The 53,259-nt window shown below is 63.3% G+C and carries 49 protein-coding genes and 2 tRNA genes (1 of these 51 only partly in view); 28 read left to right on the top strand and 23 right to left on the bottom strand.

Translation table 11 applies throughout. From position 1 onward, the window contains the following. The first annotated feature begins 594 nt into the window (after window positions 1-594). The 5 genes from ACM9ME_RS03745 (at window position 595) to ACM9ME_RS03725 (ending at window position 5,894) form a co-directional block, all read left to right on the top strand. On the top strand, window positions 595-1,041 hold the full coding sequence (locus tag ACM9ME_RS03745) for a DUF3833 family protein (RefSeq protein WP_415642087.1): 447 nt from the start codon (window positions 595-597) through the stop codon (window positions 1,039-1,041). A gap of 277 nt (window positions 1,042-1,318) precedes the next feature. Further along, window positions 1,319-1,804 (top strand): DUF4142 domain-containing protein, encoded by a 486-nt coding sequence (locus tag ACM9ME_RS03740; RefSeq protein ID WP_415642086.1) that lies wholly within the window; start codon window positions 1,319-1,321, stop codon window positions 1,802-1,804. A 286-nt stretch (window positions 1,805-2,090) separates the two neighbouring features. Further along, the gene (locus tag ACM9ME_RS03735; RefSeq protein WP_415642085.1) at window positions 2,091-2,627 is read left to right on the top strand and encodes a cytochrome b; all 537 of its coding nucleotides are present in this window, start codon (window positions 2,091-2,093) and stop codon (window positions 2,625-2,627) included. Between the two features lie 112 nt (window positions 2,628-2,739). Continuing rightward, window positions 2,740-3,993, top strand: a complete 1,254-nt coding sequence (locus ACM9ME_RS03730) for a class I SAM-dependent methyltransferase (RefSeq protein ID WP_415642101.1) — start codon at window positions 2,740-2,742, stop codon at window positions 3,991-3,993. Next, window positions 3,990-5,894, top strand: a complete 1,905-nt coding sequence (locus ACM9ME_RS03725) for an AsmA family protein (RefSeq protein ID WP_415642084.1) — start codon at window positions 3,990-3,992, stop codon at window positions 5,892-5,894. Before ACM9ME_RS03730 ends, ACM9ME_RS03725 begins: the two co-directional genes overlap by 4 nt. 263 nt (window positions 5,895-6,157) lie before the next feature. Here ACM9ME_RS03725 and ACM9ME_RS03720 read toward each other — a convergent pair whose 3' ends face one another. After that, entirely contained in the window at window positions 6,158-6,865 is a 708-nt protein-coding gene (locus ACM9ME_RS03720; RefSeq protein ID WP_415642083.1) for a DUF899 family protein, read from the bottom strand. A 184-nt stretch (window positions 6,866-7,049) separates the two neighbouring features. On the opposite strand from ACM9ME_RS03720, the gene ACM9ME_RS03715 reads away from it, so the two are divergent. Beyond that, window positions 7,050-7,250, top strand: a complete 201-nt coding sequence (locus tag ACM9ME_RS03715; RefSeq protein ID WP_415642082.1) for a hypothetical protein — start codon at window positions 7,050-7,052, stop codon at window positions 7,248-7,250. Here ACM9ME_RS03715 and ACM9ME_RS03710 read toward each other — a convergent pair. Then, on the bottom strand, window positions 7,247-7,450 hold the full coding sequence (locus tag ACM9ME_RS03710; protein WP_415642081.1) for a helix-turn-helix domain-containing protein: 204 nt from the start codon (window positions 7,448-7,450) through the stop codon (window positions 7,247-7,249). The genes ACM9ME_RS03715 and ACM9ME_RS03710 overlap by 4 nt on opposite strands. 117 nt (window positions 7,451-7,567) lie before the next feature. Between ACM9ME_RS03710 and ACM9ME_RS03705 the strand changes: the two genes are divergently transcribed. Continuing rightward, window positions 7,568-8,281, top strand: a complete 714-nt coding sequence (locus ACM9ME_RS03705; protein ID WP_415642080.1) for a uracil-DNA glycosylase family protein — start codon at window positions 7,568-7,570, stop codon at window positions 8,279-8,281. Window positions 8,282-8,464: 183 nt separating this feature from the next. Here the strand turns inward: ACM9ME_RS03705 and ACM9ME_RS03700 are convergent, their stop codons facing one another. The 3 genes from ACM9ME_RS03700 to ACM9ME_RS03690 form a co-directional block, all read right to left on the bottom strand. After that, the gene (locus tag ACM9ME_RS03700) at window positions 8,465-9,091 is read right to left on the bottom strand and encodes a DUF5681 domain-containing protein (RefSeq protein WP_415642079.1); all 627 of its coding nucleotides are present in this window, start codon (window positions 9,089-9,091) and stop codon (window positions 8,465-8,467) included. Beyond that, the gene (locus ACM9ME_RS03695; RefSeq protein ID WP_415642078.1) at window positions 9,084-10,406 is read right to left on the bottom strand and encodes a site-specific DNA-methyltransferase; all 1,323 of its coding nucleotides are present in this window, start codon (window positions 10,404-10,406) and stop codon (window positions 9,084-9,086) included. The genes ACM9ME_RS03700 and ACM9ME_RS03695 overlap by 8 nt, the downstream gene beginning before the upstream one ends. Before the next feature lie 435 nt (window positions 10,407-10,841). Continuing rightward, window positions 10,842-10,932, bottom strand: a tRNA-Ser gene (locus tag ACM9ME_RS03690). A 76-nt stretch (window positions 10,933-11,008) separates the two neighbouring features. Here ACM9ME_RS03690 and ACM9ME_RS03685 point away from each other — a divergent pair. The 3 genes from ACM9ME_RS03685 (at window position 11,009) to ACM9ME_RS03675 (ending at window position 14,368) form a co-directional block, all read left to right on the top strand. Then, on the top strand, window positions 11,009-11,974 hold the full coding sequence (locus ACM9ME_RS03685; RefSeq protein WP_415642077.1) for a peptidylprolyl isomerase: 966 nt from the start codon (window positions 11,009-11,011) through the stop codon (window positions 11,972-11,974). A gap of 145 nt (window positions 11,975-12,119) precedes the next feature. Then, complete coding sequence (thrC, locus tag ACM9ME_RS03680; RefSeq protein WP_415642076.1) at window positions 12,120-13,505, top strand: threonine synthase; 1,386 nt, start codon at window positions 12,120-12,122, stop codon at window positions 13,503-13,505. Beyond that, window positions 13,502-14,368, top strand: coding sequence for a class I SAM-dependent methyltransferase (locus tag ACM9ME_RS03675; RefSeq protein WP_415642075.1), 867 nt, complete (start codon window positions 13,502-13,504; stop codon window positions 14,366-14,368). Before thrC ends, ACM9ME_RS03675 begins: the two co-directional genes overlap by 4 nt. Here ACM9ME_RS03675 and ACM9ME_RS03670 read toward each other — a convergent pair. Genes ACM9ME_RS03670 through ACM9ME_RS03660 form a run of 3 tightly spaced genes read right to left on the bottom strand, consistent with a single transcriptional unit; the run spans window position 14,355 to window position 15,912 of the window. Continuing rightward, entirely contained in the window at window positions 14,355-14,975 is a 621-nt protein-coding gene (locus tag ACM9ME_RS03670; protein ID WP_415642074.1) for a heme exporter protein CcmB, read from the bottom strand. The two genes, ACM9ME_RS03675 and ACM9ME_RS03670, sit on opposite strands and share 14 nt — an antisense overlap. Then, a complete protein-coding gene (ccmA, locus tag ACM9ME_RS03665) occupies window positions 14,972-15,532 on the bottom strand; it encodes a heme ABC exporter ATP-binding protein CcmA (protein ID WP_415642073.1) in 561 nt (186 codons plus the stop codon). Before ccmA ends, ACM9ME_RS03670 begins: the two co-directional genes overlap by 4 nt. Beyond that, window positions 15,529-15,912: a metallopeptidase family protein gene (locus ACM9ME_RS03660; protein WP_415642072.1), complete on the bottom strand. Its 384-nt coding sequence runs from the start codon at window positions 15,910-15,912 to the stop codon at window positions 15,529-15,531. Before ACM9ME_RS03660 ends, ccmA begins: the two co-directional genes overlap by 4 nt. 140 nt (window positions 15,913-16,052) lie before the next feature. Between ACM9ME_RS03660 and ACM9ME_RS03655 the strand changes: the two genes are divergently transcribed. After that, entirely contained in the window at window positions 16,053-16,340 is a 288-nt protein-coding gene (locus tag ACM9ME_RS03655; protein ID WP_415642071.1) for a 4a-hydroxytetrahydrobiopterin dehydratase, read from the top strand. On the opposite strand, the gene ACM9ME_RS03650 is transcribed toward ACM9ME_RS03655, so the two are convergent. Then, window positions 16,337-18,424, bottom strand: a complete 2,088-nt coding sequence (locus tag ACM9ME_RS03650; RefSeq protein ID WP_415642070.1) for a RelA/SpoT family protein — start codon at window positions 18,422-18,424, stop codon at window positions 16,337-16,339. The two genes, ACM9ME_RS03655 and ACM9ME_RS03650, sit on opposite strands and share 4 nt — an antisense overlap. 98 nt (window positions 18,425-18,522) lie before the next feature. Between ACM9ME_RS03650 and ACM9ME_RS03645 the strand changes: the two genes are divergently transcribed. The 9 genes from ACM9ME_RS03645 (at window position 18,523) to ACM9ME_RS03605 (ending at window position 27,984) form a co-directional block, all read left to right on the top strand. After that, window positions 18,523-19,296: an outer membrane protein assembly factor BamD gene (locus tag ACM9ME_RS03645; protein ID WP_415642069.1), complete on the top strand. Its 774-nt coding sequence runs from the start codon at window positions 18,523-18,525 to the stop codon at window positions 19,294-19,296. A 133-nt stretch (window positions 19,297-19,429) separates the two neighbouring features. Next, entirely contained in the window at window positions 19,430-21,070 is a 1,641-nt protein-coding gene (gene recN, locus ACM9ME_RS03640; RefSeq protein WP_415642068.1) for a DNA repair protein RecN, read from the top strand. A gap of 88 nt (window positions 21,071-21,158) precedes the next feature. After that, the gene (locus tag ACM9ME_RS03635; RefSeq protein WP_415642067.1) at window positions 21,159-21,947 is read left to right on the top strand and encodes a hypothetical protein; all 789 of its coding nucleotides are present in this window, start codon (window positions 21,159-21,161) and stop codon (window positions 21,945-21,947) included. An 84-nt stretch (window positions 21,948-22,031) separates the two neighbouring features. Then, window positions 22,032-24,152: an NAD-dependent DNA ligase LigA gene (gene ligA, locus ACM9ME_RS03630; protein WP_415642100.1), complete on the top strand. Its 2,121-nt coding sequence runs from the start codon at window positions 22,032-22,034 to the stop codon at window positions 24,150-24,152. Window positions 24,153-24,213: 61 nt separating this feature from the next. Then, on the top strand, window positions 24,214-26,247 hold the full coding sequence (locus tag ACM9ME_RS03625; RefSeq protein WP_415642066.1) for a M13 family metallopeptidase: 2,034 nt from the start codon (window positions 24,214-24,216) through the stop codon (window positions 26,245-26,247). 65 nt (window positions 26,248-26,312) lie between these two features. Continuing rightward, window positions 26,313-26,840, top strand: a complete 528-nt coding sequence (locus tag ACM9ME_RS03620) for a hypothetical protein (RefSeq protein ID WP_415642065.1) — start codon at window positions 26,313-26,315, stop codon at window positions 26,838-26,840. A gap of 13 nt (window positions 26,841-26,853) precedes the next feature. Beyond that, window positions 26,854-27,204 carry a hypothetical protein gene (locus ACM9ME_RS03615; protein WP_415642064.1) on the top strand — a complete coding sequence of 117 codons (351 nt, stop codon included), beginning with the start codon at window positions 26,854-26,856 and terminating at the stop codon, window positions 27,202-27,204. Window positions 27,205-27,214: 10 nt separating this feature from the next. Continuing rightward, window positions 27,215-27,658 carry a hypothetical protein gene (locus tag ACM9ME_RS03610; RefSeq protein ID WP_415642063.1) on the top strand — a complete coding sequence of 148 codons (444 nt, stop codon included), beginning with the start codon at window positions 27,215-27,217 and terminating at the stop codon, window positions 27,656-27,658. Further along, complete coding sequence (locus ACM9ME_RS03605; RefSeq protein ID WP_415642062.1) at window positions 27,655-27,984, top strand: hypothetical protein; 330 nt, start codon at window positions 27,655-27,657, stop codon at window positions 27,982-27,984. The genes ACM9ME_RS03610 and ACM9ME_RS03605 overlap by 4 nt, the downstream gene beginning before the upstream one ends. Here ACM9ME_RS03605 and ACM9ME_RS03600 read toward each other — a convergent pair. From ACM9ME_RS03600 to ACM9ME_RS03590, 3 genes are all read right to left on the bottom strand, one after another. Further along, window positions 27,981-28,142 (bottom strand): hypothetical protein, encoded by a 162-nt coding sequence (locus tag ACM9ME_RS03600; RefSeq protein WP_415642061.1) that lies wholly within the window; start codon window positions 28,140-28,142, stop codon window positions 27,981-27,983. The two genes, ACM9ME_RS03605 and ACM9ME_RS03600, sit on opposite strands and share 4 nt — an antisense overlap. An 84-nt stretch (window positions 28,143-28,226) precedes the next feature. Next, window positions 28,227-29,777: a spinster family MFS transporter gene (locus ACM9ME_RS03595; RefSeq protein ID WP_415642060.1), complete on the bottom strand. Its 1,551-nt coding sequence runs from the start codon at window positions 29,775-29,777 to the stop codon at window positions 28,227-28,229. Window positions 29,778-30,017: 240 nt separating this feature from the next. Beyond that, window positions 30,018-30,094: transfer RNA gene (locus ACM9ME_RS03590), tRNA-Pro, on the bottom strand. Between the two features lie 114 nt (window positions 30,095-30,208). Here ACM9ME_RS03590 and ACM9ME_RS03585 point away from each other — a divergent pair. Together ACM9ME_RS03585 and ACM9ME_RS03580 are read left to right on the top strand one after the other, a co-directional pair. Next, a complete protein-coding gene (locus ACM9ME_RS03585) occupies window positions 30,209-30,748 on the top strand; it encodes a glycoside hydrolase family 108 protein (protein ID WP_415642059.1) in 540 nt (179 codons plus the stop codon). 48 nt (window positions 30,749-30,796) lie between these two features. Continuing rightward, window positions 30,797-31,207, top strand: a complete 411-nt coding sequence (locus tag ACM9ME_RS03580; protein WP_415642058.1) for a holin family protein — start codon at window positions 30,797-30,799, stop codon at window positions 31,205-31,207. A gap of 3 nt (window positions 31,208-31,210) precedes the next feature. On the opposite strand, the gene ACM9ME_RS03575 is transcribed toward ACM9ME_RS03580, so the two are convergent. After that, window positions 31,211-32,365 carry an acyl-CoA dehydrogenase family protein gene (locus ACM9ME_RS03575; RefSeq protein WP_415642099.1) on the bottom strand — a complete coding sequence of 385 codons (1,155 nt, stop codon included), beginning with the start codon at window positions 32,363-32,365 and terminating at the stop codon, window positions 31,211-31,213. Window positions 32,366-32,463: 98 nt separating this feature from the next. Between ACM9ME_RS03575 and ACM9ME_RS03570 the strand changes: the two genes are divergently transcribed. Beyond that, window positions 32,464-33,465, top strand: a complete 1,002-nt coding sequence (locus ACM9ME_RS03570; protein WP_415642057.1) for a fumarylacetoacetate hydrolase family protein — start codon at window positions 32,464-32,466, stop codon at window positions 33,463-33,465. On the opposite strand, the gene ACM9ME_RS03565 is transcribed toward ACM9ME_RS03570, so the two are convergent. Genes ACM9ME_RS03565 through ACM9ME_RS03550 form a run of 4 tightly spaced genes read right to left on the bottom strand, consistent with a single transcriptional unit; the run spans window position 33,462 to window position 40,808 of the window. Continuing rightward, a complete protein-coding gene (locus ACM9ME_RS03565; RefSeq protein WP_415642056.1) occupies window positions 33,462-35,309 on the bottom strand; it encodes a DUF885 domain-containing protein in 1,848 nt (615 codons plus the stop codon). The two genes, ACM9ME_RS03570 and ACM9ME_RS03565, sit on opposite strands and share 4 nt — an antisense overlap. Next, window positions 35,306-37,396, bottom strand: coding sequence for a prolyl oligopeptidase family serine peptidase (locus ACM9ME_RS03560; protein ID WP_415642055.1), 2,091 nt, complete (start codon window positions 37,394-37,396; stop codon window positions 35,306-35,308). Before ACM9ME_RS03560 ends, ACM9ME_RS03565 begins: the two co-directional genes overlap by 4 nt. Before the next feature lie 13 nt (window positions 37,397-37,409). Then, on the bottom strand, window positions 37,410-38,681 hold the full coding sequence (locus ACM9ME_RS03555; RefSeq protein WP_415642054.1) for a glycoside hydrolase family 130 protein: 1,272 nt from the start codon (window positions 38,679-38,681) through the stop codon (window positions 37,410-37,412). Between the two features lie 21 nt (window positions 38,682-38,702). Further along, the gene (locus tag ACM9ME_RS03550) at window positions 38,703-40,808 is read right to left on the bottom strand and encodes a glycosyltransferase family 4 protein (RefSeq protein WP_415642053.1); all 2,106 of its coding nucleotides are present in this window, start codon (window positions 40,806-40,808) and stop codon (window positions 38,703-38,705) included. Between the two features lie 327 nt (window positions 40,809-41,135). On the opposite strand from ACM9ME_RS03550, the gene ACM9ME_RS03545 reads away from it, so the two are divergent. Genes ACM9ME_RS03545 through ACM9ME_RS03535 form a run of 3 tightly spaced genes read left to right on the top strand, consistent with a single transcriptional unit; the run spans window position 41,136 to window position 44,706 of the window. Beyond that, entirely contained in the window at window positions 41,136-42,419 is a 1,284-nt protein-coding gene (locus ACM9ME_RS03545; RefSeq protein ID WP_415642052.1) for a thiamine pyrophosphate-dependent enzyme, read from the top strand. Between the two features lie 8 nt (window positions 42,420-42,427). Then, complete coding sequence (locus tag ACM9ME_RS03540) at window positions 42,428-43,432, top strand: alpha-ketoacid dehydrogenase subunit beta (protein WP_415642098.1); 1,005 nt, start codon at window positions 42,428-42,430, stop codon at window positions 43,430-43,432. Then, entirely contained in the window at window positions 43,432-44,706 is a 1,275-nt protein-coding gene (locus tag ACM9ME_RS03535) for a dihydrolipoamide acetyltransferase family protein (protein ID WP_415642051.1), read from the top strand. The genes ACM9ME_RS03540 and ACM9ME_RS03535 overlap by 1 nt, the downstream gene beginning before the upstream one ends. Here ACM9ME_RS03535 and ACM9ME_RS03530 read toward each other — a convergent pair. After that, window positions 44,692-45,111 (bottom strand): TlpA family protein disulfide reductase, encoded by a 420-nt coding sequence (locus ACM9ME_RS03530; RefSeq protein WP_415642050.1) that lies wholly within the window; start codon window positions 45,109-45,111, stop codon window positions 44,692-44,694. The genes ACM9ME_RS03535 and ACM9ME_RS03530 overlap by 15 nt on opposite strands. A gap of 50 nt (window positions 45,112-45,161) precedes the next feature. On the opposite strand from ACM9ME_RS03530, the gene ACM9ME_RS03525 reads away from it, so the two are divergent. After that, entirely contained in the window at window positions 45,162-47,114 is a 1,953-nt protein-coding gene (locus ACM9ME_RS03525) for an energy transducer TonB (protein ID WP_415642049.1), read from the top strand. On the opposite strand, the gene ACM9ME_RS03520 is transcribed toward ACM9ME_RS03525, so the two are convergent. Beyond that, window positions 47,115-47,984: a 50S ribosomal protein L11 methyltransferase gene (locus ACM9ME_RS03520; RefSeq protein WP_415642048.1), complete on the bottom strand. Its 870-nt coding sequence runs from the start codon at window positions 47,982-47,984 to the stop codon at window positions 47,115-47,117. Further along, window positions 47,974-48,657 carry an SDR family NAD(P)-dependent oxidoreductase gene (locus ACM9ME_RS03515; protein WP_415642047.1) on the bottom strand — a complete coding sequence of 228 codons (684 nt, stop codon included), beginning with the start codon at window positions 48,655-48,657 and terminating at the stop codon, window positions 47,974-47,976. The genes ACM9ME_RS03520 and ACM9ME_RS03515 overlap by 11 nt, the downstream gene beginning before the upstream one ends. A gap of 64 nt (window positions 48,658-48,721) precedes the next feature. On the opposite strand from ACM9ME_RS03515, the gene ACM9ME_RS03510 reads away from it, so the two are divergent. Continuing rightward, entirely contained in the window at window positions 48,722-50,140 is a 1,419-nt protein-coding gene (locus ACM9ME_RS03510) for a M20/M25/M40 family metallo-hydrolase (protein ID WP_415642046.1), read from the top strand. Between the two features lie 253 nt (window positions 50,141-50,393). Here ACM9ME_RS03510 and ACM9ME_RS03505 read toward each other — a convergent pair whose 3' ends face one another. From ACM9ME_RS03505 to ACM9ME_RS03495, 3 genes are all read right to left on the bottom strand, one after another. Beyond that, window positions 50,394-51,425 carry a PEPxxWA-CTERM sorting domain-containing protein gene (locus tag ACM9ME_RS03505; protein ID WP_415642045.1) on the bottom strand — a complete coding sequence of 344 codons (1,032 nt, stop codon included), beginning with the start codon at window positions 51,423-51,425 and terminating at the stop codon, window positions 50,394-50,396. Between the two features lie 249 nt (window positions 51,426-51,674). Further along, window positions 51,675-52,733 (bottom strand): hypothetical protein, encoded by a 1,059-nt coding sequence (locus ACM9ME_RS03500; protein ID WP_415642044.1) that lies wholly within the window; start codon window positions 52,731-52,733, stop codon window positions 51,675-51,677. Continuing rightward, on the bottom strand, window positions 52,733-53,259 hold the end of the coding sequence (locus ACM9ME_RS03495; RefSeq protein ID WP_415642043.1) for a fimbria/pilus outer membrane usher protein. 1,975 nt of this gene lie beyond the right edge of the window; only the last 527 of its 2,502 coding nucleotides appear in the window; its start codon lies off the right edge, out of view — the gene reads right to left on this strand; it ends in the stop codon at window positions 52,733-52,735. Before ACM9ME_RS03495 ends, ACM9ME_RS03500 begins: the two co-directional genes overlap by 1 nt.

The following is a 53,259-nucleotide window of genomic DNA, read 5'->3' as shown; positions in this document are numbered from 1 at the left end:
TGTCGCAAATGAGCGATGATCCCATCGTCACGTTGTCATCCATGGCAGCATGATCAACCCGGCCAAGCCGGAGATCCAAGCGGCGAGACCGCGAACCTACACCACGCTGTGGGACACGATCATTCAGTCCGAGTGATCGCTTGAGTACATATTTATCCAGCGGCAAACTCGTGCTGCGTTTCGAAAAGCGCGATTGAGGTTCGCGCCGGATCGACTCTTCACAATATCTTGATGCACGAAGAGCACCTCATACAATGTAGTATGGCGCTTCCACCGATGTCTGCTGTTTTGGTTTCGGTCTGGAAAGCAGCCAGGCAGCATACGGCCCATATGTTGCCGTTGGAGTGGCTGGCCCCGAATGACCGGATCTGGGCCGATTGCAGACTAGCGGCATTTCTCGCGATATTGCGAACGGCGGACATCCGTTGCTCGATCGTACCAGCAACGCTGACCATCCGACGGCGGACAGTCTGCCATCGTCGCGGGAAGGTCTGCAATTCTCGCAAATTTACGTTGTTCGATCGCGGCCGCTTCGCGCGGAACGTCAAGATCGCAAGCAGCGGCACTAGAAGGCTTGTCAGTCGTTGATTAAGTATGTTTATTATCGCTGCCGCCGCACTTGCTGCCCTTAACCCGTTGGGCTTCTTCTCCGGAGCCACGCACGGCACCGGTACTGTCAAAATAATGTTCAGGGCTAGGCAGCCTTTCAGGGTAAGTAGCCATGGTCGACCGGATGGGAGGGGTGGGATACATCTCGACCAGACCGTCTTTCAAGCTAATGAGCCCGCCAAAGTGCGTCATTGGGACTTGCGGCCCACCTCGCCCACTACACTGGTCGGGTCTCTCTCTCCCGATGCAGTCGGTCCGGTTTCTGGAACGATGTCCAACGATGTTTTGCGTATCGCCTATATAATGAAGGGCGGCCTCAGCGTCGCGCAGACGCTGAAACTTTTACCAAACGGTGTCTTGGCGAATCACATGTCAATCAAGAAATTAGGCATGACCGTTGCGACAGTCGATGAGCGCATCACAAAGGAGTGAGCTGTCCTCGCTGCTTGCATGCCCAGTTGCGCTGCTAGGCCAAGCCGAATCCTTTTGGTCGAAGAGGCCGATACTAGGATGGAGCAGATGCGCGTAGTTGTCCGCGCGCTTCTCACCGTACATGAGCGTATTGTAGACCTGGCCGCATCATGGGCCCCGGCCAGTAGAAAGCTACCACCAGCGCCCCATAACGGCGGCCATTGAGCCCGACGTGAAATTTCCGCTCGACGGAACTGTAGCGTGGGCCCGTATGTTGGTTCTCAGAATGGAGACTCCGATGAACAAGCGCGTCTTGTCTGCGGCCGCAACGATCTCACTGCTCGCAATCCCCGCAACCTTATTTGCAGCCCCCGCCAGCAAATTCCTCGGCGATGCCATCAAGGGTGACAACTCTGAAATGACCCTCGGCGCCTTGGCCGCTAAGCGTGGCGCCTCGTCCGAAGTTCGTGCCTTCGGACGCATGCTGCAGGTGGATCACGCAAAAGCTAAGACAAGTGCCGTTGTTGCTGCACGGCGCGAGCGTGTTTCGGTCTCTTCGGGCATGATGCCCGAAGCTAGCGCCGAATTCTCAAAACTTCAGCATTTGTCGGGCCGGGCATTCGACCGGGAATTTGCTAGGTACATGGTTGAGGATCACCAGAAGGATATCGCCGAGTTCCGCAAGCAGGAACGAACTGGTGACCGGGTCACCGCATTGCTGGCGCGGCAAACGCTCCCTCATCTCCGCAAACATCTTGCAACGGCCCAGGGCATTCGAACCTAGTCCGACGAGCATTTGCTGAATTCGTGGCAGTCCAACCATCCGGCGACCCAACGTTGGCGAGTGGTCCATCGATGCCAACGCCGCAGCACAGAACTATACAGGGACGATCTGCCACAACTTCGCTTCGCCAAGTTCTGCTAAGTGTGGCGCGAGAACAGGTAGCAGATCGGTCTGCAGTCTATGCCGGCATCGGGCTCGCACAGAAGATTGAGAGGTGCGCTCGTTGCGCAAGCGGGTCCGCATTTTGTAATCCACCGCAGGAACGGCGAGTTCGAGGATTTTCCCAATGTCAGAAGATTTCAGTCCAGAACGGTATGACGGCGTCGCGAGATTTCTGCACTGGCTGACTGTTTTACTGCTTGTAACGCAGTTCGCCATCGCATGGACTATGCCCGAAATCGGTCGAGGCACGCGGCCCTTAGGATTGATAGCTTGGCACCTGTCGATCGGGACGGCGATCCTCACGGTCATTCTGGTTCGGGCGGTTTGGCGCTTTACACATCGTGAACCGCCGGCTCCAACCACCCTGTCGCCCACTATGCAGTTCATCGCGCGCGCCACGCATGTAACGCTCTATGCACTGTTGATTGCGCTGCCGCTGCTGGGCTGGGCGAATTCCTCAGCACGTGGCTGGGATGTCATACTCTTCGGTTTGATTAAACTCCCCGGGCTCGTTTCTTTGGGTTCACCCGTTGGCCGCGCTCTAGGTGACGTGCATCAAACTGTGGCGCTGGTCCTGCTAGCGGTCATAGCACTCCATGTACTGGGTGCCCTGTATCACTTTCTTGTCGCGAAAGACCGGACGCTGCAGCGCATCGTGTAGTCAACCTTCCATATGGTCTTGCCTCACCTTGTGGCCAATGGACTCGCCTGCGACGCTTAGACGAAGACCTGTTTTACTAAAGGCCCCAGTTGGGACTGTGAAGGAAATGGCCCTGCTTCTGTTCGATCGCCTTTTTCGCGTCCTGATCAAATCTGGTCCCCTGACGGTCATTGATGCGGCTGGCCGCGCTCGACTTTATGGCACTGCGTCAGCAGACGTGACGCCAGTAACCATTCGCTTCACCGACAGCTCGACCCCGCGCCGCATCGCGCGCAATCCGGCGAAAGGCGCAGGCGAAGCATATATGGATGGCCGATTGCTTGTCGAAACCGGTGACATCCGCGATCTGGTGGACCTCATCGGTTACAATACCCGGTGGAACGCTTCTAATCCTACCCGGATTAAATTGTGGCGTCCCCAAAGAATAGCCGCAACGCTCGATACCTGGAACTGGCAGCGTAGGTCCAAGCGCAACGTCGCCCATCACTACGACCTGTCCGGCGCTCTCTATGATCTGTTTCTCGATTCTGACCGGCAGTACAGCTGCGCCTATTTCGACAGTCCTGCCGAGACATTGGATCAGGCACAGGACGACAAGAAGGCACACATAGCGGCGAAGCTTATGTTGAAGCCTGGCCAGCGAATTCTTGACATCGGCTGTGGCTGGGGCGGGATGGCCCTGTATTTGAATCGCGTGGCCGACGTAGATGTTCTTGGCATCACCCTGTCCGAGGAGCAGCTGAAGATTGCGCGAGAACGCGCCGTGTCTACCGGAGTAGCCGATCGGGTTAAGTTCGAATTGATCGACTACCGCAACTTGACCGGCACCTTCGACAGGATCGTTTCGGTCGGCATGTTCGAGCATGTGGGACCACCACATTATCGTACATTCTTCGAAAAGTGCCGAAGCCTGCTAACGCCTGAAGGGGTCATGCTTCTTCACACCATCGGTCGTGCTGATGGTCCGGGCGCAACGGATCCCTGGCTTGCAAAGTACATCTTTCCCGGTGGCTACGTTCCCGCACTCAGCCAGATGATGCCGGCCATTGAAAAATCGTATCTCTGGCTGACCGACCTTGAGGCATTAAGGCTCCACTACGCCTATACACTTGAGCACTGGTACGAGCGCGTGGCTGCCGCAAGGCAGCAGATTGTTGAGCTCTATGACGAGCGCTTTTTCAGGATGTGGCAGTTCTATCTGGCCGGCGCGATCAGCGCGTTTCGCCATGATGGCCACCTGGTGTTTCAGCTGCAGCTTACGCGTCAGAGGGATGCCGTGCCAATTGTGCGGGACTACATCGCTATCGATGAGCAGCGGCTGCGTGACGCGGTCAGTTCTAAAAACAGCAGGCCGATATCACTTTGACCGAGGCTTTGACGGTCTCTCAGGGTCGGTTTCAAGGTCTGCCGCGTTGGGCGTTCATCGGATTCATCGTCGCCGCATTGGCGTTGGCCATTCTGCTCTTGGCTGCTTCGTTTCCCTTTTCTGTAACGCGATCGTTTGTCGAAAAACGAGCGTCATCTGCACTTGGGGTTTCGGTTCACATCGGTGGAATTCGGCGCCTTAGCGGGCTGTCCCTAACCCCAAAAGTTGAGATCACCGATGTCGTCGTTGGTCAACCAGCATGGGCCGGGCGCGGATATCTTTTGAAGCTTCGCTACGCTCGCGTTCAGGTGTCGCTTTCAAATTTGCTGCGCGGCCATTTCAGCCCGACATCTGCTCAATTGAGCGGCCTGAGCCTTTCTCTCGTGCGTGACGTGCACGGTAGAACGAATTGGCCCAGCCCCGACAATCGAGGAAATGTGGGCGCACCCACCCTCAGCGAACTCAGCATCGAGCATAGCGAGATTTCGGTGCGAGACGACAAGCGCCATTTGAACCTTGCGGGTACGCTCAACGCAGATCGCCATGTTGGCGTTTCCGCCGTCATGCGCGGTCGTTTTCATGACAGCCCTGCCTCGCTCAATGCGCAAGGCGGAGTTATTGCGGGCATCGATCCAGCAGCTCCCTACCCATTTCGACTTGTTCTGACGTCGGATCCATTGACCGTCACGGCACGCGGCTGGATGCGAGGGGTGCTTGACGTCGACCGCTTCACCGCAGTCACCCACGCTCGCGGTGCAAACTTGAAGTACCTCGATGATCTCGCCGAGGCTGGTTTGTTCGGTACTCAAGAATTCGACTTCTCAGCAAACCTGCGTCGCGATCGGCCCAGTTGGTTTATCAATGATCTCAGCGGACGGGTGGGTCGATCCTACCTCAAAGGATCAGCGAGCATAACGAGGCATGCCGGGCGGACCAAGGTCAACGGCCAGCTTCATGCTTCAAGGTTCGATTTTCAAGATTTTGCGTCGGAGGAAGGTTTAGCAAAATCTCGTGCGCTGCTTTTGTCGATCGGTCCGCGAATTGTTCCCGATACCCGCATCAATTTAAGTAGGATCGGGCCGACGGATGGCACCCTCATTTTTGTCGCCGACAAGCTTTTGGCGAACGGCCCATCACCTTTCGAGACACTGTCCGCGAAAATCGCCTTGGATCACCGCGTCGTCAAGGTCACCGATATTGTCGCCCGCATGGGCGCTGGAAGGATGACCGGAAACGTTGTCATAGACCACGCTAGCGGCGCGCCGAAGCTGCGGCTGGATCTGCGGGTAGCAGGCGAGACACTGGAAAGTCTGGTTGGACGTCCCAAGGATATTTCGGGGCCGGTGCGCGCACGGATAGTGCTTGCGGGCAGCGGCGATACGATCCGCGAAGCGCTGGGTGCGTCGGCGGGTCATGCCGCCATAGTCTCATCAAACGGTCAAATCCGAACGCTTATCGCTACAGCCTTGGGACAGGACCTCGGCAAGACAGTGGGTCAGTACATCAAGGGCGGCAAAGATCAGGCGGCGATGCCCTGCTTCGTAGCGAATTTTAGTGGCAGTGCCGGGGTCTTGCACGCCACGCCATTGGTATTTGTTACAGCCGTTTCCGGTGGACAGGGGTCGGGACAAATTAGCCTCGCGAATGAGACAATCAGACTAGCGGTGCGCGGCGCGGCGATTAATCCTAGCGCGCTACGCCTGACCGATCCGGTCCGCATCAGCGGCACGCTGAGCAAGCCAGTGATCTCTGTTGCTGGGTCTGCCGCGGCAAAAAAGCCAGCAAAGACCATATTGTCTGTTCTCGGCAAAGCCGTCGGAGCATTGTTCAGCCACAAGCCTCAAAACGAACTTCCGCACCAAAGCCAGTGCCCACAGGCCGTGATGCAAGCCCTTCGCTGACGCTCGATGTGCAGTCTCAGAAATCGGGCATGGGTGAACTGGAGCTGTCAGAGTAACCAGAACCCGGACGTGGGAGTGAAATGTCGGCCGGCCATGTTATCGCTTACTGCTTCAATGCGAGCTGACGAAAGACCACGAGTGCGGCTCGTGGCTGCTTTTAGGGTTTGCGGATCACGTCGCGAATGACCGACTATGGGCGCTTACAGCCCCATTTGTTTAGTCCTGAAAGTTAGTCGGAGTTCTTTGCACTCATTGGACGCTCGTCAGTATGCGAGCTTCGGGTACCACTTATCACCACGTCCTTGCGGGGTGAGATCAAGCACGGTCCATAATGGTGAAAGGTCGGGTCCGCCACGCGGGTCCTTACCCTCGTCGGCCATCTCGCCAGTCATCTCACCCTTCCAGAAGAGCCGGACTTCAGCGTTCTCGCCACTTCCATACTTCTTGAAGACGGCCATCACAGGCCATTCAGCGCCGGTCTTGGGATCGAGACCCCCGAAATCGAGCGCGTAGTCGTCTCCTAAAGTCTGATAGAAGCGGAGGGCATGCCAACCGCGCTCTTGAGCAAAAGCGAGTTGCCGCTCAACAGTCGAGCGGCCGAGGACCGCTAGAGCAACACGCTGCATCAAGTCGTTCGCATTGGCGTCCAATGGTCCAAGCAAGTTGGTACACATTGGGCAGGGGCGGTCGCGCTCCGGACCGTACATCCAAAAATAAGTGACCAGCGTATCGTGGTCTCCGAAAAGTGCGACCAGTCCGACCTCGTCACCGTTCGGATCCTTGAACCGATAGTTCTTCTCGACCAGCGGACCATCAGGAAGCGACTGTCGCTTCGCCGATACCCGGTCGATGTGCCGCTGCAGTTCAACTTCGTCGGCGAGCAATTCCTGGCGGGCTTTGCCATAGGCACGGCTCTCTCCCGGAAACGGTTTGCGTAGCGCAGCAAGGTTCGCAGTGGTGGCATCCGACATCGCTCAAGTCTCCTAACCACGACAACGCGTGACTTGGCGCAAAGGACACCACGCAAAGAAGTGTCAGCTTTTGGGCAGATCGTCGGAGCAGCTGAACGGCCGAAATTGGGCGCCAAGCAGACCGTAAAAGCTGTCCGTGGACTTCGTGCCGGACTACGGCCTTGGTGCGTCGTGGAGGTAGGCCATGGACGCAGACACGATACGGCTGGTGCGCGAGCTTTGCGCCCGCGCCGGCATGATCATGGAGGACGCAAGCGCGACGGCCGTGCTGACCGGCAAGCTGGATGACGGGGCGGTGCGATTGCTGGTCGCACAGGTGAGTGACGAGCTCAGCAAGGCATCAACTTTAGTTGCCGCCGCCAAGATGCTCGCTGGAACGCCCTAAAGCAGCAAGTCAGACACGCTGACGCCAAGCGCCTTGGCCAACGTCTCGACGACCCTGATCGTCGGATTGCGGGCGGCGCGCTCGAGATCGCTGACATAGGTCCGATGAATGCCGGCCTCGTCGCCAAAGGCTTCCTGGCTCAGCGCCTTGTTGGTCCGCAGACGGCGCAGATTGACGGCGAGGCGGTGCTGAACGTCCACCCGCCGACGTGACGCCGCCGCAGCCGATCAATCTACAGACGATGAGTGACATTATCGTTGACTGTGGGGCGACGGCGAGCATGGTTGCGTCACTCATCGACGACAGGGGGAGAGATTATGCTGAGCCATACCGCGATCAATGATGCCCTCGACGCACTGCCAACGTCGCTGCTGTCGCGCTCGGGGTCGATCTTCTACACCGGCCGCGCAGCGTTCAAGGCGCCAAGCCAACTCTATATTCTGGGCCTCAACCCCGGCGGCGATCCAGTTGCGCAGGCCGAAGATACGATCGGCACCGACCGACAGCGCTTTCTTGAGGGTCCTGCATCATGGTCGGCCTATGCCGACGAGAGCTGGGCGGGCGCGGCGCCGGGTACGCTGGGCATTCAGCCCCGCGTATTGCACCTGCTCGCGGCGCTTGGGCTCAATCCTCGCACGGTGCCGGCGAGCAATATCTTATTTGCTAGGTCCGCCACCGAGGCGGCGCTGGCCAAGGAAAAGATAGACCTTCTCCGCGCGTGTTGGCCGGTCCAGAAGGCGGTCATCGACACGCTGGGCGTGCAAATCGTGCTGTGCTTTGGCGGAACCGCGGGAAAGTGGGTGCGCGACGCCTTGGGCGCCCACGCGCTGATCGACACCTATGTCGAGAATAATGCACGACGGTGGACGAGCGAGGCGCACCGCGCCCTCGACGGGCGCGTGGTGGTCTCGCTCACACATCCCGGACGGGCTAACTGGTGCAACCCCGCATCCGACCCAACCGCGCTGGTGGCGCGCGTGTTGGCAGCGAGTGGAGTCGCACAGCGCCCGCGCGCCGCACGGTCAGGCTGAGCTTGATCGCGGTTTACCGGCGGCAGGATCCCCGCGGGGCCGCGGTTGACGTAGCGATCGCTTGCCGAACATGCGAGACACCAGGCTTGGAAATCGTTTCCGCAGCTGAAAGCGAAGCGGGCGGGGGGCAAAGCAGCCGACAGCCGCTCGTTGCGTGTTCGCAGATTGAGGGTCTACCGCACCTTATCCTGTACCGTTGTCGCCATCATCGGGCTCGTCATTGTCGCCCATCGATCCTCCCCGTGCGCGATACTCGGCGATAGCGGCCCGCACGCACGGCGCGACGACCGCGCGGCCATTTTCAAGCGTGATTATCCCCTCATGTTTCAGCTGTGCGTTAAACTGGAGCATTGCGACCAAGCGTGCAGCATAAACTTTCTTCTCTGTTTCTTCCTTGGCTAGCTTCATCGCCTCTTCGCCACTGATCGGCTCCGGCCCGTGCCGCGCCTTAAGCGCGGCCATCTTCAACTCGAAATCCTTGACGATCTTGATCGCTGTCATGTTTCGCTTTGCAGCCTCAGCGAACAAGCCCTCGTTGATGACCCGCCGCAATGTCTTTCGAATGGGTCGACCCAGTCTATCCTCACTGACGACGACGCGCCTTTCGAGCAGCTTGTCGAAGTCGGTGCGGTTGGTTGAACCGCGCGGCCGCCCTGGGCCAGGCTTATTTCCAACCTTGAACTGACTGCCCTTCGGGGGCTTGCCCTTGCCGACCTCGTATGGAGCGTTGGCATAGGGCGATGCCTTCTTCGCGCGCTTTGCCCGCGGGTTCATTTTCGGCTCGCCTTCGTCATCCTCATAATCAGCCATCGATCGTCTCCCCCTGTGCAACGGTTGTGCCGTGCTCTGCATCGCGGCGACGCTTGACCGCGTCGAACGTCTCCCCGGTGCTCTCGAGCACGGCCTGAAGACCCGTCACATCCATCCAGCGGGTGATCGCGACATCGACATAGGCCGGATCGATTTCGAGGCCGAAGGCGCGTCTCCCGGTTCGCAGGGCGGCGAGCAACGTCGTGCCCGATCCCAAAAACCCATCAAGAACAATGTCGCCACGCGCGGTCACGTCGAGGATCATGTCAGCGCATAATCCAACTGGCTTGCAAGTGGCGTGCAGTGATAGGTCGTCCTGCCGCGACCCGAACGTGTTGACCGACGGCGCCTGCCAACAATTTGTCCGGTTTCTACCGTGCTTGCCGAGCTTTATATTATCGAGGTGCGGCGCATCACCAACCACGTAGACAAAAATCATTTCGTGCTGTGAACGATACGGCGAGCCCATTCCCGCGTTTGTTTTAATCCAAATGCAGATATTGAGCCTGCGGCCGAACACGGCATCACCCGCCGCGATCTGCTCGCCAGCGTGGTGGTGATCCATGAACATATAGGCAACAGCACCATCACGACAATATGAGGCCATCGCCGCTTGGGTACCGGTGAGGAAGCGCGTGAACTCATCCACGCTCATCTCGCCGTGCGCGTATTTAAACTCTCGATGGCGATACTTCCCCTTGCCGCCATTATGGGTCGCGTTGCTCGTGTTGTACGGGGAGTCCGCGATAATTGCGTCGGCGCGCTCTTCGCCCATCAGCGCGGGGAGCGACGTGCCGTCGAGCAAGTCACCGCAGCCGACACGACTGTCGTCGCACAACCAAACGTCGCCGAGCTTGGTCACCGCATCGACCGGCACTGGATCGAAGGGCTCATCGAACTGCAGCTTCGGCATCCGCAGCAGATCGAGTTCGGTGTTGGAAAAGCCCGCCACCACAACATCGAGGCCAGCGGCCTCGATCACGGTTAAAGTGTTGAGCAACAAGTCATTGTCCCAACCGGCGTTGAGCGCGATCTTGTTGTCGGCGAGCTGCAGTCGCTTCTCCTGGGCATCAGTTAGCCCCGTCACAACGACGACCGGCACAACGTCCAGCTTGCACTGACGCGCGGCGCGCAACCGGCCGTGACCGGCGATTACGCGCCGATCAGGATTGACAATGATGGGGTTGATGAACCCATTTTCCGCAATGCTCGCGGCGATCTGATTGATCTGCTTTTTTGAATGGGTTCGGGCGTTGCTCGGATCGGGCTTTAACTTCTCGATCTCGACCGTTTCAAAACGGATTGTCGTCGTCATTATTTTCTCCACCCAGGTGAACCTCGCGGTCCGTTTGTTCTCCTGGCTGGATGCGATGCGTTTACTCGAATCAGGGCCGCGATTCAAATGATTTTCGCGCGTACTTCCAAGCGCATTTATTTACGCGGTAACGTGGTTCGTCTTCACGTTTGGACGATGGACTTTCCCGTTTATTTTAGTTGCCATGACACTCTTCGACTGCTGAAAACCGCCAAATTCGCTCGATCACGCCACCGAAATGCATGGCAATTCGCGTTATATTCGCGTTTCACGGGAAACCGTACTGCGGACTAGTCGGGCGGAGAAAAGGGGCGCGATTGCCGGCGCTTTGACGAGATCGCCGGTTTTCCGCACTACGGAATGCGACGGGAATGCCGCCAAAGTCCGCCAAATTGAGGCGCGGAGTCGGTGGAGATGGGAAAGATAGGGACTGGCTGGCGGAGCGGGTGGGATTCGAACCCACGATACGCTTTTGACGTATACTCACTTTCCAGGCGAGCGCCTTCGACCACTCGGCCACCGCTCCGCATACCTTGGAAGCGGCGCGATTAGGCGGGACCGCGCGGCTAGGCAAGGCGGCGGCGGCGCGGCATGGTGTGCCGATGTTCACATTCGCCCTGTTCGCTTTCGCCCAAGCCGCCGCCGCGCAGGCTGCGGGCCGTGTCGCCCCCGATCCGCGCGCGCCGTCCGAGATCGTCGCCGCCGCGTCCGCTGGCGACTGGGTGGCGATCGCGCCGCGCGATTTGCTGGTGATGGATTTGCCGCCGCTCAACGGCAAAGCGCGGCGCGTGATAATCCAGCTGATCCCCGCGCCGTTTTCGCAAGGCTGGGTCGGCAACATCCGCAAGCTCGCCGCGGCGCATTGGTGGGACGGGACGGCGGTGACGCGCGTGCAGGACAATTATGTCGCGCAATGGGGCGATCCGGGTGGCGACACGCCCAAGGCGAAGCCGCTGCCGGTCGGTTTGGTGAAGGTGCCGGAGAGTGAATATACGGTCGACGGAAATGCGCATTGGAACGAGATAGCGCGGCTATCACACGTTGGCATGGCGGGCATGGCCCATGCCGGAACAGGTCCGCAGGTTGGTGCTTCGGACGCATATGCGGTGGACAGCTTCAATTTTAATGGTTGGCCTACCGCCACCAACGAAGTGCGCCTTTGGCCCGTCCATTGCTACGGCATGGTCGGCGTCGGACGAAACCTGTCCCCCGACACGGGCAGCGGCGCCGAGCTCTACACTGTCATCGGCCATGCGCCGCGCCATCTCGACCGCAACATTGCTTTGGTCGGGCGGGTGATTTCGGGCATCGAAAACCTGTCGAGCCTGCCGCGCGGCACCGCCGCCTTGGGCGTCTATGCCACTGCCGCCGAACACACGCCGATCACGTCGATCCGGCTGGGCAATGAGGTCGCGGACCTGCCGCGCTTTCAGTATCTCTCGACCGAAAGCGCAACGTTCGCGCGCTATGCCGACGCGCGCGCCAACCGGAAGGACGACTTCTTCATCGTGCCTGCTGGCGGCGCGGATATTTGTAACATCCCCGTGCCCGTGCGGGTCGCAAAGTGATGAACGCTGCAACCACAACAACACTCGTCACCACGGACTTGATCCGGGGTCCATTTCCCAACACGCGTCACCGATGCATGTGGAGGGGTGGGCCCCGGCTCGGGGGCCGGGGTGACGGGTTTGGTTTGCGATTTTGATCAGACCGATGGACTATATTTCCACCCGCGGAAACGCCCCGGCGCTCGGTTTCGAAGACGTCACGCTCGCCGGCCTCGCCAGTGACGGCGGGCTATATGTCCCGCGCGACTGGCCGACGCTGAGCCGCGACGAAATCGCGGCACTTGCGGGCAAATCGTACGTCGACACCGCCGTCGCCGTCATGCGCCCGTTCGTCGCGGGTGCGCTCGATGATGCCGCGCTGCATGCGTTGTGCACCGAAGCCTATGGCCGCTTCGATCATGCGGCGGTGACGCCTTTGGTTCAGCTCGATCACCAGCACTGGTTGCTCGAGCTGTTCCACGGGCCGACGCTGGCGTTCAAGGATGTGGCGCTGCAATTGCTCGGGCTGTTGTTCGAACGCTTCCTCGGCCATCGCGACACGACGCTGACCGTCGTCGGCGCGACCTCGGGCGACACCGGTTCGGCGGCGATCGACGCGCTGGCGGGGCGCGCCAATGTCGAATTGTTCATGCTCCACCCGCAGGGCCGCGTGTCGGATGTCCAGCGGCGGCAGATGACCACGGTGCTCGCGCCCAACGTCCACAACATCGCCATCGAAGGTGATTTCGATCAGGCGCAGGCGATCGTGAAGGCGCTGTTCGCCGACCAGGAAGCGCGCGGGCGGCTCAACCTCGGCGCGGTCAATTCGATCAACTGGGCGCGCTTGATGGCGCAGGTGGTTTACTATTTCTACGCCGCCGTCCGGCTCGGCGCGCCCGAACAGCCGGTGGCGTTTGCAGTGCCGACCGGCAATTTCGGAGACGTGTTTGCGGGCTATGTCGCGGCACGTATGGGCCTGCCCGTCGCGAAGCTGATCGTGGCGACCAACGTCAACGACATCCTCGCGCGTGCTCTCGGCAGCGGCGATTATTCTATGCAGGGCGTCACGCCGACCGCGGCACCGTCCATGGACATTCAGGTCAGCTCCAATTTCGAACGGCTGCTGTTCGATCTGGCGGGCCGCGATGGCAATGCCCTCGGCGCGATGATGACGACGTTCGACAGCGAGAAAAAGCTCGACCTGCCGCCGACGATGGTCGCCGAAGCGGCGAACCTCTTCGCCAGCGCCCGCGTCGATCCGGACACCATGGCGATGACGATGCGCTGGGCTTACGAACATGCCGGGCAGGTGATCGATCCGCACACCGCCATCGGGCTCGCCGCCGCACGTAGTTTTGCGGGCGGCGATGTGCCGATCGTCACGCTCGCCACCGCCCACCCTGCCAAATTCCGCGATGCGGTCGAGCGCGCGACAGGGGCGCGCCCGACCTTACCCTCGCGCCTCGCCGGGCTGTTCGAACGGCAGGAACGCTACGACACCCTCCCCGCGACGCTCGCGGCAGTGAAGGATTATGTGCTGGAGCGATCGTGAAGCTCGAGACCTTGATCGGTGAACCGTGGGCGGATTACGCGCTGGTCGATTCGGGCGGCGGGCGAAAGCTCGAACGCTATGGCCCGCACCGTTTCATTCGCCCTGAGCCACAGGCGATGTGGCAGCCGGCATCGCTCGACTGGGTCGCCGATGCCGAATTCGTGCCCGGCGCGGATGACGATGGCGGCGGGCGCTGGCGCTTTGACCAGCCGGTGCCAAAGGGCTGGTCGCTGGCGTGGCATGGTCTGAATTTCACCGCGACGCCGACGCCGTTTCGCCACCTCGGCTTCTTCCCCGACATGATGCCGGTCTGGGCGTTTGCGCAGGACAAATTGGCCGGACGCGAAGGCGCCACCGCGCTCAACCTGTTCGGCTATACCGGCGTCGGATCTCTGGCGATGGCGCAGGCGGGTGCGGCAGTAACGCATGTCGATGCGTCGAAGAAATCGGTCGAATCCGCCAAGGGCAATGCCGCTCTGTCGGGCATTTCCACCGTCCGCTGGATCATCGAAGATGCCGGCAAATTCGTCGCCCGCGAAGTCCGTCGCGGCCGCCGTTACGATGCCATCGTGCTCGACCCGCCCAAATACGGCCGCGGGCCGGAGGGCGAGGTGTGGCACCTCGAAACCGATCTCGCGCGGCTGCTCGCCGATGTTCGGCTGTTGGTCGACGAGAACTCCAGCTTCGTGTTTCTCACGGTCTATGCCGTCCGCATGTCCGCGCTGGCGATCGGCGCGTTGATGCGCCAGATTTTTGCCGACCTGCCCGGCCGCGTCGAAGTCGGCGAACTCGCGGTGCGCGAGGAGACTCGCGGGCTGCTGCTCCCGACGGCGATATGGGCGCGCTGGGTCAGGTCCGACTAGCGCGGATCGCTGCCCCTGCCGCAAATGGTGCCATCGCCACCAGCATCAGCGATGTTGCCGCCAGCAACTTCAAGCCGCCCCCCGCGCCAAAGATCAACAATGGCACCGCCAGCGGCAGCATCACCAATCCAGTCAACGCCGCCCCACCCCGCGCGCTGGCGGTTAGCGCGGCGGTGGTCAGCCCGAGAGCGGCGAGCCCCGGCGTACCGATCAACAGCCCTAGTTCAAGCTGCCACAACCTCGCTCCATCGAGCGCCAGCAATGCCGCCGCCGGCACGCAAGCCAGCATCAGCGCGGGCGCAAATGCCAGCCAATGTGCCACCAATTTTGCCGCAGTGACCAATTCTTCACTGATCCCGCGCACGGCATATTGATCGAGCACACCCTCCCCCGCATCGGGGGCAATCAGCCGCTCGACCGGCAGCAATGCGGCGAGCAATGCTGCGACCCAGGCGATCCCCGCACCTGTCCGCGCCAGCAATACCGCATCGGGGCCGACCGCGAACGGATAAAGCGTCGCCACCAGCAGGAAGAACATCACCGGCAATGCTGCGCGCGCCGCATTCAGCCGCAAATCGCGCGCCAGGATCGCCGTGAATGCCTTCACAACACCAGTTCCTGCGCGTCGGGTAGCGCCACCGGTTGATGCGTCGCCACCACCGCGATCCCGCCCCGCGCACGGTGCCTCGCGATCAGCGCTTCGAGCATCGCCACGCCAGCCGTATCGAGCCCATTGGCCGGCTCGTCGAGCAACCAGATAAGCGCGCCCGCCACCTCTACCCGTGCCAGCGCCGCGCGCTTGCGCTGCCCGGTAGACAACAGCCGCACTGGCACTTCGGCCAGGTCGGTCAGGCCGGTTCCCGCCAGCGCGAACGCCACGTCGCCGCCATCGATTCCGGCCCAAAAGGCAATCGCTTTGACCAGTGGCCGTTCGCGATCGAGCGCCAGCCGCTCGTCGGTGATTGCCACGCGGCCCTCGACACCCACGGTGCCGCCCGCAGACGCGAGCAAGCCCGCGGCAATCCGCAGCAAACTGGATTTGCCCGCGCCGTTCGCGCCGCTCACCCGCAGGGCGTCGCCCGCAGCCAGTGCGAACGACACACCCTCGAACAAGGTGCGCCCGCCACGTTCGCCGGTCACGGCGTCGAACACCAGATGCGTCACGGCGCCGAATCCTCCAGCGCGTGCATGTCCGCATCGCTCAATCCGAAATGGTGTCCGATCTCGTGCACCACGACATGCGACACCAGATGCCCCAGCTCCTCCCCGCTCTCGATCCATTCGTCGAGGATCGCGCGCCGATAGAGATAAATTGCCGGTGGCGGATCGCCCGTGACCGCCGCCTCGCCGATCGGGCGGCCGTGATACAGGCCCGTCAGCGCGAACGGGTTCTTGATTCCCAGATCGTCGAGCACCGCATCGTCGGCAAAATCTTCGACGATCAACAGGACGTTATCGAGGTGCGTCGCGAACGCCTCGGGCAGCTTGCCGATCGCTGCACGCGCCAAAGTCTCGATTTCGATAGCGGCTGGTGCGGTGGTCACTTCCGGTGCCTAACCGATGCGCCGCAGAAGAAGAAGCTGGGTCCCGACTAGGGGGCCGCGGTGACGGCAGTGACATTCCTTCGTTTCAAACTCGTCACCCCGGGCTTGACCCGGGGGCCAGCTTCTTCTTCTTTCGCACAATGATCGCCAAACTGACCGATGCGGAACGTGCCACCGCACTTGCCGCCCTCCCTGCCTGGACTCACGAGCCACAGCGCGACGCCATCACGCGCGATTTCAAATTTGCCGATTTCAGCGAAGCGTTCGGCTTCATGACGCGCGTGTCGCTGCTCGCTCACGCCGCCGATCATCATCCCGAATGGTCGAACGTCTATAATCGCGTGACCATCCTGCTCACCACGCACGATGCCGATGGGCTGTCGCAGCGCGATGTGGATATGGCGACCGCGATCGACGCGCTGCTTTAGACGCGCTCCGCCGAACTCACTGCGTCGGCGGCGCGCAATGCCGCCAAAATCCGCATCAAGTGCGCGAGGTCGTGAACCTCCAGATCGACGCGGAAGCTGTGGAAACTGGCGTCGCGATTTTCGAGCTTCAGGTTGAGGATGTTCGCCTGATGCGACCCGAAAATGCTTGCCATCGCACCGAGCGCGCCGGGCTCGTTCTTGAGGATCACGACCAGTTGCGCCGCCGCCCCGTCCGATCCGTCGCCCCATGCCAAATCGATCCAGTCCGCATCCACGCCCGACGCCAGCACCGGGCAATCGATCGCATGGACCATGATCGCCTCGCCCTCACGCCGCAGCCCGACGATGCGATCCCCCGGCACCGGATGACAGCATTGGCCGAGATCATAAGCGACGCCCGGGGTCAGCCCACGAATCGAAATCGCCTTTTGCTGCGCCGGCGCGGGGGTCACGTCGCTGCCGGTGCTCCCGGGCATCAACGCTTCCAGCACTTGCCCGTCGCTTAGCATCGCCTTGGCGATAGCTTCCATAAGTGCGCCCTCATTCGGCAGTTTGAGGCGTTTGAGCGCGGCGGGCAGGGCGTCCTTGCCCAGGGTTGCAGGCAGGCGCGTGACCAGTTCGTCGTACATTTTGCGGCCCAGGGACACCGTCTCGCCGCGTTCCTTGTTGCGGACGTAGCGGCGGATGGCCGAACGCGCCTTGGCGGTGGCGACGAAGTTGAGCCAGGCGGGCTGTGGCTCCTGCGCCTTTGACTTCAAAATCTGCACCTGGTCGCCATTTTCGATCGGGGTGCGCAGCGGCACGACGCGGCCGTTGATTTTCGCGCCGACCGCTTCGTTGCCCAGCGTCGAGTGAAGCGCATAAGCAAAATCGACCGGCGTCGCGCCCTTGGGGAGCTGGATCAGCTCGCCCTTCGGCGTGAAGGCGAAGATGCGATCCTGGTACATCGCCATCCGCGTATGTTCGAGCAGTTCGTCGGCGGTTTCGGCATTGTCGAGGATTTCGATCAGGTCGTTGATCCACCGCGTCGGCACGTCGGGACGGCGCACGCCCTGCTTGTACGTCCAGTGCGCCGCCAGCCCATATTCGGCCTGGGCATGCATTTCCGACGACCGCAGCTGGATTTCGATCCGCGCCTTTTCATTGTGAATCACCGCGGTGTGCAACGATTTGTAACCGTTGCGCTTGGGGGTCGAGACATAGTCCTTGAACCGCCCCGGGACCATCGGCCAGCGCCCGTGGACCACCCCCAGCGCGCGGTAACAGGCGTCGGTATCGGGCACGATCGCGCGGAATGCCATCACGTCGGACAATTGTTCGAAACTGATGTGGCGCTCGGCCATCTTGCGCCAGATCGAATAGGGATGCTTTTCGCGCCCGACGACATCCGCCTCGATCCCGGCGCGGTTGAGCAACAGCTTCAACCCCGATCCGATCCGCGCGATCACGTCGCCGCCACCTTCGTGCAATTGCTCCAGCCGCCGCGTGATCGACGCATGCGCTTCGGGTTCCAGCTCGCGAAATGCCAGCGTCTGCATCTCGTTCATGAATTCGTACATGCCGATCCGCTCGGCCAGCGGGGCATAGATTTCCATCGTCTCGCGCGCGATCCGGCGGCGCTTGTCGGGGTTGGCGATGTGATGCAGCGTGCGCATGTTGTGCAGCCGGTCGGCCAGCTTGACCAACAACACGCGAATATCGTCCGACATCGCCAACAGGAATTTGCGCAGATTCTCCGCCGCGCGCTCGGTATCCGACTGCGCCTCGATCTTGCTGAGCTTGGTCACCCCGTCGACCAGCCGCGCGACCGAAGGCCCGAACTTGGCCTCGATCTCCTCATGCGTCGCGACGGTGTCTTCGATCGTATCGTGGAGGATCGCGGTGGCGATCGTCTCGTCGTCGAGGTGCAGGTCGGTCAATATGCCCGCGACTTCGATGGGGTGACTGAAATACGGATCGCCCGAAGCGCGCTTCTGCGACCCATGCGCCGCCATCGAGAACACATAGGCGCGGTTGAGCAGCGCCTCGTCGGCATCCGGATCATAGGATTTGACCCGCTCGACCAGTTCATATTGACGCAGCATCGCCTCTATGTGGGCAGTCAGGTCACGCAAAGGCAAGCGCGGCGTTCATCGCGGGTTTCACTTGGCGCTGCGATGGGCGCTCGTTAGAGGGCTATCCGATGTTCAAGATTACCCGGCCATGGGCCGCCATTGCCGCGATTGCGGTCCTCGGCTCGCTGTCCGCGTGCGCCGGCAAACGTCCCAAGGGCGACCTGCCGTTTGTCGCGCGCGACGTCGACACGCTCTATTCCACCGCCAAGGACCGGCTCGACCGCGGCCGGTATCAGGAGGCGGCGATCCTGTTCGACGAGGTCGAGCGCCAGCATCCCTATTCGGTGTGGGCGCGCCGCGCGCAGTTGATGTCGGCGTTCAGCTATTACCTCAGCCACGATTACCAGAAATCGGTCGACGGCGCGCAACGCTTCCTGTCGATCCATCCGGGCAACAAGGACGCGTCCTACGCTTATTACCTGATCGCGCTCGATTATTACGAACAGATCACCGACGTCACGCGCGACCAGAAAATCACGCAACAGGCGCTCGATGCGCTGGGCGAATTGATCCGCCGTTATCCCGACACGCGCTATGCCGTCGATGCGCGGCTGAAGGTCGATCTGGTTCGCGACCACCTTGCCGGCAAGGAAATGGAAGTCGGCCGTTACTATCAGCGCCGCTCGCAATGGATCGCCGCCACGCTGCGGTTCCGCAAGGTCGTCGACGAATATGACACGACGACGCACACGCCCGAAGCGCTCGAGCGATTGACCGAAAGCTATCTGGCACTCGGCATTCCCGAGGAGGCCAAGAAATCCGCCGCCGTCCTGGGTGCGAACTATCCGGGCTCGAAATGGTATGAGCGGGCTTATGCGCTGATGCAGAAGCATCCGGCCTGAGTAAGCAAGAACCACCCCTAACCCCTCCAGCAAGGGCTGAAGGGGAATATGACCGGTCAACGTGCGTCCCGTTCCCCTCCACGCCTTCGTGGAGGGGCTAGGGGTGGCCCTTCTTCTTCGCTAAGCAGCACAAGTGCTCCAATCCCTGGCCATTCGCGATGTCGTGTTGATCGAGGCGCTCGACCTCGATTTTTCCAGCGGACTGGTCGTCATCACGGGTGAAACCGGCGCGGGCAAATCGATCCTGCTCGACGCCTTGGGCCTGGCGCTGGGCATGCGCGCAGGCGGCGGGCTGGTACGGCAGGGCGCGGCGCAGGCCAGCGTCTCCGCCAGCTTCGAAGCGCCCGGTGCCGCCGACTGGCTGGCCGATCACGACATTGCCGTCGAAGCCGGAGAGCCGCTGACCATCCGCCGCACGGTCAAGGCCGATGGCGGCAGCCGCGCTTTCGTCAACGACCAGCCGGTGTCGGCGGGCCTGTTGCGCAACCTCGGCGCGCTGCTGGTCGAAATTCACGGCCAGCATGACGATCGCGGACTGCTCGCGCCCGCCGGGCATCGCGCCTTGCTCGACAGTTTCGGGCGGATCGACGTTTGTTTGGCCGCAGCGGCGTTTACGGCGATGCGCGCGACCGCCGCCGAACTCGCGACGGCGCGGGATGCGCTCGCCAATGCCGAAGCGGATCGCGACTGGCTAACGCATGCGGTGGGCGAACTCGACGGTTTCGGTCCGCAGCCCGGCGAGGAAGCCACGCTCGCGGACGCGCGTTCACTGTCGCAAAAGGGCGAGCGGCTGGCGGGCGAGATCGACGACATCACCGCGCTGACCGAGGGGCCGGAGGGTGCGCTCACCAAGCTGCGCGCCGCTGCCCGCGCGCTCGACCGCGTGGCGCGCGATCACCCGGCGCTGGCCGAAGCTCTCGCCGCGACCGACCGCGCGATCATCGAGGCGGCGATGGCCGAGGAACATCTCGCCGACGCGGCGCGCGCGCTGGCGTTCGATCCGGCGCGTTTGGAGGCGGACGAGGCGCGGCTGTTCGACCTGCGCGGGCTGGCGCGGAAACATCGCGTCCAGCCCGACGATCTGGCGGCGCTGGCCGATGAATTGCGCACGCGGCTGTCGGCGATCGAGGACGGCGGCGCCGGCATTTCGCGGCTCGAAGCGGCGCACCGCGCGGCGCAGGAGGCTTATCGCGGCGAATCCGTCAAGCTGACCGCCGCGCGCACCGCCGCCGCGCAGAAACTCGATGCGGCGGTCGCGGGCGAGCTCGCCCCGCTCAAACTCGACGCCGCACGCTTCCGCACCGCCATCGCCGCCGGACCCGAGAGCGAAGCCGGTGCCGACCGCGTCGAATTCGAAGTCTCGACCAACCCCGGCGCACCGTTCGGGGCGATGACGCGCATAGCCAGCGGCGGCGAATTGTCGCGTTTCATCCTCGCGCTGAAGGTCGCGCTCGCCGAAGAAGGCGCGGCAGCCACGATGATCTTCGACGAAATCGACCGCGGCGTGGGCGGCGCGGTGGCCAGCGCGATCGGCGATCGGCTGTCGCGGCTCGCCGACGGCCGTCAAGTCATCGTCGTCACCCACAGCCCGCAGGTTGCCGCGCGTGGCAGCGAACACCTGCTCATCGCCAAGAACAGCGACGGCCTCGTCACCCGCACCAATTTGCGCGTGCTGGCCGAGGACGAACGGCGCGAGGAAATCGCGCGGATGCTGTCGGGCGCGGAAGTGACCGATGAAGCGCGGGCACAGGCGGCACGGTTGGTAAGCGCTTGAATCCATTTGCGCGAATTTGGCGGCGCGCTTATTCTGCCAATGGGTCGCCCTAGAATCGAACGCACATTTTCGAACCAGGGGAATTTTGATGAACCGCCTTAACGCCGCATTGTGCGGCCTGCTCGTTGCCGTGTCCGCGCCCGCCATATCCGCCAGCCCGATCGACGGATTGTGGAAAGCGGATGCCACCACCGCCAAATTGTCCACCAAGCCCGATGTCTTCTCGATCAAGGACGGTGTGTACGATTGCACATCCTGCACCCCGCCGTACAAGATGCCAGCCGACGGCAAGCCGCATCCCGTCGCAGATCGCGATTATTGGGACGCCGGCGCGGTCAAGGTCGTCGATGCCAACACCATCGAATGGTCGCGCTATCGCAAGGGCGTGCTGATCAGCAGCACCAAGGTCGCCACCTCCGCCGATGGCAATATGCTGAGTTTCACCAGCACCTCGGCCGATAATGCTGCAGGCAAGTCGATCACCAGCACCAGCATGGCGAAGCGCGTCGGTCCGGCACCCGCCGGCACGCACGCGACCAGCGGATCGTGGGTCGGCGTCAATGACGGCGCGCAGATCGCCGAGGAAAACCTCACCGCGACGATGAGCATGACCGGCGATGTGGTGACCATGACGCTGGGCACCGGCGAACATTACACCGCCAAGCTGGGCGGGCCGCAGGTGCCGTTCGTCGGCGACAAGGCGGGCGCGACGGTCGCGCTGATCAAAGCGGGCGCGGGCTTTGTCGAAACCGACTATGTCGGCGGCAAGGCGATCGGCACCTATGCCTACACACCCGTCGACGCGACGACGATGACGTTGAAGGCGACCAATCTGAAGTCCGCGACGACCGACGAATATACGCTCAAAAAACAGTAACCGACCGGCAGGGGCGCGTTGCCAGCGGCGCGCCCCTCGCCTTAAGACACCGGCGTGACCGAAGCCGAAGCAGCCAATCGCCTGATGCGCCTCGCCAAGGACATCGCGCGGCACAATAAGCTGTATCACGATCAGGATGCGCCCGAGATTTCGGACGCGGAATACGACGCGCTGATGCGCGAGAATGCGGCGCTGGAAGCGGAGTTTCCGCATCTGATTCGTGCGGACTCGCCGTCGAAAACCGTTGGCGCGCCGACCACCTCGCCGCTCGCCAAGGTGGCGCATGCGCGGCCGATGTTCAGCCTGGACAACGCGTTTGCGGACGAGGATGTCGTCGAGTTCGTCGGGCGGGTGCGGCGGTTTCTCAATCTGTCCGAAGACGCCGAAATTCTCCTCACCGCCGAGCCCAAGATCGACGGGTTGTCCTGTTCGTTGCGTTACGAAGACGGCCAACTGGTCCAGGCCCTGACACGTGGCGACGGGGCGGTGGGCGAGGTCGTGACGCCCAATGTCCTTACGATAGGGGATATTCCGCAACGTCTCGTCGCCCCGGCGGAGGCCGGGGCCGTTGGCGATGGAGCGCGACAGTTCGAAGCGGCCCCGGCCTCCGCCGGGGCGACAGGGACGTTTGAAGTCCGCGGCGAAATCTACATGGACAAGGGCGATTTCGCCGCGCTCAACGCCCGGCTGCTCGCCGAGGCCGACGATCCCGCAAAGGCGCGTCAGTTCGCCAATCCGCGCAATGCGGCGGCGGGATCGCTGCGGCAGAAGGATGCGGCTGTCACCGCGTCACGCCCGCTGCGCTTCTTCGCCTGGGGCTGGGGGGAGGCCGACGCGCTGCCCGGCGACACGCAGTCCGAAATCGTCGCCGCGCTGAAAAACTGGGGCTTCCCCGTCGCCCCGCAATTTCAGGCCGCCGCCCCTCTGGACAAGGCGCTCGCCCAATATCGCGCCATCGAGAAACAACGCGCCGATTTGCCGTTCGATATCGATGGCGTGGTCTACAAGGTCGACCGGCTCGACTGGCAGTCGCGGCTGGGCAGCGTCGGACGCGCGCCGCGCTGGGCAATCGCGCACAAATTCCCCGCGGAACGCGCGGAAACGGTGCTGGAGGCGATCGACATTCAGGTTGGGCGCACCGGCAAGCTGACTCCCGTCGGACGCCTCAAACCCGTCACTGTCGGCGGCGTCGTCGTGTCCAACGTCACGCTGCACAATAAGGACGAGATTGCGCGACTGGGTGCCCGCCCGGGCGACCGCGTGCTGATCCAGCGTGCCGGCGACGTGATTCCACAAGTCGTCGAGATCCTGTCCCGCGACGAAGCCCGTCCCGCCTATAAGTTTCCCGACCACTGCCCCGAATGTCAGTCCGAGGCAGTCGCCGAGAAAGGCGAAGTCGATATCCGCTGCACCGGCGGGCTGATCTGTCCGGCACAGCGCATCGAACGGCTGAAGCATTTCGTGTCGCGCGGTGCGCTGGACATCGAGGGGCTGGGCGAAAAGACCATCGTCGAGTTCGTCTCGCTGGGCTGGCTGCATTCACCCGCCGACATCTTCCGCCTCAAGGCGCATCGCAACGAATTGGTGACGCGCGAGGGGTGGAAGGAAAAATCGGTCGATGGTCTGCTCGCGGCGATCGAAGCCAAGCGCGCGCCTGAGGGTCCGCGCTTCCTGTTCGGGCTGGGCATCCGTCACGTCGGCGCGGTGACCGCACGTGACCTGCTCAAAGAGTTTGTGACGCTCGAAGATCTGAGAACTGCTGCAGAGCGAGCGTCGACGACGCCGGGAGGCACTATCTCATTTGATGACATAATGGACGCGGGCGCGCGCTTGGCTGCCATCGACGGCATTGGGCCCGCGGTAGTAACGGCGCTCGGTGCATTCTTTCACGAAGAGCACAACCGCACGGCGTGGGACGATCTGCTGCACGAAGTTTCGCCCCCACCCTACATCGCCGACGTCCGCGCCTCGGCCGTGACCGGCAAGACCGTCGTGTTCACCGGCAGCCTCGAAACGATGAGCCGCGACGAAGCCAAGTCGCAGGCCGAAGCCTTGGGTGCACGCACCGCGGGCTCGGTCAGCGCCAAGACCGACCTTGTCGTGTATGGCCCCGGCGCGGGATCGAAGCTGAAGAAAGCGGCGGAACTGGGCGTCGAGACGATCGACGAAGCCGCCTGGGCCGCGATCGTCGCCGCTGCCGGCTAACCCCTTGTCCCGCCTCGCCGCGCTGCTAATCCTGCCGCCATAATAATTCAGAGGATCGCCGATGACCAAAAGCTTTCGTGCCGCGCTGCTGATTGGCGCGCTGACCCTTCCCGCTGCGCTGTCGGCGCAATCTGCCGCACCGACCAAGCCGCAACTCGGCACCTGGGGCGTCGATCTGACCGGACGCGATATCGCCGAAAAGCCGGGCGACGATTTCTGGGATTACGCCAACGGTGCCTGGGCCAAAACCGCCGTGATCCCCGCCGATCAGACGGTGACCGGATCGTTTCAGGATCTGGCACTGCTCAGTGAGCGGCAGGTGCGCGACATCGTCGGCGGGCTGGGCGCCCCGGCGGCGGGCACCAAGGAAGCCAAGATCGCGGATTTGTGGGCCAGCTGGATGGACACGGCGACGATCGAGCAGCGCGGCACTGCGGTGCTCAAACCCTATCTCGATCCCGTCGCGGCGGTGAAGGACCGTGCCGGCCTTATCGCGCTGTTCGCGACGCCATCTTATACTGCGCCCGCAGGCGTGGGCGTCGCCGCCGATCCCGATGATCCGACGCGTTACACCGTCGGTGTGGCGCAGGGCGGATTGGGCCTGCCGAACCGCGATTATTATCTGCGCGCCGACGGCAAGTTCCCGGCCTTCCGTGCCGCCTATCGCACTTATGTCAGCACGATGCTGGGCCTCGCCGGGTTCAGCACGCCCGACGCGCGCGCCGACCGTGTGATCGCGCTGGAGACCCAGATCGCCAATGCCCACTGGACACCGGAGCGCAGCCGCGACGTGACGCAGTCGGTCAATCGTCTGACCATCCCCGAACTTCAGGCGCTGGCCCCGCAATATGATTGGGCGCGCTACATTGCCGCGCGTGGTCTGGGTACGCCGGCGCGCATCGTGGTGCGTCAGCCGAGCGAACTGACCGACACCAGCAAATTGCTCGACAGCGTGCCGCTGTCGACTTGGAAGGATTATCTCGCCTTCCACTTCATCCGCACGCACGCGACGCAATTGCCCAAGGCGTTCGACGACGCCAATTTCAATTTCTATTCGGTCACGCTGCGCGATGTGAAGGAACAGCGCGAACGCTGGAAACGCGGCGTCGCGGTCGTCAATGCGCAGCTGCCCGAAGCCGTTGGCGAAGTCTATGTCGCCAAATACTTCCCGCCCGCCAGCAAGGCGCAGATGGATGAATTGATCAGCAACATCCGCGCGTCGCTCAAGGACCGGATCGCACAGAACAACTGGATGGACCCCGCCACGCGCGCACAGGCCGATGCCAAGCTCGCCGCCTTTACCCCGCAGATCGGCTATCCCGACAAATGGATCGATTATTCGACCTATGTCGTGAAGCGCGACGATTTGCTGGGCAATACCGTGCGCGGCGAGCGCTTTACCTGGAACCTGCAGCTGCAGCGTTTCCCCAAGCCGGTCGACAAGTCATTGTGGTTCATGTCGCCGCAGACGGTGAACGCCTATTACAACCCACCGAACAATTCGATCACCTTCCCCGCGGCGATTCTCCAGCCGCCATTTTTTGATCCGAATGCCGATCCCGCGGTCAATTACGGCGCGATCGGCGCGGTCATCGGCCATGAAATCGGCCACGGGTTCGACGATCAGGGCCGGCGCTTTAATGGCCTCGGCCAATTGAAGGATTGGTGGAGCGAGGACGCCGCCGCAAAATATGGCCAGCGTACCACGATGCTCGGCGCACAATATGACGCGATCGAGCCGATCCCCGGTATCCACATCAACGGCAAGCTGACCATGGGTGAGAATATCGGCGATCTGTCGGGCGTCGAAACCGCCTATGGCGCGTGGCGCAAATATGTCGCCGCGCATGGCGAACCGCCGGTGATCGACGGACTGACCGGCGATCAGCGCTTTTTCCTCGGTTATGCGCAGGTGTGGCGCGGGATGCGGCGTGAGGGCGCGGTGCGCGAACAATTGCTGACCGATCCGCACAGCCCCGAAAAGGCGCGCGTCAACGCCGTCGTTCGGAATATTGACGCCTGGTATAAGGCATTTAGCGTGAAGCCGGGCGAAGCTTTGTACCTCGCGCCCGAACAGCGCGTCCACATTTGGTAACCGTATGGCGGCAATCCCCGCCGCTGATTTGTGATTAACGCCCCCATGCGCTTAAGCTTGAGCGCATGGGGGATCCGGACTTCGACCGACTCAGCGATTATCAGCGCGATTGTCTGCGCCGGACGTTCCGGCACCAGACGTCGAAGGAGATTGCGCGCGACCTCGGCAAGTCCAAATACGCGATCGACCAGGCGATCGAGCGCGCCGTCCGCACGCTGGGTGTAACGTCGCGAATCGATGCCGCGCGCGCCCTCGCCGCGCATGAAAGCACATCCGACCGGATCACAGGTGACCCTGTCCATCTGGCGGCGACACCCCTGCCCGCGGCAACACTGCCCGTGGCGGCCGACCATGTCGGTGGCCCGGTTGCTGAAGCGGCGGTCGACCTTCGCGGTCAACCTTCCGTCAACCGGTCCACTCCATTCCGGCTTCCGCTGAGGCGACACGGGGAAGACGGCAACGATTTAAGCATCGGGACCAGACTGGTCTGGTTGATCATCCTCCCGCTGGCGATGGCAATCGCCTTCGGGATGCTGGCCAACGGACTGAAACTGGTCAGCGATGTGGTGTCGGCGATCGTCTCTCCCAAATAGGGCAGGGATTTCAATGATCGAAGCGAAGATGGATGCGGCGCTGAGCGTCGCGCAGATGTTGCAGCGCATGGAAGCGGCCATGGACGCGGCGGTTACCGCTGGCGCCGAACTGGCGGCGGCTTTGCCCCGCGCACGCGTTTCGGCGAGCCTGCCCGCACAGACGGGACAGCATGCGCTCAGCCATGTCGGCCAAGCCGTAGCGGCGGTCATCGCGGCGCGCGGGCACACTGTTTCGGCGCATCGCGCGCTCGATGCGGTCCGCGAAGGCATCGGCCTGCCGGTCATCTCGTTCGGCGACGAAGACCCCAAAATTCCGCCGAAACAAGCAGCTTTGGAACAACAGCCCGAGCGTATGACTGTCTGACGACGCGACCATGACCAACGTCATCATCTTCAACATCGTTCTGCTATCCGCTTGCGGCTTCGCGCTCGTCAGGGGCGCGGCGCCGGAGCGGACGGTGGCGGTGATGATGCTGCTCGCCGCACTGGCCGGGTTCGCAACGCAAAACCTTGGTCGGCGCTATGAGCATGTCGAACTCAGCGTGACGCTGATCGACCTGGCTTTGCTGGTCGGGTTGATCGCGGTCGCCCTACGCGCCAACCGCTTTTGGCCGATGTGGCTGGCGTCGCTGCACATCGTCGCGGTCGCGTTCCAAGGGGTGCGCGCCTATATTCACGACCTACCGGGCTGGAGTTACCAGCGCGCGGTGTCGCTGATCGCCTATCCCATGCTGCTGATCCTGATCGTCGGCTGCCAGCGGCATTTTCAGCGCGCGCAGAGGCGTGGGTCGGAACCGAGCTGGTCACCACTCATATGATCCACGAGCGTATCCTCGGGCGCAACGATCGGCCCAACGAAGCCGCGGTCGAACGCGCGCTGCGTGAGATCCGCCTCAACCGACAACGCGCGACGGCGTTCGGTCCAGAATTGTTCGGCGATCCGGTGTGGAATTTGCTCCTCGAACTGTTCGTCCATCGCGCCGCCGGGCTCGATGCCGACGAAGATATGATCAGCGCACGGACCACGCCGCGTTACATTGCGCTGATGGAAACGCGGGGCATGATCCGGCGCGGACGGCGTTCGGATTCGCTGACGCTGACCGACAAGACCTTCGACGCCATGGAGGCATTGCTCGCCGCTTAGTTGGCGGCAGCGCGCGCCCGGCTGCGCGTCTCGATCAATTCGTTGATGATGTGCAGCGCATGGTCGAGCATCGCGGCGGGCACGTCGGCCTCCGCACGGTCGAGCGCGGCGATCGCGCTTTTGGTGAGGTCTGCGGCGTCCTGCAAATTATCTGTCATCGGGGCGATGCGATTGCCGGTCGTGACGCCGGTGAAAAGAGCGTGGAGGCTATAAGACGCAAATCGGATGCAATAATGATGCCATTATACCGGCTCCCCCGCCGCCCGGGCGCGCTCGATGAGGGTGACCTCCGCCATGGGCAGCCGCCGCCACGCGAACAGCAAACAGCCAAGCGACAGCGGCGCCACGATCAGCAATGTCAGAATGCCCGTTCGCAAATCGCCCGTCGCGCGCGACACGAAACCCGTCATGTATGGCCCCAGTGCGAGGCCCACGAGCGTCGTCGCGATGAAGAACGTTGCCGTCGCCGTCCCGCGCATCCGCGGCAGGACCAGATCCTGCGTCGTCGCCCCCGCCGGCCCGAGCGCCGCCGAAGCCGAGCCGCTCATCACGAAACTGACGAGGTAAAATGCCAGCGGGCTCGGCGTCGAATAGGCGTAAATCAGCATCGGGATCGGCAACAGGCAACCGATCATGATCACCGGAATACGCCCCCATTTGGTATTCGCCTTCAGCCAGTCGGCCAGCCGCCCGCCCGCGACGATGCCGATGAAGCCGCCCGCCGCCGCGCCGCCGCCAAGGAACAGGCCGACGGTCGTCTTGTCCTGATGCAGCACCGTCTCCGCATACAGCGCACCGAACGCCGCCACGCCGTACGACACATAGGAGATCAGCCCGTAGCCCAGCGCGGTGGCGAGGAAGGCGGGCGTGCCCCAAATGAGCGCAAAGGTCGCCGGATCGCGCTGCCGCAGCGTGCTCGCCCAGGAAAATACGGCATAAGCCCCTCCGCCGACCGCCAGCCATTGGTACAAGTCCCCGGTCGCGTGAACCAGGAACCACACGATCACGCACATCGCGACGAATGCAGCCAAATTGATCGCCAGCGCCACCGGTCCGCGCCGTGCCGCACCGATAAGCGTCAACGGCGGGATGATCGCCACCAGCTCCGCGCCGAAATCCTTGAATGGGGTCGAGGATACCGGCGTCACCAGCCCCTCCGCCGCGCCTCGCTTCGGCTCGCGCAACGTCGCAACGAGCAATGCGAGGATCAGGCCCGGGATGCCCACCGCCATGAATGCTGCTTGCCATCCGACCAGGCCCCAATGCCCCGCCGGGTAAGCGGCGTTCCATCTGTCGACGATCGCCCCGCCGATGAACAACGACATGCCGCCACCGACGAAAATGCCCGATGAATAGATTGCCAGCGCGAACGCGCGGCGGTTCTTTGGGAAATAGTCCGACAGCAATGAATAGGCGCATGGGCTCGCGGTCGCCTCGCCGATCCCCACGCCGATGCGCGCAGCGGTGAGCTGTGCGCCATTCCGCGCCAGCCCCGAAAACGCGGTCATCGCCGACCAGATGGCGAGGCCCACCGTGATCAGCCGCACCCGGTTCCAATTGTCCGCCAGTCGCCCGAGCGGAATGCCGAACAGGGAGTAAAACACCCCGAATGCAGTGCCGAACAGAAACCCGATATCGGCATCGTCCAAGCCCAGATCGCGCTTCACGTCCTTGGCCAATATGCTGAGAATCTGCCGGTCGACGAAGTTGAGGACATACACCGCGAACAGCACGATCAGCACGTACCAGGCATAGGCGCCGCCCGCGCGGGGGGCCGTCTCGTCGGTGGTCATGCGCTCTCCCTCGCGTCGTGCGGCGAGCGTAGCAGAGGGGGGCAAGGGGGCAAGCGTGGGGGGTTTGCCGCCGCCTGTGTCAACAAGCACCCGTCACCCCGGACTTGATCCGGGGTGCAGCTTCTTCTTCTTCTAACAAGAGCGCCGCGGCAAAGCCGCGTCGTCAGACCAAGCTACGCTTGGCTGGCCGCGCTTGCGCGTCTCGACTGCAACTTCGTTGCAGGCGTGCGCGCTGCGTGTTGGTCGGGACGACAGGATTCGAACCTGCGACCCCCACACCCCCAGTGTGATGCGCTACCAGGCTGCGCTACGTCCCGACCGAACGCGGGCCACTAGGGGAGCGGGGCTTTCGGCGCAAGTTGGCGCAAAGAAAGTGCTTCCAAAATAGGAAATGTTCTAGGAATGTTCCTTCCGACTCGGAAGGAACCGCGATGACCATCGACCAGCTTATCGACGACGTGATCGGCCGTGAGGGCGGCTATTCGGACCATCCCGCCGATCGCGGTGGCCCAACCAAATGGGGCATTAGCGAAGCCATCGCCCGTGCCGCGGGCTGGACCGGGGCGATGCGCGATCTGCCGCGCGACTTTGCCGTGGCGGTCTATCGACGCAGCTATTGGTCCCGGCCCGGAATCGACCGGGTGCAGCCGCTCGCCCCGCTGATCGCCGCCGAATTGTTCGACACCGGCGTCAATATGGGGCCGGCGGTGGCGATCGGATTCCTTCAGCGCGCGCTGAACGCGCTCAATCGCGGCGGTCGCGACTTTGCGGACTTGCCACCCGCCACGCATATCGATGACGCCACGCTCGCCGCGCTGACCGCTTTCCTCGAATTGCGCGCCCCGCATGGCGAAACCGTGCTGCTCAAGGCGCTCGAGGCGCTGCAGGGCGAGCGCTACCTTCACCTCGCCGAGCGCCGCCCGGCCAACGAGGCCTTTCTCTATGGCTGGCTCGCCAACCGGTTGAGCTGAGCAACGCGTTTCAGGGCTAAAGTTAGACTAAAGTTTCAGGAGATTTCGATGCCAATTCTCGACAATCTGATCAGCCCGATTGCCGGGCTGATCGACAAGATCATCCCCGATCCCAAGGCCCGCGACGCGGCCAAACTCGAACTGCTCAAACTCGAAGGGTCGCAGGAGCTCGACACCGTCCGTACACAACTTACCGCCATCGTCGCGGAGGCCAACAGCACTGATCCGTGGACCAGCCGCGCGCGCCCGTCCTTCCTCTATGTGATGTACGCGATCATCTTGTGGGCGATCCCGATGGGCCTGATCGGCGCCGCCCAACCGGGCACGGCCAAGGCCATTGGTGACGCGATGAACATGTATCTGCGCGGCATTCCGGACAGTTTGTGGACGCTGTTTGGGACGGGATATCTTGGCTACACCGCGGCGCGCACGATCACCGCTGTGAAGGCGGCGAAGTGACCGTTAGAGCTTCCGCCCGATCAACTCTTTCATGATCTCGTTGGTGCCGCCAAAAATCCGCGTCACGCGCGCGGCGCGCCACATGCGGGCGATGGGGTATTCATTCATATACCCCGCGCCACCATGCAGCTGGAGGCACTTGTCGACCGTCTCCCATTGCAATTCGGTGTGCCACAATTTGGCCGCCGCGCCTTCCTCGGGCGTCAGTTGTTTGGCCAGCAACCGCGTCAGTGCCCAGTCGAGATGCGCCCAACCGACCTGCAGCTTCGACTTCAGGTCGGCGAGCGTGAAGCGCGTGTTCTGGAAATCGATCACCGGCTTGCCGAATGCCTTGCGGTCGCGGCAGAATTCGACGGTCATGTCATAGGCCTTCTGCGCCGACGTCTGCGCCGAAACCGCGATCGACAGGCGTTCCTGCGGCAGTTCGGACATCAGATAGATAAAGCCCTTGCCCTCTTCGCCCAGGCAATTGGTGATCGGCACGCGCACGTCTTCGAAGAACAGCTCCGACGTGTCGGCCTCGTCCATGCCGATCTTGTCGAGCTTGCGCCCGCGCTTGAACCCTTCGCGGTCGGCTTCGACCAGGACGATCGAAACGCCCTTATAGGCCGGCTGAACCTCGGTGTCGGTCTTGACGCAGACCAGCACCAGATCGGCATTCTGGCCGTTGGTGATGTACGTCTTGCTGCCGTTGATGACGTAATGGTTGCCGTCCTTCTTGGCGGTGGTGCGAATGCCCTGCAGGTCCGAACCGGTGCCTGGTTCGGTCATGGCGATGGCGGTGATGACCTCGCCGGCGACCATCTTGGGCAGCCATTCGCGCTTCTGCTCTTCGGAGCCGTAGCTGATGATGTAGTTCACGACGATGTCGGAGTGGAGCGAGAAGCCGGTCGCCGCGCCGCCATAATAGCTGCCCTCTTCATCGACGATGGCATTGTAGCCGAAGTCGAGACCCAGCCCGCCATATTCTTCGGGAACCGTCGGGCACAGCAGACCGAGTTCGCCCGCCTTGGGCCAGATCGACTTGGGAACGATGCCGTCCTCCTGCCATTTGGCGGCGTTGGGGGCGATTTCCTCCTGCATGAAGCGGCGGACGGTCTGGCGAAACGCCTCGTGATCCTCGGAATAGGCCGAGCGGGCAAGATTATCGAGCGACATGAAATCCTCTCCTTTGCGGAGGGTCATGCGGCGCGGTTTACGTTCGCGTCAAGTGCCATGGTTTGCCGCGCGGCAAAGGCTCGCCTAAGCCATCCCTCATGAAACTCGCCTCACTCAAATCGGGCCGTGACGGCCGCCTTGTCGTCGTGTCGGACGATCTCGCTTATTATGCCGACGCCGCGCACATCGCCCCGACGCTGCAGGCGGCGCTCGACGATTGGGACCGGGTGGCGCCCAGCCTCCAAGCGCTGGCCATCGACGTCCGCAACGACGCGATCCCGCTTGAGCGCTTTCACGAACACGCCGCCGCCGCCCCGTTGCCGCGTGCTTATCAATGGGCCGACGGTTCGGCCTATGTGAACCACGTTCAGCTGGTCCGTCAGGCGCGCGGCGCGGAAATGCCCGACAGTTTCTGGCACGACCCCTTGGTCTATCAGGGCGGCAGCGACGGCTTCCTCGGCGCGCGCGATGCCATACCGTTGGCGGACGAAGCTTGGGGCTGCGATTGCGAGGCGGAGGTCGTGGTCGTGACCGGTGACGTACCGCAAGGCGCGAGCCGCGAGGAAGCCCTCGCGGCTGTCCGCCTGGTCGGGCTGACCAACGACGTGTCGCTCCGCAACCTGATCCCCGGCGAACTCGCCAAGGGGTTCGGCTTCTTCCAGTCGAAACCCGCCAGCGCGATGTCGCCGGTGTTTGTCACCCCCGACGCGCTCGGCGACCGCTGGCGCGACGGCAAGCTGCATGGGTGCCTGACCGTCGATCTCAACGGTCAGGCGTTCGGTCGCGCCGATGCGGGCGTCGATATGACCTTCGATTTCGGCACGCTGATCGCGCATCTCGCAAAGACGCGCAGCCTTGGCGCCGGGACGATCGTCGGCTCTGGCACGGTGTCGAACCGCGACAGCGATGGCGGCCCCGGCAAGCCGATCAGCGAAGGTGGCCTGGGCTACAGCTGCATCGCCGAGGTCCGCACGGTCGAAACGATCCTGCGCGGCAAAGCAGAAACGCCGTTCCTCAAATCGGGCGACACCGTCCGCATCACGATGGACGACGAACGTCACCACCCGATTTTTGGCGTGATCGAACAGACCGTCGCTTAACCCCGGCCCCGCATCCAGCTATCGACCACGCCATCAAGCAAGGCCAATGGCACGCCGCCGGTCTTGATCAGCGCGTCGTCGAAGCTCGCCAGATCGAACCGCGCCCCCAATCTTGCGCGGGCCTTGTCGCGCAGCGCGACGATGGCGTTGTGGCCCATCTTATACCCGCACGCCTGCCCCGGCGACGCGCAATAACGGTCGATCTCGCTGGTCATCGCGTCGCGGCCCTTGCCGGTCTGTTGAACCAGGAAGTCCACCGCCTTGTCACGGCTCCACCCAAAGGCGTGCAGCCCGGTGTCGGCGACCAGACGGCACGCGCGGAACTGCTGCGCCTGGAGATAACCGACGCGACCGAGCGGGTCATTGGCGTACAGCCCCATCTCGTCCATCAACTGTTCGGAATAGAGCGCCCAGCCTTCGACAAAGGCATTGTTGCCGATCATCGACGACACGATAGGTGTATCCCCGCCATTCTCCGCCAGATACGCGAACTGCCAGCTATGCCCGGGAATCGCCTCATGCGCCGACAGCGTCGCCAGCTGGTATTTAGGCCAGAGCGACGTCGATTTGAGGTTCACATAATAAATCGCCGGGCGCGACCCGTCGAGTGCGGCGGGCTGCATGTAACCCAAAGCCGCACCGTCCTGAATGTCGGGCGGCACGCGCTTCACATCGACCGGTGCGCGGAGTTTCAGGTGACTGACGCGCGGGGTTAGCGCGCGCGTCGCGGCGATCTTGCCCTTGATGTACGCTATGACCTGAGCGCGACCGGCATCGTCATTGCTGAACAATTGATCCGGGCGGCTGTTGAGCGCGACGACGCGTTCGCCGACGGATCCGCGCGTCATCCCCTGGCTTTGCAGGATCGCGTCGATGCGCGCCTTGATCTCGTCATTCTGACGCAGCCCGGTCTGGTGGACTTCGCTCGCGCTCGCACTCGTCGTCGTGCCGCAACGCAGCGCCCAGGCATAAAATGCTTCGCCGTCGGGCAGACGCTGCGCACCCGCCACATCGGTCGAATTGCGTGTCGCGCGCGTGAAAGCGATGATCTGGCGATCCAGCGCGGGATAGACGAGTTGATTGACCGCCGCCGTCGCACGTCCCTGCCAGTCACCCGCGATGCCCGCCGCCGCCGCACGCTTGGCGAGCGACTGGACCATCGGCTGATCCGACGCCGCGACTTTGCGATAGTCCTGCAACTGACCGAGCGCGTTCCGGGCAATGAAGCTCGGCGGCGTCACGCCCGCAGTAGCATCCGCCGTGAACCGAGCGCTTTCGCTATCGAGCAACCGTGCAAAGGCGGCGATACGCGCCAGATAGGCCTCGGCGTCGGCACGCGTCTTCACCGGATGCTGTGAATTGAGAAATTCGGGAATCGACGTCACCGCGCCGTCCTGCTGGCTGACGACATAGGGCGCGGGGCCGTTGAGCAAGCCCTTCGACCCGTCATTTCCGTACGCAAAACGCCGACCGATCTGCGCGCTCTCCGCCGCGTAATCGAGCGTGCCGACCTGTGCCGCCTCGATGGCGCTCAACCGCGTCTTGTCGAGCCGCCCGATGCGCGCGCGAATGCCGTCGATTTCGCTGACCCAGCGCGGGTCGATTCCCGGATCGGCGGCGTCGAGCCTGGCCCGCAGATCGGCATTCCGCCCGGTGTCGAGGCCAAGGCTCGTCGCATATTGCGGGTTCAGCCGCAGCAATTCCTGCCCCGCCTGATCGAGCACGATGCGCGCCGCGGTCTTCGCTGGCTTGACCGCCGCCCGGCGACGAACGGCAGCCGCGGCCGGAGTGGCCAATGCCGTGGCCATGGCGATCCCGCCCAAGGCTTCGCGACGTGTCGTCATTGCGCACTCTCCATCAACTGACGTTTGAAATAGACCATCTGCAGCGCGTTGGTCCGCGCGGTCTGCTTGAGGTTGGCACCCGATCCGTGACCGCCCTCGGTGTTCTCATAATAGAGATAGGGCAGGCCCAGTTCCTTCATCCGCGCCGCGAATTTGCGCGCATGGCCGGGACCGACACGGTCGTCCTTGGTGGTAGTGAAGATGTACGGCATGGGCAATTTCGATGTCGCATTGAGCTGCTGGTATGGCGACACCTTGTCCCAGAAAGCGCGGACCGCCGGATCGGCGGCGACATCGCCATATTCGCCCTGCCACGACGCCCCGGCCGCGATCTTCGAGATGCGGATCATGTCGAGCAGCGGCACATTGATGTTGACCGCCGACCAAAGGTCCGGGCGCTGGGTCAGCTCGACGCCCATCAGCAAGCCGCCATTCGAGCCGCCGGTAATGCCGAGGCGCGGCTTCGAGGTGAAACCGCGCTTGACCAGATCTTCGCCGACGGCCGCGAAGTCATCATAGGCGCGCTGGCGATTGATGTTGAGCGCGGCTTCGTGCCACGCGGGACCGAATTCCCCGCCGCCGCGGATGTTGGCGAGGACATAGGCGCCGCCGCGCTCGAGCCACAGCTTGCCCGTAATGCCGCGATAGCTCGGCGTGTTCGACACTTCGAAGCCGCCATAAGCGTCGAGGATCGTCGGCCAGCCACCTTTTGGCGCCGGACCCGCACGGTGAACGATGAAATAGGGCACGCGAGTGCCGTCTTTAGATATCGCCTCAAACTGCTCGCTGACCAGCCCCGACGCATCGAACCGTGCGGGCGAAACCTTCAGCGACGTCGCCGTGCCCGCGGCCGCATCGGCCTGGAAGATCGTCGACGGCAACAGAAAGCTGGTCGCGTTGAGGTAAGCCACGTCGCTCGTCCGATCGGTCGAGACCAGGTAAGTCGCGGCATTGTCGGGCAGCGGCAGACGCGTGCCGGTCCAGCCGGTGCCGCTGCGGCCGAACGCCATGATCCGCCCGCGGACGTTGTCGTTGATCGTCGCCAGCACGCGGCTCTTGGTCAGATCGACGCTGTCGGAATCCACCGACTGGCGCGCATTGGGCGCGAAGATCAACGTCGGAACAGGTTTGCCGCCCATCGCCGCCTTGGCATCGAACGACACCAGCGATCCGGCCTTGATCGGCGTGCCCGCCCAATCCTCATTGGTCAGCAAAACGATCTGGCCATCGAGCATCCCAAAGATGTGCACCTTCTTCGGCATATCGAGACGCACGATGCCACGCGGCGTCAGGATCGATTGCTCGTTGTTGAAGAAATCCACGTCGCGTCCGAACAGCACAGCCTTGTTGCCCGTCGCATCGACCAGCACGCGCGCACCCGCGCCGACATCGTCCTCCGTCCCGCGAAACACTTCGACTGCGGCAGTGAGCGGTTGACCGCGCTTGAGGCGTTTGACGACGAAGGGATAACCGGACTTCGTCATCGTACCGGGACCCCAGTCCCGTGTGACCAGCAGCGTATCCGCGTCTTCCCAGGCATTGCCCTGCTTCGATTTAGGCAGAACGAAACCCTCCGGCACGAACTGCCCGGTGGTCAGGTCGAACTCGCGTTGGGTGGTCGCATCCTCGCCGCCGTCGGACAGGCTCAGCAAGCAGCGCTGTTCCTTGATCGGCTCGCACTGCGCCCCCTTCCACACCCAATTCGCCTTCTCAGCCGTGCTGAGCGCATCGAGATCGAGCACGGTCTGCCAGGCGATGACCGGCTGCGCGTAACCGGCGACGCTGGTGGTTCGCCAGATGCCGCGCACATGCCCCGCATCCTGCCAGAAATTGGTCACCTGCCCGCCGACCAGACTCGGCGCGGGCACACGGTCGGTCGCCTCGGCGATGTTCAGCGCATCGTCGAACAGCGATTGATAGCCGGGATCTTTCTCAAGAATGGCAAGGGTGCGAGCATTTTCGGCCTCGACCCACGCCAAGGCCTTGGGCGCATAGGGGTCTTCCAACCAGATATACGGATCGTCCACCCTGGCTCCGCCAATTCCGCCCGCTGCTGCCGCCAGCGCGAGTGCCGCCATCATCGCCATTCAGACCGCTCCATTACATCGATTCAAGTAGTCCCTTGATCGGCACGAAGGCGAATGCAACGCTCGAATCGGCAACGCCATAGGGCATGAACAGATCGTCGCCGACACGGATTGCGCCGCAGGTGTAGACGACGTTGGGAACATACCCCTCGCGGTCCTCGTCCGCCGCCGAGATGATCGGCTCGAACGTCCGGCCGAGCACTTTCGACGGATCGTTCTTGTCGAGCAACGCCGCGCCGATCGAATATTTGCGCATCGCGCCAACGCCGTGGGTCAGCAGCAACCAACCCTCGTCGAGTTCGATCGGCGGACCGCAATTGCCCATCTGGACCAGTTCCCACGGGAAACGCGGGCCGAGGATGCGGATGCCCTCATCGTCCCAATGCCCGAGCTCATCCGACTGGAGCAGGTACAGATTCTCGCCGTCCTGCCGGCCGATCATCATATATTTGCCGTTCACCATGCGCGGGAACAACGCCATGCCCTTGTTGCGGGCGGCGCGACCCTGCATCGGTATCAGGTCGAACTTGTGGAAATCCTTGGTCCGCAACATTTCGGACTGAATCTCGCGCCCCGAATAAGCGGTGTAGGTGCCCAGCCACTCGCCTTCGCCATCGTCATGAGTGAAATGCGTAATGCGCAAATCCTCGAGACCGTTGCGCTGTGCCGCCGTGACGGGGAACAACACGGTGCCCGACAAGGTGCTGTCGTCGTTGCGACGGATGGTGACCGCCCCTTCGAAATCCTCCGCCAGATGTCCGTGCGAATTGGCGGCGGTGGCAAAGGGCGGTTGCGGCATGAGCTGGATTTCACGCTCGCTGACAATACCTTCGCGAAACGCGACCGAAGAGATGTGACCCTCGCCTACCGCCCGCAGCGACATGACGAAGCGCATGCTGCCTGGCGCCAGACCGGTCTGGTCGGGGTGCTTCGTCACGCTGGGGTTCATCAGCGCAGCGGCGGCATAACTATATTCGTGACACAGATAGGCGCCGATCAGCAGGCGCTTTTCCTCGCGCACGCTTTCGGTATCGATACCCATATCCGTCGCGACCTGCGCAAAGCGGTGGAGAAAGACCTTCTGCGTCTGCCAGTGGCGCATCCCGAAATCGCGCTGGACGATCGACAGCTCGGCGCGCGCGGTGCGCATGTCCATGGCACGGACGGCGTCGAAGATACGCTTGGTTCGGTCCTGCTCGGGCGTGCGCGGCAGGTGAAACGGTCGAACCACAACGCGCGAGGGATCGGCGCGGAGCTTCAGCGGCGGCTGGTAAATCTTGAGCATCCCCACCGTGGTGGCGGATTGTTACGCAGCCGCCAAGTGCAAAGCGCGGTTTTCGCGCGGCATGATTGCCGCCATGGCTTGCGCCGCGAGTTGGAACGACAGGATCGATTCCGCACCACGATTGCGATTGACGCAAGTCGGATGAAGGCCGTCAAAGCATTCGCCCGTCGCCGGATCGCCCAGCGGGACGCCGACGTCATTGTCGCCAAGATACCAGCGCCACGCCGACAGCGCGCGGTCGCGCCACTTCGCATCGTTGGTCACCGACAAGGCGGCGGCGCAAGCGTCGATCGTCGCCCAGGCCTCAAGCGGCTGCTGGTCGAACGGCAACGGCTCGGCATATTCGCGACCGAAGCTTTCATGTCCGACTGGACGGAAATGACCGCGTTCGGACGTCTGCTTTTCGGCAATCCAGTCGAGCGTCGCGAGGCCGGTCTGCACCCAGTCCTTTCGGTCGAGCACGCGTCCCGCTGCGATCAGCGCTTCGGGCAGGCGGCAATTGTCATACGCCAGCACGATTTCGAACCATGCCCAATCGGGCCGTCGTTCCGCTGCAACCAGCGAGGCCAGTTCGCCCGCAAACCGCTCGAGCAACTGACGCGTGAAACGATGCTCGCTTTTGGCCAGCACGGCCGCGCCACCCAGGATGATGAAGGCGCGCGCGTGGATCGACTCGATCTTCGCCGCGGTTGGCAAGGCTTGCTCGTACAGCCCCATCGCCCATTCGCGCAGGCTGGCATCATCGCTTTCCGCCGCCGTTACGCCCAGCGCCCACATGGTACGACCGACACTGTCATCCGAACCGCGATCCTCGAGCCAGCGGCGATCGAACGCCATGAAGTTGCGGAACGTCGCGAGCGCCGGGTTCCACGCGCCGTCGATGAACCCGGAATAGGTTGCGAGCCATTTGGCCCGCTTTTCCGGCTCGACGCCCGTGGCGCGCACGGCCCAGATCAGCGCACGCGCATTGTCATCGATGCAATAGCCATGCGCCCGGTCGGGCACGCCGAGCCGCGAATGCTGGAACATGCCGGTATCGTCGGTCATCCGCGTGATCGCCGCCGTGCCGATCGTCCGCATGATCGGGCTCGACACCTTTGGCGCTGCGATCTTCGGCCCCGCCAGACCGGAGAAGGCCGCGAGCGATGCTTCGGCCAGCCGCGGCCAGATCATCGTGCGGCCCAGCGCATAGGTCCGCGCCGCAAGCGTCGCCATCCGCGCCGGATCGCTGAGCAATCCCGAGATTATGTCGGCGAATGCCGCGCTGTCACCGAACGGCACGAGCTCGCCAACTCCATCGGCGAGCAATTCACGCGCATGAACATAGGGCGTCGAGACGACCACCTTGCCCAGCCCGACGGCATAAGCCAGCGTGCCCGACGTCACCTGCGCCGGGTTGAGATACGGCGTCACGTAAATATCGGCAGCTGCGATATAATCGAGCAATTCGTCGGTTTCGACGAATGCGTCGATGAAGCGGACATTGTCCGACACGCCCAGCTTTTCGGTCTGCGCAATCAGGCGGTCGCGATATGCTTCGCCTTCGTGCGCGACGAGATTGGGGTGCGTCGCGCCGAGCACCACGTACAATGCATCGGGCTGGGCCGCGACGATCGTCGGCATTGCCGCGATCATCGTGTCGATGCCTTTGCCCGGCGACAACAGACCAAACGTCAAAATGACCGGGCGGTTACCGAAACCGAACCGCGCCTTCATCGTCGCCGTCTCGCCGAACGAACGGTCGGGAATGCCATGCGGGATCACCGCGACCTGATCCGGGCGCGCGCCGTAATGCGAAATCAGCAGGTCGCGGCCGAGCGTGCTCATGACGATCAGGCGCGCCGACCGCGCAACCAGACGCTCCATGACGCGCCGTTGATCGGGGTCGGGATCGGACAACACCGTGTGGACGTGTGTCGCCAGCGGCAAATCGGTCTGGTCGAGCAGATAAAGGATGTGCTCGCCCGCCGAACCACCGAAGATGCCGTATTCGTGCTGCAGCCATATCATGTCCACGCCCGACGCCGTGATGGCCTGCGCGGCAATCGAATAGCTGACGCGATCGTCCTGATCGATCGTGCCGACGACCTCTGCCGGATAATCGTAACCATCGGGCCGATCGTTCATCGCCCAAATGTCGATCTCGATGTCAGGAAAACGATTGCGAAAGGCAGTGAAGATGTCGGTCGTGAATGTTGCGATGCCACAACGACGCGGCAGAGCGTTTCCGATCAAGGCGATTCGACGGGGTGTCGATTGATCCTTATCAAGAACCCCCGAAAACTGACCAGAAACTGCCATACTCATCAACAACGACCTTTCGCCTCAATGAACGAAGGACTCGTAAATCCGTTCCTGCATGCTGCGCCGCACCATGGGCCTTTGCAAGTGGCAAATGGCGGTGGCTGGAACTCCGCAGCGGTCCGGTCCATTGGGCTATCCGTGGAGAGAGATTTGAACGCCGATTCGCCGCGCCCCAATCTGGCGCCCCTGACACTGCATGTTCCGGAGCCGCGTTATCGCCCGGGTGACGAGGCCGATTTCTCGGACATCGGCGTGCTCCCGGCGGGACAGACCCCGCGTCCCGACAGCGCCGCACCCGCCGCCGAGATGCGCGACATGGTCTATGGCCTCGTGCGCGTGCTCGATGACGATGCACGCGCGATCGGCCCATGGGATCCGCGCCTGTCGCCCGACACGCTGCGCAAGATGCTGCGCTCGATGGCGCTGACCCGCGCGTTCGACGCCCGCATGTTCCGCGCCCAGCGTCAGGGCAAGACCAGTTTCTACATGAAGTCGACGGGCGAAGAGGCGGTCAGCGTCGGTGCGACATTCGCCCTGCAGCGCGACGATATGTGCTTCCCGAGCTATCGTCAGCAGGGCATTTTGATCGCGCGCGACTGGTCCCTGGTCGATATGATGAACCAGATTTATTCGAACAAGGGCGACCGGCTGAAGGGGCGCCAGCTGCCGATCATGTATTCGACGATCGAGGGCGCGTTCTTTTCGATCAGCGGCAATCTGGCCACGCAATATCCGCAGGCCGTGGGCTGGGCGATGGCCTCGGCCGCCAAGGGCGACACGCGCATCGCCGCGACCTGGTGCGGCGAAGGGTCGACCGCCGAGGGCGATTTTCACTCCGCGTGCATGTTCGCCACGGTCTATCGCGCGCCGGTCATCATGAACATCGTCAACAATCAGTGGGCGATCAGTTCGTTCGCGGGCTTTGCGGGCGGCGAGGCGACGACCTTTGCCGCACGCGCTGCGGGCTATGGCATCGCCGGCCTGCGCGTCGATGGCAACGATCCGCTGGCGGTCTACGCCGCCACCGCCTGGGCTGCCGAGCGCGCGAGGACCAATCACGGGCCGACGCTGATCGAGCATTTCACCTATCGCGCCGAAGGACATTCGACCTCCGACGACCCGAGTGCGTACCGCTCCGCCGACGAAGCGACCAAATGGCCGCTCGGCGATCCGATCGCGCGCCTTCGCGACCACCTCATCGGTCTCGGTGAATGGTCGCTCGAGCAGCATGACGCGCAGGACCAGGAACTCGCCGAGACCGTAAAGGCCGCGCAGAAGGAGGCCGAGAAAAACGGCATTCTTGGGCACGGCATGCACCAGAGCTTCGACACGATGTTCGAGGACGTGTTCGAGGAACTGCCCTGGCATCTGGTCGAACAACGCGACCAGATGCGCGCCGAACGCGCCGCCTCCGGCATTCGGGAAGGCGCATAATGGCCACGATGAACATGATCGAGGCGATCAATTCCGCCATGGATGTCGCGCTGTCCGCAGACCCCAACGTCACGGTCCTTGGCGAGGATATCGGCTTTTTCGGTGGCGTATTCCGCGCGACGGCCGGCCTCCAGAAAAAGCATGGCAAGACGCGCGTATTCGATACGCCGATCAACGAATGCGGTATCATCGGCGTCGCGGTGGGTATGGCCGCGTACGGCCTGCGCCCGATCCCCGAAATCCAGTTCGCCGATTATATCTATCCCGGCCTCGACCAGCTGGTCAGCGAAGCAGCGCGACTGCGCTATCGTTCGGCGGGCGAATTCCCGATGCCGATCACCGTCCGCACGCCATTCGGCGGCGGCATCTTCGGCGGTCAGACCCACAGCCAGTCGCCCGAGGCGATGTTCACGCACATTTGCGGCATCAAGACGGTGATCCCGTCGAACCCCTATGACGCCAAGGGGCTGCTGCTGGCGGCGATCGCGGACAACGACCCGGTCGTTTTCTTCGAGCCCAAGCGCATTTATAACGGGCCGTTCGACGGCCATTACGACCGCCCGGTGTCACCCTGGTCCAAGTTCGCGCAATCGGAGGTGCCCGAGGGACATTACACCGTGCCTCTCGGCAAAGCCGCGGTGGTCCGCGAAGGCAGCGATCTGACGATCCTGACCTATGGTACGATGGTCCATGTCGCTCTCGCCACGGTCGAGGAAAAGGGCGTGGACGCCGAAGTCGTCGATCTCCGGACGCTCCTCCCGCTCGACATCGAAACGATCGAAGCGAGTGTGAAGAAAACCGGCCGATGCATGGTGCTCCATGAAGCCACGCGCACTTCGGGGTTTGGTGCCGAACTGGCGGCGTTGGTGCAGGAGCGTTGCTTCTATCATCTCGAAGCGCCGGTCGAACGCTGCACCGGCTTCGACACCCCCTACCCGCACAGCCTCGAATGGGCCTATTTCCCCGGTCCGTTCCGTATCGGCACCGCAATCGACAAGGTGATGAAGAGCTAATGGCCCGTTTTTCTTTCCGTTTGCCCGACATCGGCGAAGGCATCGCCGAAGCCGAGATCGTCGCGTGGCATGTCAAGATCGGTGATCGGATCGAGGAAGACGCCAACCTCGCCGACATGATGACCGACAAGGCGACGGTCGAAATGGAATCGCCGGTCACTGGCGTGGTCGTCGAACTGGCGGGCGAAGTCGGTGACATGATTCCGATCGGCTCCACCCTCGCGGTGATCGAGGTCGAGGGTGAAGTCGAGGAAGAGCCTGCACCGGCTGCTACAGTTGTTGAAAAAGCAGAAGTTGCCGAGCAGATCGATGCCGAGACACCCGATGCGGCGACCGTCGAAAAGGTTGAGGCCACCGATCCTGAACCAGCGCCCGCGCCTACGCCAAAGGCGGAGCCCGCGACCGCTGCACCATCTAAACACGTCCTCGCCTCACCCGCCGTGCGTGATCGGGCGAAATCGCTCGCCATCGACCTCGGCTCGGTCAAGGCGTCGGAAGACGGCCGCGTTCGCCATGCCGATCTCGACGCATTCCTGCGCTATTCGGGCGGCCAGGGCTATTCGCCCGCGCGTGCCACGCCCGCCGATGAGGACGTCAAGGTCATCGGCATGCGCCGCCGCATCGCCGAAAACATGGCCGCGTCGAAGCGCGCGATTCCGCACTTCACTTATGTCGAGGAAATCGAGGTCACGAAGCTCGAAGAGCTGCGCGCCGATCTCAACGCCAATCGCGGCAACCGTCCCAAGCTGACGATGCTGCCGCTGCTGATCGTCGCGATCTGCCGCACCATTCCTGAGTTCCCAATGATCAACGCGCGCTATGACGATGAGGGCGGGGTCGTGCATCGTTCGGGCGCGGTGCATCTGGGCATGGCGACGCAGACCGATGCGGGGCTCATGGTCCCGGTCATCCGCGACGCGGAGAGCCTGAACGTGTGGCAGTTGGCGAGCGAGATCACGCGCCTCGCCGACGCCGCGCGCAGCGGGAAGGCCAAATCCGAGGAAATGTCGGGCGGCACGCTGACGATCACCTCGCTCGGCCCGCTCGGCGGCATTGCGACCACGCCAGTGATCAACCGTCCCGAAGTCGCGATCATCGGTCCGAACAAGATCGTCGAACGCCCGGTTTTCGACGGCGACGACATCCGCCGTGCCAAGCTGATGAACCTGTCGATCAGCTGCGACCACCGCGTCGTCGACGGTTGGGACGCGGCGAGCTTCGTTCAGGCGCTCAAGAAACTGGTCGAGACGCCGGTCCTGCTATTTGCGGATTGAGGCGCAGGCGGTGACGAGGGCCGCGGCGCGTAACGCATCCAGGCCGCCGCTGTGCATCGCGCACCGCACCCCGCGCGCATCGACGATCGCCGCGGCCGGTAATGCCGGCGGAATCCTGAGCGCGGCAAGGTAATCCCACCCGCCGCCATCGGGCACCCGAATTTTACGGCGGTCGACCGCAGCCGGGAGCGCGCGCCAGTTGCTCAACGGCACCACGACGACCGGCAGCGGTGCGACCGCGCGTTCGATCTCGGGCAAAGCCAGCATCTCTGCCCGGCACGGCGCGCACCAGTCCGCCCAGAACAACACCAGTGCGGGACGCGGCATCGCGGCGGCATCGCCACGTCCGTCGGTTGCCTGTCCGGCAATTGCTGCCGCAGCGGCAAAAGCGAGGAGCATTTTCACGCGGATTCGCTCGCTTGACTCGCGTCCGATGTCCAGCCGAAACCTGCGCGATGCCGATGTTCGTCGCCCCGATCCTGCTCGCCGTCGCCGCGCCAGTCGCGGCTCCGGCACCAACGCTTCAGCAACGCTTTCAGGACGCGAGCGACGCGGCCGCGTCCGGGCAATGCGCGGAAGCCGTGGCGAGCTTCGAGAGCCTGGAGAACACGCCGGCCGGCAAAACGCGCCAGGTTCGCGGTGCCATGCTGTCGCGAAAAAGCGCCTGTCTGCTGAATCTTCGGCGCTATTCCGACGCGGCCGCGGCGGCGAGCGAAGCGCTGCGCCTGCTTGCCCTGACCCCTCCCGCCACCAATGACGATGTGACCGCTGCGCACATCACGCTCGGGCAGCTGGCCTATTACCGCCACGCCTATGCCGAAAGTGCCGCCGAAATGCGTCTGGCGCGTGACGCGTCGACGACATCGAGCCGCTTCCGCTCGTTATTGTGGCTGGCGCGCGCCACGATGTACGACGACGGCGGCGAGGCGCTGGCCACCGCCGATGCCGCACGCGCGATGATCGATCCGGCGAGCAAAACCGCCAAAGCCGATACCGCGCTGACCGACACGTTGCGCGGGCGCATCCTGCTCAACCACGGCGATGTCGCGGGCGGTTATACATTGCTCAAAAAAGCGCTGGCGGCTCAAGGCGGGTTGAAAGACGGCAAGGTTTCATTGTCGGAAGTGGTGACGCGCAGCGACCTTGCCCTTGCCGCCTTGCTCAACCACGATGCCGACTCCGCGCGCGAATATCTGGCCTATACGGGCGCCGGGCGATTTGAAAAAAGCTCGTTCGCCAGTGCCTCGATCATGGACGCACCACCTTGCGGCGGGGAAGCGGGACTGCTGCCGACCGATCTGGCGGTTGTCGAATTCTCGGTAACCGACGACGGGTCGGTGCTGGGCGCGACGCCGATTTATGTGTCGCGATCGGGCGCGGCGGCGGCACGCGGGTTTGCCGAAGCCGTCGATGACTGGACCTGGAGCGCCGCGAATGCGGTAGCAATCCCGCAGTTTTTTCGCGCCGTGACGCGCGTTGAGTTGCGTTGTTCGGTCGCCACGCGCCAGGCGGATGTGACGGCGCCGATGGAAACACATGCCTGGGCTTGGCTGACCGCGCATGGCGCCGAGGATTTTCATGGCGCTACACCGACAGCCCGCGCGGCTGCGGCGCGGGCTGTGGCCGCCGATCGGCAGGCCAAGCCCGCATGGCGGCTGGCGGCGATGATCGCTTTGGCACGCGATCCGGTGGCCCTTCGCGACGACTCGCTGCTGATGCTGGCTCAAGCGGATGAATTGGCCGCGGCGTTGGCGGCACCGCCGTCGGTTCGGGCGACCATTGCTTTGTCGCGGATCAAACTGGGTGCGAACGACGATTGGCGGTTGCGCCGGTCATCCAACCAGGCTGCGCTGGACCGCCTGACCGTCGATCCGGATTTGACAGCCGACCCCGAAGTCGCCGCGACGATCCGCCTGATTGCGGCTCAATCGCGCCGTTCCAGCGACGTGTCGCAAACACCATTCCTGCGCGCGGTGGCCGATGACAGCCGGTTGCCCGCCGAAAGTCCGCTCAGGGCCGCAGCGCTGCTGCGCCTCGCCAATGTTCAGGCAGGCAATGGTCAGACCGAACAAGCGCGTGCGACTTACGGCCAGACCGGGCTGAACGCACAGCAATGCAGCCTGATCGACCTCAAGCCAGCGATGACGCGGTCAGGGGCCAGCGGCGCGGATTTCCCGATGGAGGCGATGCGCTGGGGCTTCGAAGGGTGGGTGCGCGCGGAGTTCGACGTCGCCCCCGACGGCCGCACCGCCAACCCGCGCGCAATCATCGCCTATCCACCGCTCGTGTTTCGCGATGCGGGATTGGGAATCATCCGGTCGTCCCGCTGGGAACCGCGCTTTCGCCCCGAAGGCGGCTTGGCGTGCGGCGGGATGCAGCAGAATATCCGCTTCCTCCTGCCGAAATAGTCAGCGCTTGCGCAGTTCCAGCACCGGCCATTCGCCGCCGCTGCTGGCGACGGGCATCATCCGTTCGCGGCGATAGGCGCGGGTGACGGCTGCGGCTTGCGTGTCGAGCAGGCCCGCGAGCAGCAACGTGCCGCGCGGGGCGAGTGCGGCGGCGAGGTGCGGCGCCATGTCGATCAACGGGCCGGCCAAGATGTTGGCGACGACCAGATCGTACGGCGCGCGCGCGACGAGTTCGCGGTGGATCAGGCCGTCGGCGACGAACAGGTCGAGCCCGCTTACCCCGTTTAGCGCCATGTTTTCGCGCACGACGCGGACCGAGATCGGGTCGATGTCCGATGCGGTGGCGCGCGCGGACGGCCACAGGCGCATCGCGGCAAAGGCGAGCAGGCCGGTGCCGGTGCCGACATCGATCATGTTACGATAGATTTTGCCCTGCCGCTTGAGGCGGTCGAGGGCTTCGAGGCAACCCTTGGTCGTCGCATGCTGGCCGGTGCCGAAGGCCAGGCCGGCGGGGATGACGAAATCGCCGCTTGCGGCCGCTTGTTCCGGCGTGCGCACGCGAAACCGTCCGGCCTGCATCGGCGCGAACCCGCCTTGGCTGAGCGTGACCCAATCTTGTTCGACCACCTGCACCGCGCGCGGTTCGATGCGCCGCGCGCTGGGGACGAGTTCGGCGACGCGGCGGATCACGATGCGCGACGGGCGGCCCTCGAAATAGGCGTCGAGTTGCCACGCGTCGGGCTTGCTCTCATCCGGCTCGCTGACGTTGAGCACCGGTGCGGGATCGAGATGGCCAAGATCGGCGACCGCCAGCAGCTCGGCCTCGGCGCGGGTGCAGGGGAGCGTCAGCTTCCAGCTTTCAACGGACATAGCTGGCGCCATTGATGTCGAGGACTGCGCCGGTCATCGAGGGCGGGGCGTGGAGGGCGGCGAATGCTGCGACTTCGGCCACCTCGGACGGATCGGCGACTTTCCCCAACGGGATGTCGGCAAGGAGTTTGTCGCCGCCGCGGCTCGCCAGATAATCCTCGGCCATGCCGGTCATGGTGAAGCCGGGGCAGATCGAGAAGGCGAGGACGCCGTCCCGCGCATAGCCCCGGGCGATGGTTTTGGTCATGGCGACCATCCCCGCTTTGGACGCGGCATAATGCCAATGCGCCGGGCTGTCCCCGCGATAGGCGGCGCGGCTGGCGATGTTGACGATCCGGCCGCCTTCGCGCTCCAGAAAATGCTGGACGGCGAAGCGGCACAGCTGGGCCGATGCGGTCAGGTTGACGCGCATGGTCCGGTCCCAATTCGCGAGCCAATCGTCATCGGGCAAATCGAGCGGTGCGGCTTCGAATACCCCGGCATTGTTGATGAGCACATCGACGTGGCCGAGCTCGTCGATCGCACGGTTCCATAATATCCGGGGAGTCAGGGGATCATGGAAATCGCCGTCCGCACTCGACACGGCGAGCAGCCGGACATCGGCACCGTTCAGGCGCGTGGCGATGGCCGCGCCGATGCCCCGGGAGGCGCCCGTCAGCAGGATATTCGTCATCCACAGACACCTAGCCCCGCGCGTGCACCGGCGCTAGCGTGGGCGATAAAGGGAGACGACTCACATGAAGGCCATGCTGCTTGCCGCCACCGCGACGATCGCCACGAATGCGACCGCCGCCCCGATCAGCCCGGCGCGCCACGACGCGACGAAGGTGATGTTCGAACATATCATCAACACGCCGACGGTGCTGGGGCGCGGCAAGGTGCCGGAGATGGCGAATTACCTGGCCGGCGAGTTTCGCAAGGCCGGCTTTGCCGATGCCGATGTGAAGGTTTTGCCCTATGCCACCACCAACGCCGACGGGACACAGAAGGACAACACCGCCGCGTTGATGGTCACATGGCGCGCGCCGGGCGCGAAGGCCAAGCCGATCCTGTTGATGGGGCATATGGACGTGGTCGAGGCCAAGCGCGAGGATTCGACGACCGACCCGTTCGTGCTGACCGAAAAGGACGGCTATTATTACGGCCGCGGCACGACCGACATGAAGGAGGGCATCACCTCCATCGCGCAGGCGATGTTCGACCTGAAGGCGAGCGGATGGAAGCCCAAGCGCGATATCGTGGTGTTCTTCACCGGTGACGAGGAAACCAATGGCATCGGCGCCAACAAGGGCGCAACCGAATGGCTGGCGGCGATGGGCAGTCCCGAATTCGGGCTGAACGCCGATGGCGGCGGGATCGGGTATACGATGGACGACAAGCCGCTGGGTGCGTCGCTGCAGACGGCGGAAAAGACCTTTGCCGGCTATACCTTCACGGTTCGCAATCGCGGCGGGCATTCGTCGAAGCCGCGCAAGGACAATGCGATCTATCAACTGGCGCACGCGCTCGACAAACTCGAGGCGTATCGCTTTGCGCCGACGCTCAACGAAACGTCGCGCGCCTATTTCACCGCGATGACCAAGATCGACCCGCGCCCCGACATGCGCGCCAGCATCGGCAAATGGCTGGCAGGCGACGATGCCGCCGCCGACGTGGTCGAGGCCGACGACACCTATGTCGGCCTGACGCGAACGCGTTGCGTGCCGACGCGGCTGTTCGGCGGGCATGCCGACAATGCCCTGCCGCAACTGGCGACGGCGATGGTCAATTGCCGGATCATTCCGGGCGTCGATCCGAATGCGGTGCAGGCGGAGTTGAGCAAGCTGGTCGCCGATCCCGGCGTCGTCGTGACGCGCAACGACGATTACGTCGCCTCGCTCGCATCACCGCTGCGCCCCGATGTGACCGCCGCCTATACCAAGGCCGTCACGACGCTGCATCCGGGCATGCCGATCTTCCCCGAAATGTCGACCGGTGCGTCGGATGCGCGCCCGTTCCGCGTCGCCGGTGTGCCGGTCTATGGCGTGGCCGGCGCCTGGGTCCGCGTCCCCGCGGATCTGCGCGCGCATGGCAAGGACGAACGCCTGCCGGTCGCCGCGCTGGACGACAGCGTGGCGCACTGGAAGATCATGATGACGGAGTTGGCAGGGAAATAGGACGGTTCGCGCGGCGATCCGCTCAATCCAGATCCGGATTTCGTCACCCCCGCGAAAGAGTCCTTCGCGGGAATGACGAAGGCTTTGGTTGGTGTTGGGTTGAGGGCTAGGCTGCCGCGCGGTCATAATGTCGTTTTGCGACTTCGACACCTGGCAATGCAGCTTATGGTTGGGGAGCTGGAACGGCCATTATTGGGTGGTCAGCTGACATACAAAGGGCGCCGCGATTTCAGCGACGCCCTTTTTAATCCTGTTAAGCGAAGATGACAGCGGTCCGCTTGCGGCGGCGCATCGCACCACCCATCGCGCCGAAGCCGACCAGCATCATCGCCCATGCCGCCGGTTCGGGCGTTGCGGAAAACGGGCTGACCGCGAGATTGTCGAAGGTGAAATAGAAGCCGCCCCCTGGATGCCCGAACTGCAACGACACCAGATTGTCGAAATTGTGGAGCGCATAGGTGCTGAACGTGTCCGTGACGTCGAGCGCTTGCGTGACTTGCGACCCATCGGCGCGAGTTCCACTCAGCATGATCGAATAAGCCTGACCTGGCGTGAAATACGATCCCAGCCCGGCGTCGATGCTTGTCGCGTTGAAATGACTGCCGTCGACTGTCGCCATTGTGACCGGGGCGCCATTGTAGATCATGCGCCGCGTGTCATTGCTGGCGCCTGTGCTTGAAACGCCGAAGGCGAATTCGCAGCAGGTCGCACTGACGAACTTGAATCCCTGTGTCTTGATGGAGCTGTCGGCATATGTCCGCGCATCTTCGAAATCGAGCGTGGTCGGTCCCGTTGGCGGCGTCGGATCGGCCACAGGCGGCGGAGCCGCCGCACTGATCGTGCCCAGAGTTGGGATGCGGTCGTTATAGGCTCCGGTCGCGGTCTTCTGATAGCTCACCATCTTGTAGAGCCCGGCGGCTTCGTTCCAGATATTGTATTCGCGACCGCTAAAGGTCTGAAACACGGCACCATCGGTATCGAGCAGCGGCCCGTTGCCATACAGCACGTTGTCGAAATTCCAGAGACGGCTGGCTGACAGCGCCAGTCCGGGCTGCTTGGGATTCGGCTCGAGGCTGACGATGGCGTCACCGTTCACGTCGCCGCGGATTCCCGTGATGTCATAACCGCCCTTGCTGTTGACCACGTCGGATGCCGTGAACCACATGGATGCGACGGTCGAGGGACCCGAATTACTCGTGTAGGTCGTGAAATATTCGGCGGCCTGAGCCGGAATGGCGGCGGCGGCGCACGCAAATGCGAGCGCCGACACGATATACTTGTTCATAATGCCCCTCCGCAGCCGCCCGGCTGGGAGACTAACTTGCGGACCCTATCATCTTGGAAATATTAAGATAGCGGACAAGAGTGCTGAGACCATTACGCTGTACCAATTTGGCACGTGCACCTTGGTCTTTCTGTGCATGGCGACTCTCCAAATTGGAGGGAGCGTCCGCTATTGGGTCGTTAGCGGACAGTCCGCTTTTCATCGCCAGCGTTGGTTTTGGCGACCAGGACCCCGCCAGTGGGGGCATAGTTACGGACAGCTGGTCACGGCCGTCGAGACGATCGGGGCGATGGTGATGACCAGCCGGTCGGCATAGACCGGCGCCGGCGTCTTGGTCGTGCCGCCTTCGGTCAGCGTCACCGACAGCGGCAGTTGGTTGCCCGGCGCGGGCACACCGGCGCGGAGGCACTGGCGCGTGATCGGGGAGACCGCCGCACCGCTGCCCGACGAGCCGCTGCGCGTTTGCCCGAGCAGCGTCGCCGAATAGGTCAGCGATTGCGCGGGGGTGGCCGGATTGCCGCCGGGATAGGTCAGGCGGAAATTATTGTCGGAGGCGAGCGACACGCTGTACGCGCCCGAACTGCGCACATTGATGAAGCCGCTGCGCGTATAGCTGGCCGGGGTGCCCGCGACGGTGGCGGTGCCGGTCGCGCCGACTTCGCCGAAATCGAACGACAGCGTGTTGGCCGAGGCCTGGCCGTTGAAATAGGCTTGCAGCGCGTTGCGCACGGTGAGGTTGAGGCCGAGTGCGCCGGGGATCATGCCGGTATCGTCGAACGTCTGCGTCCCGTCCAGCGAGCGCGCCTTGCAGCGGTAATAGAGGTCGAACACCAATTGCGTCGAGGACGCGGTGTCGAGCCCGGCGGGCAGCGTCAGGCGGTAATTGAGCGTGAACCCGGCGGACCCGTTGCTGTTGCCGAAATTCCATTTGAAGGTGCCCGCGGGCGGCGGCGAATTGTTGTTGAGCGGTGGCGGCGCGCCGTTCGCGGCGACGAGGATATTGTTGTTATACCCCTCCCCATTGCCGCCCCCGCCGCTGCCCGAAACGACTTGCAGCGTCGATCCGTCGAAGCCGGTCGCGCGCGCCTTGAGATAATAGGTAATCTGGGTCGCCAGTTCGCCGCCGGTGCCGCGCAGGCGAATCATCTGGACGCCGTTGATGTTGGCGATGGTCGGGCTGGCGCTGAACGGATCATAGGTCGCCGACGACGTGCCGCCGGTCGAACTTTCGATATCGCAGCGGCCCGCCGCGCCCGCCGCCGAAGCTGCGAGCAGGACGACGCCACCGAGGAACGCGCGTAACTTCATCATCGACCCTTTACCGCGCCAAGCTTGCCCAATTGCACCACGCCTGTCGCGGTTTTTCCGATCTCGAAATCGAACACCGAGCGATCGTCGTCGAGCATTTCGATGCGCCACTTGCCCGGCGCGAGGCCCGCCAGCCCGAAGCGGCCTTCGCGATTGGTGAAAACGGTGAGCGGCGTATGGTCGGGATGCGCCAGTTCGGTGGCGGTGCCGGTGACCAGCGCCACGGGTCCGCCGGCGGCATCGAGCAGATTGCCGAGCGCGGTGATGCTGTAGGCGGAACCGATGACGATCTTGTACCCCGAACGATAGGGCGGGAAGACGCGGAACGAGCCCTGGCCAAGGTCGGTGCCGGGCGGCGCATTGGGCGCATCGACGGCGACCGTGCGTTCGGCATAGGCGCTGAGGCTCGGGTGTGTCGCGGCGTGCAGCATGCCGGTGGCGGCGGTGTAGCCGCTGATTGCCGGATCGAGGATGATGTCGGCACCCTTGAGCGACGCATAGGGTTTGACGATCGCAAAGCTGTCGT

The organism is Sphingomonas antarctica (genome assembly GCF_965137005.1).
GTDB classification, from domain to species: Bacteria; Pseudomonadota; Alphaproteobacteria; order Sphingomonadales; family Sphingomonadaceae; genus Sphingomonas_O; species Sphingomonas_O antarctica.
This window is presented reverse-complemented; position numbering and strand designations above follow the sequence as displayed.

Bases quoted from the DNA above. Each gene is read 5' to 3' on its own strand.
- ACM9ME_RS03555 (WP_415642054.1), bottom strand. From the start codon at position 38,681: ATGCTCAAGATTTACCAGCCGCCGCTGAAGCTCCGCGCCGATCCCTCG.
- ACM9ME_RS03595 (WP_415642060.1), bottom strand. From the start codon at position 29,777: ATGACCACCGACGAGACGGCCCCCCGCGCGGGCGGCGCCTATGCCTGG.
- ACM9ME_RS03740 (WP_415642086.1), top strand. From the start codon at position 1,319: ATGAACAAGCGCGTCTTGTCTGCGGCCGCAACGATCTCACTGCTCGCA.
- ACM9ME_RS03600 (WP_415642061.1), bottom strand. From the start codon at position 28,142: ATGACAGATAATTTGCAGGACGCCGCAGACCTCACCAAAAGCGCGATC.
- ACM9ME_RS03525 (WP_415642049.1), top strand. From the start codon at position 45,162: ATGCCGATGTTCGTCGCCCCGATCCTGCTCGCCGTCGCCGCGCCAGTC.
- ACM9ME_RS03575 (WP_415642099.1), bottom strand. From the start codon at position 32,365: ATGTCGCTCGATAATCTTGCCCGCTCGGCCTATTCCGAGGATCACGAG.
- ACM9ME_RS03570 (WP_415642057.1), top strand. From the start codon at position 32,464: ATGAAACTCGCCTCACTCAAATCGGGCCGTGACGGCCGCCTTGTCGTC.
- ACM9ME_RS03655 (WP_415642071.1), top strand. From the start codon at position 16,053: ATGATCGCCAAACTGACCGATGCGGAACGTGCCACCGCACTTGCCGCC.
- thrC (WP_415642076.1), top strand. From the start codon at position 12,120: ATGGACTATATTTCCACCCGCGGAAACGCCCCGGCGCTCGGTTTCGAA.
- ACM9ME_RS03605 (WP_415642062.1), top strand. From the start codon at position 27,655: ATGATCCACGAGCGTATCCTCGGGCGCAACGATCGGCCCAACGAAGCC.
- ACM9ME_RS03610 (WP_415642063.1), top strand. From the start codon at position 27,215: ATGACCAACGTCATCATCTTCAACATCGTTCTGCTATCCGCTTGCGGC.
- ACM9ME_RS03560 (WP_415642055.1), bottom strand. From the start codon at position 37,396: ATGGCGATGATGGCGGCACTCGCGCTGGCGGCAGCAGCGGGCGGAATT.
- ACM9ME_RS03565 (WP_415642056.1), bottom strand. From the start codon at position 35,309: ATGACGACACGTCGCGAAGCCTTGGGCGGGATCGCCATGGCCACGGCA.
- ACM9ME_RS03510 (WP_415642046.1), top strand. From the start codon at position 48,722: ATGAAGGCCATGCTGCTTGCCGCCACCGCGACGATCGCCACGAATGCG.
- ACM9ME_RS03700 (WP_415642079.1), bottom strand. From the start codon at position 9,091: ATGGCTGATTATGAGGATGACGAAGGCGAGCCGAAAATGAACCCGCGG.
- ACM9ME_RS03585 (WP_415642059.1), top strand. From the start codon at position 30,209: ATGACCATCGACCAGCTTATCGACGACGTGATCGGCCGTGAGGGCGGC.
- ACM9ME_RS03645 (WP_415642069.1), top strand. From the start codon at position 18,523: ATGTTCAAGATTACCCGGCCATGGGCCGCCATTGCCGCGATTGCGGTC.
- ACM9ME_RS03735 (WP_415642085.1), top strand. From the start codon at position 2,091: ATGTCAGAAGATTTCAGTCCAGAACGGTATGACGGCGTCGCGAGATTT.
- ACM9ME_RS03635 (WP_415642067.1), top strand. From the start codon at position 21,159: ATGAACCGCCTTAACGCCGCATTGTGCGGCCTGCTCGTTGCCGTGTCC.
- ACM9ME_RS03625 (WP_415642066.1), top strand. From the start codon at position 24,214: ATGACCAAAAGCTTTCGTGCCGCGCTGCTGATTGGCGCGCTGACCCTT.
- ACM9ME_RS03685 (WP_415642077.1), top strand. From the start codon at position 11,009: ATGTTCACATTCGCCCTGTTCGCTTTCGCCCAAGCCGCCGCCGCGCAG.
- ACM9ME_RS03520 (WP_415642048.1), bottom strand. From the start codon at position 47,984: ATGTCCGTTGAAAGCTGGAAGCTGACGCTCCCCTGCACCCGCGCCGAG.
- ACM9ME_RS03500 (WP_415642044.1), bottom strand. From the start codon at position 52,733: ATGAAGTTACGCGCGTTCCTCGGTGGCGTCGTCCTGCTCGCAGCTTCG.
- ACM9ME_RS03695 (WP_415642078.1), bottom strand. From the start codon at position 10,406: ATGACGACGACAATCCGTTTTGAAACGGTCGAGATCGAGAAGTTAAAG.
- ACM9ME_RS03580 (WP_415642058.1), top strand. From the start codon at position 30,797: ATGCCAATTCTCGACAATCTGATCAGCCCGATTGCCGGGCTGATCGAC.
- ACM9ME_RS03505 (WP_415642045.1), bottom strand. From the start codon at position 51,425: ATGAACAAGTATATCGTGTCGGCGCTCGCATTTGCGTGCGCCGCCGCC.
- ligA (WP_415642100.1), top strand. From the start codon at position 22,032: ATGCGCCTCGCCAAGGACATCGCGCGGCACAATAAGCTGTATCACGAT.
- ACM9ME_RS03615 (WP_415642064.1), top strand. From the start codon at position 26,854: ATGATCGAAGCGAAGATGGATGCGGCGCTGAGCGTCGCGCAGATGTTG.
- ACM9ME_RS03515 (WP_415642047.1), bottom strand. From the start codon at position 48,657: ATGACGAATATCCTGCTGACGGGCGCCTCCCGGGGCATCGGCGCGGCC.
- ACM9ME_RS03715 (WP_415642082.1), top strand. From the start codon at position 7,050: ATGGACGCAGACACGATACGGCTGGTGCGCGAGCTTTGCGCCCGCGCC.
- ACM9ME_RS03650 (WP_415642070.1), bottom strand. From the start codon at position 18,424: ATGCTGCGTCAATATGAACTGGTCGAGCGGGTCAAATCCTATGATCCG.
- ACM9ME_RS03620 (WP_415642065.1), top strand. From the start codon at position 26,313: ATGGGGGATCCGGACTTCGACCGACTCAGCGATTATCAGCGCGATTGT.
- ACM9ME_RS03720 (WP_415642083.1), bottom strand. From the start codon at position 6,865: ATGTCGGATGCCACCACTGCGAACCTTGCTGCGCTACGCAAACCGTTT.
- ACM9ME_RS03705 (WP_415642080.1), top strand. From the start codon at position 7,568: ATGCTGAGCCATACCGCGATCAATGATGCCCTCGACGCACTGCCAACG.
- ACM9ME_RS03745 (WP_415642087.1), top strand. From the start codon at position 595: ATGTTTATTATCGCTGCCGCCGCACTTGCTGCCCTTAACCCGTTGGGC.
- ACM9ME_RS03540 (WP_415642098.1), top strand. From the start codon at position 42,428: ATGAACATGATCGAGGCGATCAATTCCGCCATGGATGTCGCGCTGTCC.
- ACM9ME_RS03550 (WP_415642053.1), bottom strand. From the start codon at position 40,808: ATGAACGATCGGCCCGATGGTTACGATTATCCGGCAGAGGTCGTCGGC.
- ACM9ME_RS03535 (WP_415642051.1), top strand. From the start codon at position 43,432: ATGGCCCGTTTTTCTTTCCGTTTGCCCGACATCGGCGAAGGCATCGCC.